This window comes from Cetobacterium sp. 2G large, from assembly GCF_014250655.1.
GTDB lineage: Bacteria > Fusobacteriota > Fusobacteriia > Fusobacteriales > Fusobacteriaceae > Cetobacterium_A > Cetobacterium_A somerae.
The window spans coordinates 1-57671 of sequence record NZ_JACHTH010000003.1 but is presented as its reverse complement, the minus strand read 5'-3'; the positions used below and the strand labels follow the sequence as shown (position 1 = coordinate 57671).

At 30.2% G+C, this 57671-nt stretch carries 46 protein-coding genes and 1 riboswitch (1 of these 47 running past the window's edge); of the genes, 33 read left to right on the top strand and 13 right to left on the bottom strand.

The window, feature by feature from the left end; all coding sequences use genetic code 11:
- The 10 genes from rfbD to lysA all read left to right on the top strand — a co-directional run.
- Positions 1–776, top strand: partial view of a dTDP-4-dehydrorhamnose reductase gene (gene rfbD, locus H5J23_RS01555; protein WP_185890639.1) — the 3' portion only. Its footprint begins 79 nt before the window's first position; the window shows 776 of its 855 coding nt (coding positions 80–855); its start codon lies beyond the left edge, outside the window; its stop codon occupies positions 774–776.
- Entirely contained in the window at positions 776–1972 is a 1197-nt protein-coding gene (locus H5J23_RS01550; RefSeq protein WP_185890637.1) for a dTDP-glucose 4,6-dehydratase, read from the top strand. The genes rfbD and H5J23_RS01550 overlap by 1 nt, the downstream gene beginning before the upstream one ends.
- Before the next feature lie 116 nt (positions 1973–2088).
- Positions 2089–4110: a BglG family transcription antiterminator gene (locus H5J23_RS01545; protein WP_185890635.1), complete on the top strand. Its 2022-nt coding sequence runs from the start codon at positions 2089–2091 to the stop codon at positions 4108–4110.
- A 122-nt stretch (positions 4111–4232) separates the two neighbouring features.
- Positions 4233–4655: a PTS sugar transporter subunit IIA gene (locus H5J23_RS01540; RefSeq protein WP_185890633.1), complete on the top strand. Its 423-nt coding sequence runs from the start codon at positions 4233–4235 to the stop codon at positions 4653–4655.
- 17 nt (positions 4656–4672) lie between these two features.
- Complete coding sequence (locus H5J23_RS01535; protein ID WP_185890631.1) at positions 4673–4948, top strand: PTS sugar transporter subunit IIB; 276 nt, start codon at positions 4673–4675, stop codon at positions 4946–4948.
- A 24-nt stretch (positions 4949–4972) separates the two neighbouring features.
- Positions 4973–6343, top strand: coding sequence for a PTS ascorbate transporter subunit IIC (locus tag H5J23_RS01530; RefSeq protein WP_185890629.1), 1371 nt, complete (start codon positions 4973–4975; stop codon positions 6341–6343).
- A 1-nt stretch (position 6344) separates the two neighbouring features.
- Positions 6345–7265, top strand: coding sequence for a carbohydrate kinase family protein (locus tag H5J23_RS01525; RefSeq protein ID WP_185890627.1), 921 nt, complete (start codon positions 6345–6347; stop codon positions 7263–7265).
- Entirely contained in the window at positions 7238–8191 is a 954-nt protein-coding gene (locus H5J23_RS01520) for a ketose-bisphosphate aldolase (RefSeq protein ID WP_185890625.1), read from the top strand. The genes H5J23_RS01525 and H5J23_RS01520 overlap by 28 nt, the downstream gene beginning before the upstream one ends.
- 72 nt (positions 8192–8263) lie before the next feature.
- A riboswitch (Lysine riboswitch) is annotated at positions 8264–8435 on the top strand.
- 106 nt (positions 8436–8541) lie between these two features.
- Positions 8542–10020 (top strand): sodium:alanine symporter family protein, encoded by a 1479-nt coding sequence (locus tag H5J23_RS01515; RefSeq protein ID WP_185890623.1) that lies wholly within the window; start codon positions 8542–8544, stop codon positions 10018–10020.
- Complete coding sequence (gene lysA / locus H5J23_RS01510; protein WP_185890621.1) at positions 10017–11324, top strand: diaminopimelate decarboxylase; 1308 nt, start codon at positions 10017–10019, stop codon at positions 11322–11324. The genes H5J23_RS01515 and lysA overlap by 4 nt, the downstream gene beginning before the upstream one ends.
- Before the next feature lie 77 nt (positions 11325–11401).
- Here the strand turns inward: lysA and H5J23_RS01505 are convergent, their stop codons facing one another.
- Complete coding sequence (locus H5J23_RS01505; RefSeq protein WP_185890619.1) at positions 11402–12478, bottom strand: Fic family protein; 1077 nt, start codon at positions 12476–12478, stop codon at positions 11402–11404.
- A gap of 174 nt (positions 12479–12652) precedes the next feature.
- On the opposite strand from H5J23_RS01505, the gene H5J23_RS01500 reads away from it, so the two are divergent.
- The 4 genes from H5J23_RS01500 (at position 12653) to H5J23_RS01485 (ending at position 19903) form a co-directional block, all read left to right on the top strand.
- Positions 12653–13321 carry a FadR/GntR family transcriptional regulator gene (locus H5J23_RS01500; RefSeq protein ID WP_185890617.1) on the top strand — a complete coding sequence of 223 codons (669 nt, stop codon included), beginning with the start codon at positions 12653–12655 and terminating at the stop codon, positions 13319–13321.
- 128 nt (positions 13322–13449) lie between these two features.
- Positions 13450–15171 (top strand): dihydroxy-acid dehydratase, encoded by a 1722-nt coding sequence (gene ilvD / locus H5J23_RS01495; RefSeq protein WP_185890615.1) that lies wholly within the window; start codon positions 13450–13452, stop codon positions 15169–15171.
- 21 nt (positions 15172–15192) lie between these two features.
- Complete coding sequence (locus H5J23_RS01490; RefSeq protein ID WP_221892775.1) at positions 15193–16698, top strand: GntP family permease; 1506 nt, start codon at positions 15193–15195, stop codon at positions 16696–16698.
- A gap of 109 nt (positions 16699–16807) precedes the next feature.
- Complete coding sequence (locus tag H5J23_RS01485) at positions 16808–19903, top strand: DEAD/DEAH box helicase (protein ID WP_185890613.1); 3096 nt, start codon at positions 16808–16810, stop codon at positions 19901–19903.
- Between the two features lie 29 nt (positions 19904–19932).
- Here the strand turns inward: H5J23_RS01485 and H5J23_RS01480 are convergent, their stop codons facing one another.
- Positions 19933–20685, bottom strand: a complete 753-nt coding sequence (locus H5J23_RS01480) for a phosphatase PAP2 family protein (protein WP_185890612.1) — start codon at positions 20683–20685, stop codon at positions 19933–19935.
- Positions 20686–20868: 183 nt separating this feature from the next.
- Between H5J23_RS01480 and H5J23_RS01475 the strand changes: the two genes are divergently transcribed.
- From H5J23_RS01475 to H5J23_RS01425, 11 genes are all read left to right on the top strand, one after another.
- Complete coding sequence (locus H5J23_RS01475; protein WP_023050471.1) at positions 20869–21564, top strand: GntR family transcriptional regulator; 696 nt, start codon at positions 20869–20871, stop codon at positions 21562–21564.
- A 180-nt stretch (positions 21565–21744) separates the two neighbouring features.
- Positions 21745–23148 carry a glucuronate isomerase gene (gene uxaC / locus H5J23_RS01470; RefSeq protein WP_185890611.1) on the top strand — a complete coding sequence of 468 codons (1404 nt, stop codon included), beginning with the start codon at positions 21745–21747 and terminating at the stop codon, positions 23146–23148.
- Between the two features lie 28 nt (positions 23149–23176).
- Positions 23177–24223: a mannonate dehydratase gene (gene uxuA / locus H5J23_RS01465; protein WP_185890610.1), complete on the top strand. Its 1047-nt coding sequence runs from the start codon at positions 23177–23179 to the stop codon at positions 24221–24223.
- A gap of 26 nt (positions 24224–24249) precedes the next feature.
- Complete coding sequence (locus H5J23_RS01460; protein WP_185890608.1) at positions 24250–25854, top strand: mannitol dehydrogenase family protein; 1605 nt, start codon at positions 24250–24252, stop codon at positions 25852–25854.
- A gap of 29 nt (positions 25855–25883) precedes the next feature.
- Positions 25884–26858 carry a TRAP transporter substrate-binding protein gene (locus H5J23_RS01455; RefSeq protein WP_185890606.1) on the top strand — a complete coding sequence of 325 codons (975 nt, stop codon included), beginning with the start codon at positions 25884–25886 and terminating at the stop codon, positions 26856–26858.
- Positions 26859–26870: 12 nt separating this feature from the next.
- On the top strand, positions 26871–27353 hold the full coding sequence (locus tag H5J23_RS01450) for a TRAP transporter small permease (RefSeq protein WP_185890605.1): 483 nt from the start codon (positions 26871–26873) through the stop codon (positions 27351–27353).
- Positions 27353–28651 carry a TRAP transporter large permease gene (locus H5J23_RS01445; protein ID WP_185890603.1) on the top strand — a complete coding sequence of 433 codons (1299 nt, stop codon included), beginning with the start codon at positions 27353–27355 and terminating at the stop codon, positions 28649–28651. The genes H5J23_RS01450 and H5J23_RS01445 overlap by 1 nt, the downstream gene beginning before the upstream one ends.
- Before the next feature lie 59 nt (positions 28652–28710).
- Entirely contained in the window at positions 28711–31065 is a 2355-nt protein-coding gene (locus H5J23_RS01440; protein WP_185890601.1) for a TIM-barrel domain-containing protein, read from the top strand.
- Between the two features lie 196 nt (positions 31066–31261).
- Positions 31262–31963 (top strand): DUF5058 family protein, encoded by a 702-nt coding sequence (locus tag H5J23_RS01435; protein ID WP_185890599.1) that lies wholly within the window; start codon positions 31262–31264, stop codon positions 31961–31963.
- 15 nt (positions 31964–31978) lie between these two features.
- Positions 31979–32641: a hypothetical protein gene (locus H5J23_RS01430; RefSeq protein ID WP_185890597.1), complete on the top strand. Its 663-nt coding sequence runs from the start codon at positions 31979–31981 to the stop codon at positions 32639–32641.
- Positions 32641–33759 carry a M20/M25/M40 family metallo-hydrolase gene (locus H5J23_RS01425; RefSeq protein WP_185890595.1) on the top strand — a complete coding sequence of 373 codons (1119 nt, stop codon included), beginning with the start codon at positions 32641–32643 and terminating at the stop codon, positions 33757–33759. Before H5J23_RS01430 ends, H5J23_RS01425 begins: the two co-directional genes overlap by 1 nt.
- Before the next feature lie 295 nt (positions 33760–34054).
- Here the strand turns inward: H5J23_RS01425 and fsa are convergent, their stop codons facing one another.
- The 9 genes from fsa to H5J23_RS01380 all read right to left on the bottom strand — a co-directional run bounded on the left by fsa (position 34055) and on the right by H5J23_RS01380 (position 44615).
- Positions 34055–34690 (bottom strand): fructose-6-phosphate aldolase, encoded by a 636-nt coding sequence (fsa, locus tag H5J23_RS01420; RefSeq protein WP_185890593.1) that lies wholly within the window; start codon positions 34688–34690, stop codon positions 34055–34057.
- Entirely contained in the window at positions 34687–35643 is a 957-nt protein-coding gene (locus tag H5J23_RS01415) for a transketolase family protein (protein ID WP_185890591.1), read from the bottom strand. The genes fsa and H5J23_RS01415 overlap by 4 nt, the downstream gene beginning before the upstream one ends.
- Positions 35636–36475, bottom strand: a complete 840-nt coding sequence (locus H5J23_RS01410) for a transketolase (RefSeq protein WP_185890589.1) — start codon at positions 36473–36475, stop codon at positions 35636–35638. Before H5J23_RS01410 ends, H5J23_RS01415 begins: the two co-directional genes overlap by 8 nt.
- Positions 36476–36573: 98 nt before the next feature.
- The gene (locus H5J23_RS01405; protein WP_185890588.1) at positions 36574–37941 is read right to left on the bottom strand and encodes an MATE family efflux transporter; all 1368 of its coding nucleotides are present in this window, start codon (positions 37939–37941) and stop codon (positions 36574–36576) included.
- Between the two features lie 75 nt (positions 37942–38016).
- Positions 38017–38763 (bottom strand): SDR family NAD(P)-dependent oxidoreductase, encoded by a 747-nt coding sequence (locus H5J23_RS01400; protein ID WP_185890586.1) that lies wholly within the window; start codon positions 38761–38763, stop codon positions 38017–38019.
- A gap of 1 nt (position 38764) precedes the next feature.
- Positions 38765–40627 carry a heparinase II/III family protein gene (locus tag H5J23_RS01395; RefSeq protein ID WP_185890584.1) on the bottom strand — a complete coding sequence of 621 codons (1863 nt, stop codon included), beginning with the start codon at positions 40625–40627 and terminating at the stop codon, positions 38765–38767.
- Positions 40617–42695, bottom strand: a complete 2079-nt coding sequence (locus tag H5J23_RS01390) for a DUF4962 domain-containing protein (protein ID WP_185890582.1) — start codon at positions 42693–42695, stop codon at positions 40617–40619. The genes H5J23_RS01395 and H5J23_RS01390 overlap by 11 nt, the downstream gene beginning before the upstream one ends.
- Positions 42695–43576, bottom strand: coding sequence for a carbohydrate ABC transporter permease (locus H5J23_RS01385; RefSeq protein WP_185890580.1), 882 nt, complete (start codon positions 43574–43576; stop codon positions 42695–42697). Before H5J23_RS01385 ends, H5J23_RS01390 begins: the two co-directional genes overlap by 1 nt.
- Positions 43577–43589: 13 nt before the next feature.
- Positions 43590–44615: a sugar ABC transporter permease gene (locus H5J23_RS01380; RefSeq protein ID WP_185890579.1), complete on the bottom strand. Its 1026-nt coding sequence runs from the start codon at positions 44613–44615 to the stop codon at positions 43590–43592.
- 214 nt (positions 44616–44829) lie between these two features.
- Here H5J23_RS01380 and H5J23_RS01375 point away from each other — a divergent pair, with 214 nt between their 5' ends.
- The 7 genes from H5J23_RS01375 to H5J23_RS01345 all read left to right on the top strand — a co-directional run bounded on the left by H5J23_RS01375 (position 44830) and on the right by H5J23_RS01345 (position 53717).
- Complete coding sequence (locus H5J23_RS01375) at positions 44830–45162, top strand: cupin domain-containing protein (protein WP_185890577.1); 333 nt, start codon at positions 44830–44832, stop codon at positions 45160–45162.
- A gap of 153 nt (positions 45163–45315) precedes the next feature.
- Entirely contained in the window at positions 45316–47367 is a 2052-nt protein-coding gene (locus H5J23_RS01370) for an AraC family transcriptional regulator (RefSeq protein ID WP_185890575.1), read from the top strand.
- A 174-nt stretch (positions 47368–47541) separates the two neighbouring features.
- Positions 47542–49059: a polysaccharide lyase 6 family protein gene (locus H5J23_RS01365; RefSeq protein WP_185890573.1), complete on the top strand. Its 1518-nt coding sequence runs from the start codon at positions 47542–47544 to the stop codon at positions 49057–49059.
- Positions 49060–49081: 22 nt separating this feature from the next.
- On the top strand, positions 49082–50632 hold the full coding sequence (locus tag H5J23_RS01360) for an extracellular solute-binding protein (protein WP_185890571.1): 1551 nt from the start codon (positions 49082–49084) through the stop codon (positions 50630–50632).
- An 18-nt stretch (positions 50633–50650) separates the two neighbouring features.
- Positions 50651–51640, top strand: coding sequence for a hypothetical protein (locus tag H5J23_RS01355; protein WP_185890569.1), 990 nt, complete (start codon positions 50651–50653; stop codon positions 51638–51640).
- A gap of 12 nt (positions 51641–51652) precedes the next feature.
- The gene (locus H5J23_RS01350; protein ID WP_221892774.1) at positions 51653–52417 is read left to right on the top strand and encodes a polysaccharide lyase; all 765 of its coding nucleotides are present in this window, start codon (positions 51653–51655) and stop codon (positions 52415–52417) included.
- Between the two features lie 346 nt (positions 52418–52763).
- The gene (locus H5J23_RS01345; RefSeq protein ID WP_185890567.1) at positions 52764–53717 is read left to right on the top strand and encodes a TDT family transporter; all 954 of its coding nucleotides are present in this window, start codon (positions 52764–52766) and stop codon (positions 53715–53717) included.
- 11 nt (positions 53718–53728) lie between these two features.
- On the opposite strand, the gene H5J23_RS01340 is transcribed toward H5J23_RS01345, so the two are convergent.
- Both H5J23_RS01340 and H5J23_RS01335 read right to left on the bottom strand, forming a co-directional pair.
- Entirely contained in the window at positions 53729–54442 is a 714-nt protein-coding gene (locus H5J23_RS01340; RefSeq protein WP_185890565.1) for an HI0074 family nucleotidyltransferase substrate-binding subunit, read from the bottom strand.
- A gap of 87 nt (positions 54443–54529) precedes the next feature.
- Positions 54530–55081 (bottom strand): hypothetical protein, encoded by a 552-nt coding sequence (locus tag H5J23_RS01335; RefSeq protein WP_185890563.1) that lies wholly within the window; start codon positions 55079–55081, stop codon positions 54530–54532.
- Positions 55082–55325: 244 nt separating this feature from the next.
- Here H5J23_RS01335 and H5J23_RS14280 point away from each other — a divergent pair.
- A partial coding sequence (locus tag H5J23_RS14280) for an autotransporter domain-containing protein (RefSeq protein ID WP_185890561.1) occupies positions 55326–57671 on the top strand: 2346 nt, incomplete at its 3' end.

Below are 57671 nucleotides of genomic sequence, written 5' to 3'. Positions count from 1 at the left end.
TAGGTACTGACTATAAAGAATTAGATATTACAGATATAGATGCAGTGAGAGAGTTTGTAAAAGATAAAAATATAAATCTTATTATAAATTGTGCTGCCTACAATAATGTAGATAAAGCTGAGGAAGAGGTAGAAATGTGTTGGCAGCTAAACGCTGCAGCACCAAGAGATTTAGCATTAGTGGCTAAAGAGATTGGAGCAGATTATATAACATACTCTACAGACTTTGTTTTTGATGGAAGTAAAAAAACTCCATACACAGAAGAGGATACTCCTGCGCCACTTTCTGTGTATTCAGAAGCTAAGGCTGAGGGAGAAAAATTAGTATTAGAGGCTTATGAGTGCAGTTTTGTAATAAGAACATCATGGGTATTTGGAATAGCTAACAATAATTTTAATAGACAAGTTATAAATTGGAGCAAATCTAGAGATACTCTAGGAATAGTTGATGATCAAATCTCTGTTCCTACGTATTCGTATGATTTGGCACTATACTCTTTAAAACTACTAGAAACTAAAAAATATGGGTTATATCACCTAAGTAATAGTGGCGTAGCTTCAAAATATGATCAAGCAAAATATGTTTTAGAGTCTATTGGATGGAAAGGAACTCTAAATAGAGCTAAAAGTAGTGATTTTGTATTGCCAGCTAAAAGAGCTGAATATTCAAAGCTTGATAGTAGTAAATTAGAGGTAGTTATAGGAGAAAAAATTCCAACTTGGAAAAGTGGAATAGATAGATTCCTAAACGAAATGAGAGAGAAGGGGGAACTGTAATGAAAACTTACTTAGTAACAGGTGGAGCAGGATTTATTGGTGCAAACTTTGTTAAATATATGTTAGAAAAGCATGAGGATATAAAGCTAGTTGTACTAGATAAACTAACTTATGCTGGAAACCTTGGAACTATTAGAGAGGAGTTAAAAGACTCTAGAGTTTCTTTTGTTAAAGGAGATATTTGTAATAGAGAACTAGTTGAAAACATATTTATGCAACATGATATAGATTATGTTGTAAACTTTGCAGCAGAAAGTCATGTAGATAGAAGTATTGAAAACCCTCAGATTTTTTTAGAGACAAATATACTTGGAACACAGAGTCTAATGGAAGTTGCTAAAACTTTCTGGACAGTGCGCAAAGATTCCAACGGATATCCAATCTATAAAGAGGGGAAAAAATTCCATCATGTTTCAACAGATGAAGTATATGGAAGTTTAAGTAAAGACTGGGATATTCCAAGAGAACTTATTTTAGATGAAGCAGTGGCAAAAATTGCAACTGGAAGAACTAATCTTCAAACTTATGGAGAGAAGATGTTTACAGAAAATACTCCTCTAGATCCAAGAAGTCCATATTCAGCATCTAAAACAGCATCTGATATGATAGTTATGGCATATGGAGAAACATATAAGTTTCCATTTAATATAACAAGATGTTCAAATAACTATGGACCATATCACTTCCCAGAGAAGTTAATTCCGCTAATTATTAAAAACATCTTAGCTGGAAAGAAACTTCCTGTATATGGAAAGGGAGATAATGTCCGTGACTGGTTATATGTAATGGATCACTGTAAAGGTATAGATATGGTAATATCTAATGCTAAGGCACATGAAATCTATAATATTGGTGGATTTAATGAGGAACAAAATATCAATATAGTAAAACTTACTATAGATACGATAGCTAGAATTATGAAAGAGGAACCAAAATATCAAGAGGTTTTAAGTACTGATTTAGCTAACATAAATTATGATCTGATAACTTATGTACAAGATAGATTAGGGCATGATGCCCGTTATGCCATTGATCCAACTAAGATAGTAACTGAACTTGGATGGTATCCTGAAACACCATTTACAGAGGGAATAGAGGCAACTATTAGATGGTATTTAGATAATCAAGGATGGGTAGAGGAAGTAGCCTCTGGAGATTATCAAAAGTATTATGAAGAGATGTATAATAATAGATAAATATGAAACCAGACTATAAAATTAGTCTGGTTTTTCTTTTTTCTATTCAAATTACACAAAATTTTGTTATACTATAATCATTAGTAAATGAATAAGTGGGAGAAAATGGGGGAAATATGAAAGCATCTCAATTAGTAGAAATATTTCAGTATATGTTAGATAAAAATGAGTTTCATTTGAGTAAAATCAGTCAACAGTTCAGCATATCAGAAAGAAGTTTGCGTTATGAGTTAGAAAAACTAAATGAGTTTTTAGAGGAAAATAACCAACCTAAAATAGTAATTGAAAAAGGGTGTTTAAAATATAGTAGTTGGGAAATAGTATTTGAAAACATCAAAAAAAATAGTACACACTCACTGTCTATTCAAGAAAGAGAGATGTATATACTATTAAATATATTCCTAAATAGAGAGATAAATCAAAAATCAGTTGGAATAGAGTTAGATATAAGTCCAACAACAGTTAAGACACACTTTAAAGAGGTAAAAAGTTTTTTAGATAGCTATGGACTAGTACTGAATATTAAACCTAAAAAAGGTCTAGAGCTAGATGGAAAAGAGGAAAATATAAGAATGGCTTTTTTAAAGCTATTAAATAATATCTCTAAAAGTAACTATATTTTCTTAAAGGATTATTTAAAAGAAAACTTTTTTGAAAAAATAGAAAAAGATGGAATAAAAAGATTTATAAACTATTGTCAAAAGTTAATGAATATAATAATTTCTGATGAAGCCTATAAAATAATAATAAACTATTTAAGAATAGGCTTATATATGAACATGAGAGGTTATAGATTAAATGAGATAAAAAATGAGAAGTTTTTATCAGAAACAAAAGAGTATAGATGCATAAAAAAAGCTTCATCTATACTTGAAGAGTGGTATGAGATTGAACTTCATGAAAAAGAGTATTTAAAAATAACAGATTACTTTTTAGGAAGTAATACATACAATCTAAACTACTCATACTATGATAACTGGGTAGAAATAGAGGTTATGTTAAAAGAGATGATATTAGACTTTAATAGCTATATAAAGGAGAATATCACTGAGGATAAACTTTTATTAGAGGGGTTATTAAATCATATAAAACCTACAATATATAGAATAAAAAATAAAATAGAGTTGGAAAACTCAATATATAAAGAAGTTTTAGAGAGTTATCCAAACTACTTTAATATAACAAAAGCAGTTTTAAAAAAGATAGAGGATAGGATGAATCTTACCTTTACAGAGGACGAAATATCCTTTTTAGTTATCCACTTTAAAGCTGCAATAGATAGAAATAAAGTGAAAAGTAAAAAGAAAAGAGTAGTTTTAGTTTGTGGGTCAGGTTACGGAACATCTAAACTTTTAGCTCAACAACTAAATCAATACTATCATCTAGAAATTGTAGATATAATTCCAGAGTATCTAATAGATAAAGTAATCTCTAAAAATGATATAGATCTTATTTTAACAACTGTGGATGTAAAAGGAGATTTAGAAGATAGAGTAGTTTTAAAACTAAATCCTATTTTAACAGAGGAAGATAAAAGAAAAATAGAAGCAATAGGTGTTCACAAAAGCTCAAAAAAAATATCTATGACTAAATTAATAGAGGTTGTTAAGGAAAGTTGTAAAGGTTTTGATGAGAAAGAGTTAAGAAATAACTTGAAAAATAGTTTTGATGAGTACTTAATAGACGATTTTTTTCAAGAAAAGAATACAATTTTTGACTACATAGGAGAGAGAATTTTAATAAACCAAGAGGCTAAAGATTGGAAAGAGGCCATAAGAAAAGTTGGCCAACCACTTTTAAAAGATAGGATTATAAAGGAGAGTTATATTGAAAACTCTATAAAATCTATAGAGGAGTTTGGTTCATATATGGTTTTAGGAACAGAAACTCTATTCCCTCATGCTAGAACTAAGGGAGACGTATTTGAAACTGGTTTCTCAGTAATGACTTTAAAAACTCCAGTTTTGCTTCCAACAAATGAGAAAATATCTACTCTTATTATGTTTTCATCTAAAAATAACAACGATCACCTAGAAACTTTTATAAAATTAGTGGATTTATCAAATGAGGAGAGTTTTTTACAGGATATAAAAAGAATTAAAAAACAGGAAGATTTTATAAAAATATTAAATAGATAAACTGACTAGTCTCTTTTTTAGAGACTAGTTTTTTTTTGAAAAAATGAAAAAAATAGCCTCTTTATTTTAATAAGTGTTCCTTATATAATTACAGTATACTAAAAAAAAACAAAAGGGCTGATATGATGAAAAGTATTTTAAAAGATAATATTCATGTTTTAGAAAGAGTAGAAGATTGGAAAGATGCAGTTAGAAAATCAGGAAAAATACTTTTGGAAAATCAAAGTATTGAAGAGCGATACATAGAAGCAGCGATAAAAAACATTGAGAAGTTAGGAAACTATGTTGTGATAACAGATAATGTAGCTATGCCTCATGCTAGACCAGAGGATGGAGTTAATCAAACGGCGCTATCGTTACTACTGATAAAAGATGGAGTGGATTTTTTAGGAGAGAATGTAAATCTAGTGTTTATGCTAGCTTCTAAAGATAACTCATCTCACATTGAGGTTATAAGAAAACTATCACAGTTAGTTGATGATGAAGAGGTTGTTGAAAAAATGAGTTTTGCTAAAAACAAAGAAGAGATTTTAAATTATCTATAAAAGAGGGAGTGAGTATTATGGTAAAGATTTTAACAGTATGTGGAAATGGTATTGGAAGTAGCTTAATGTGTGCTATGAAAATTGAAGAGATATGTCAAGAGGAGGGAATCGCTGCAGATGTAAGCTCATGTGATTTTAACTCTGTTTCTGGAAAAGAGGTAGACTTAGTTGTAACAATAAAAGAGTTAGCAGATCAAATAACAAACTTAAAAGTTGTGCCAATTAGAAGTTACACAAATAAGAAAAAGATAAAAGAGGATGTATTCGAAACTATATTAACTTTAGTTAAATAATGATTATTGAGGGGTGAATAAATTATGTTAGGATTGATAGCAGTAATAGGAAATGATATATTAACAAATCCAGCTTTTTTATTAGGATTGATGTCTTTTATAGGGTTAGTAGCTTTAAAAAAACCAATTAATAAATTGATTGTAGGAACTTTAAAACCAATATTAGGTTTCATTATGTTAGGTGCGGGAGCAGACTTTATCGTTAAAAACCTTGATTATTTAGGGAAGATGATTGAGAAGGGATTTAATATAACAGGGGTTGTTCCAAATAACGAGGCTATTGTTTCAATAGCTCAAAAGGTTTTAGGAAAAGAAACTATGTTTATTTTATTAGCAGGGTTAATTATAAACATATTAATAGCTAGATTTACAAAGTTTAAATATATATTCTTAACAGGACACCACAGTTTCTTCTTAGCTTGTATGTTCTCAGCAGTTCTTGCAAAGATTGGATTTACAGGTGGAGTTCTTGTTCTTGTTGGAGGATTACTTTTAGGAATGTGGTCTGCAATTTCACCAGCAATTGGACAGAGATATACTGATTTAGTTACTGATGATGATGGAATAGCTATGGGACACTTTGGTTCTTTAGGTTATTATGTTTCAGCTTTCATAGGAGAGAAAATTGGAAATCCAGAGGATAGTACTGAAAACATTAAAATTCCTGAAAAATTAAACTTCTTAAGAGATACAACTATATCTACAGGAATAACAATGTTAGTGTTCTACATCGTTGCAGCAGTTGCAGCAGGACCTGAGTATGTATCAGAGTTATCTGGTGGAAAAAACTATATAGTATTTGCTATAATATCAGCTTTAAGTTTTGCAGTTGGAGTAACAATTGTTTATAACGGAGTTAGAATGATACTAGCTGAATTAATACCAGCTTTCCAAGGAATTTCACAAAAAGTAATTCCAAACTCTATACCAGCTGTTGACTGTGCAGTGTTCTTCACTTATGCACCTAACGCTGTTATAATTGGATTCCTATCATCATTTGTAGGTGGAGTTCTTGGTATGTTAATCTTAGGAGCTATGGGAGCTGTTTTAATAATACCTGGATTAGTACCTCACTTCTTCTGTGGAGCTACAGCGGGAATTTATGGTAACGCAACAGGTGGAAAAAAGGGAGCTATTGTAGGAGCTTTTGTTAACGGTTTATTCCTATCTTTCCTACCAGCTTTACTACTTCCTGTATTAGGTGGAATTGGATTCCAAAATACAACTTTTGGAGATATAGACTTTGGAGTGTTAGGAATCATTGTTGGAAAAGTTGGAGAGGTTTACAAAGCACCAGGAATATTAGCAATAATCTTAGTGTTAGCTATATTTATAATCGTTCCATCAATAGTTAAAAAAGATGTGAAAGTTATAAATGCAAAGGATGAGTATTAAAATGAATAAGATATTATGTGTAGGACACTCTGCTTGTGATATAACTTACGTTTTACACGAGTATCCTATAGAAAATAGAAAATATAAAGCTGATGAAACAAAAATAATGGGAGGTGGGCCCACTGGTAATGCGGCCTACCTTTTAGGAAAATTTGGTGAGTTTCCATCTTATATAACAACTTTAGGAAAAGATCTATATGGAGATTTAATTGTTAAAGAGTTAAAGTCTGTTCAAGTGGAGCTTAAAAACTCACTAATTAAAGATGGCTATACAACACCTTGCAGTATGATTATAACTAATACTTCAAATGGAAGTAGAACAATATTAAATCATAGAAATAAAAACTTAATACCAAGTGATTATAAAATAGAGTACTCTTCACAACCTGAGATAGTACTATTTGATGGGCATGAGATTGAGTTAGCAAGAATGACATTAGATACTTTTCCAAAGGCTCTAACTGTTTTAGATGCAGGAAGTTATAAAGAGGAAACTGTTGAGTTAGCTCAGAAAGTTGACTATCTAATATGTTCTGAGGATTTTGCAAGGGATTACACAAAAGTAGAGAGATTAACTGAGGAAAACTATAAAGAGGTTTTTTCTAAATTAGAAGATTTAAATGGAAAAACTGTAGTTATAACTTTAGGAGAAAAAGGGTGTATATATAGAAAAAATGGAGAGTTATATAACTTCCCTGCCTTTAAAACAAAAGCTATTGATACAACAGGAGCTGGAGATATATTCCATGGTGCCTTTGTCTATAGTTTAGGAAAAGGGTATGACTTTACAGAGGCAATTAAGTTTTCATCAGTATGTGCATCACTATCTGTGGAGAAAATAGGTGGAAGAGAATCAATACCTGAATTAAAAGACGTATACGAGAGGATGGAAAAATGGCAAAGTACAGATTTCAAGATTTAGGATTAGTTAATACAAAAGAGATGTTTAGAAAGGCCAATGAAAAAGGGTATTCAATACCAGCTTTTAACTTCGCTAACTTAGAGCAATTAAAGGCGATACTGAATGCTTGTCATGAGGCTAATTCAGATGTTATTTTACAGATTTCAGAATCAGCAAGAAACTATATAGGTAAAGAAACTCTACCTCTTATGGTAAAGGGTGCTATTTTAGATTTAAGAGCTAAAGGTAGCAACATTGGAGTAGCTTTAAATTTAGATCATGGTAAGGACTATGATTTAATTAAGGATTGTTTAGATTATGGTTTTTCATCTGTTATGATAGATGCTTCTCACGAGGAGTTTTATAAGAATATTGAAAAGACTAGAGAGGTAGTTGATTTAGCGAAGGAGTACGACGCTTCAGTTGAGGGAGAGTTAGGAGTTCTATCTGGAATAGAGGATGAGATATCTTCTGATGAGAATAAGTTTACTAATCCTAAAGAGGTAGTTGAGTTTGTTCAAAAGACTGGTGTAGATTCACTAGCTATTGCCATTGGAACTGCTCATGGAGCACACAAATTTAAACCTGGGGAAGATCCAAAGTTAAGATTGGATATTCTTGAAAATATAAGAGAGGTTTTAGGAGAGTTCCCAATTGTTTTACATGGGTCATCTTCAGTTCCTGGAGAGTATATTGAAAAGTTTAGAGATAATGGTGGAATGATAAAAGATGCCATTGGAATCCCTGATTTAGAGTTAAAAAAGGCATCTAAATCTATAGTTACAAAGATAAATGTGGATACTGATGGAAGATTGGTATTTACAAGTACACTTTTAGAATACATGAAAAACAATCCTAAAGAGATGGACTTGAAAAAGTATTTAGGTGTACCTAAGAAGGCTATGGAAAGCTATTATTCTGAAAAGATAACGAGAGTATTTAAATAGAGAGATGTTGTAATTTTATAAAAAAAATTTGCTTTAAATTTTTTTGTGTGATATTATGTGTCTAATAAAAAATACAAAGGTAGAGGTTGCAGAGGACAAGAGTAAGTTGATGGAGCTAGACAAAGCTTTGAAGTCAGTTGAAAGGGGAATTTGCCGAAATAAAAATTCGTCAAAATTTTTATTGGGGATATAGAGAACATCTATATAACTGTCATTAGGTATCTAATGTTGTGCTATCCAAAGTTGTAAAACAATTTTCTTATATATCATATAGTGAAATTTTACAAAACTACCATAACTTTTTTGTGGTAGTTTTTTTTTATTAAAAAATGAAAAAAGGGGAAAATAATATGAGTTATTTAAGTAGGGTAAATGATGTTTTTAGTTTTTTAAATCCAATAACGGATGTTCTGTGGGAGTTTCCAAGAAACTTGGAGTTTTACAAAAATATCCCAATAATAGGTGAGTTTTCACTGGCTATTTTACTACTAATAGGGTGTGGACTATATTTCACACTGAAACTAAATTTTGTACAGATCAGATATTTTAAAAGAAGTGTGGATATTTTAAAGAGAAAAAATGAAACTAAAATTGGAATATCTCCAATGGCCTCTTTTCTACTAAGTAGTGCCACGAGAATTGGACCAGGAAACATAATGGGAGTAACAGGTGCTGTTTTAGCAGGAGGGCCTGGAGCACTATTTTGGATGTGGGTTAGTGCATTCTTTGGAATGGCAACATGTTTTGTAGAAGCTACTCTTTCTCAAATTTTTAAAGAAAAAAATGGAGATGATTATGTTGGAGGAATAGCTTACTATGGTAGAAGATTACTAAATAACAGTAAAGTTGTTGGTTTTATAATAGCTGTAGCATATATTTTTTATGCACTATTTACACTACCATCTCAAGTATTTCATATGTTTACAGCATTTGGATCAGTTGCTAGTCAAGTTACAGGAAGTGTTTATGCTAGAACAGATACTTTATATATTGTAATAGGTTTATTGATTATCTTAGTTACAACAATAATTATTTTTGGTGGAATTAGAAGAGTGGCACTAGCTACAGACTTTATAGTTCCAATAATGGCAGTGACATATTTTGTAATAGCACTGTTTTTAATAGGAATAAACTTAGACAAAGTTCCATACTTTTTTACAGCTGTATTTAGGGGAGCTTTTAGTCCTGAAGCTATCTTTGGAGGAGCTATGGGAATTGCACTGCAACAGGGTATAAAAAGAGGACTAATGTCTAATGAAGCTGGACAGGGAACTGTTACTATGGCAGCGGCGGCAGCAGATGCAAAGCACCCAGTTGAGCAAGGGTTTATTCAATCTTTTGGAGTTTTTGTAGATACCTTTGTAATTTGTACAATCTCTGGATTCTTAGTTATAATTGCTAATGTTTGGAATTTAGATGGGTTTGACTTTATGGCTTTAAGAAGTGATAAATTAGGTTACTTTATAACATCATTAAAGGTACTATCTCCAACAATGTTAGAGAAACCTATTCAGTTCTTAGTTGCTCTATGCTATGGAATGTTTGCTTTTTCAACTATCTTAGGAATGATAGCCTTTATAGAGGTTTCAGCAACAGAGATATCAAGAAACAAGGTTTTCCTAAATATTATGAAACTAATATCTTCACTAGTTTTCATACCTTTTGGAGTAGCATGTGTTTGGTCTGGAGCAGAGTTAGATAATATTTGGATAATAAGTGATTTAACAAATATCATGATGGTGTATATAAACGTACCTTTAATTATAATAGGGTTTAAATATAGTCAAATGGCCTTAAAGGACTATGAGGAAAAAGGGGGATTATTATGAAATTTTTAGGAACTATGAAAGATGTTAATGGAGTTTTAGAGATTGGTGGAGTTTTGGTAATGAAGCTACAGGAGGAGTATGGAACACCTCTTTACATATATGATTTAGAGCTTATGGAGAAAAAAATTACAGCTTTAAAAGAGGGATTTCATAGTGAGAAATTTAAAACAACGATTGTTTATGCTTCAAAAGCTTATCTGTCAAAAGGGATGGTTCAAGTAGTTGATAAAATGGGGTTAGATATAGACGCCGTTTCAGCAGGGGAACTACATACAATTTTATCTACAAAAATTAATCCTAAAAAGATTCATATGCATGGAAATAATAAATCATTAGAAGAGTTAGAGATGTGTGTAGGAAGTGAGATTGGAAGTATAATTTTAGATAATAGATTTGAGGCTAAAAGAGTTGCTGATGTTTGTAAAAGATTAGGTAAAAAAATAGATGTAATGTTAAGATTAAACATAGGAATAGATGCTCACACTCATGAGTATATAAAAACAGCAAAGCACACTTCTAAATTTGGAGAATCTATTTTTGATAAGGATATAGTGGAGATTGTAAGGGATATAGTAGCTCAAGATGAGCTAAATTTCTTAGGGTTTCACTGTCACATAGGGTCACAGATTTTTGATGAGTTAGCATTTTGTGAAGGTATAGAAACTATGGTTAAATTCACAAAGGAGATTTCAGAAAAATTAAATATAAAAATACCTGAGATAAACCTTGGTGGAGGGTTTGGAGTTAGATATACAGAAGAGGATACAGATGTAGATCTAAAAAAATTAATGAAAAAAATTGTGAAATCTTTAGAGGTGACTTTAGAGGTTGAAAACTTTAGTATTGAAAAGGTGTCAATAGAACCAGGGCGTTCGATAGTGGCTCAAGCTGGAAGTACTCTTTATACAGTGGGTGGGAAGAAGAAAACCTTTGGTGGAGAGAAGTATGTCTTTATAGATGGTGGAATGACAGATAATATAAGACCAGCTCTATATAATGCTAAGTACGAAAGTGTTGTAGCTAATAGATTAGATGAGGAGAAAAAGGAAGTTATCTCTTTAGCTGGAAAGTGCTGTGAGTCAGGAGATGTAATTATAAAAGATACAAAGTTAGGAAAGTGTGACGAGGGGGATTTAGTTCTTGTTAGTTGTACAGGTGCCTATGGGCACTCAATGAGTAGTAACTACAATAAAGCTTTAAAACCAGCTGTAGTTTTTGTAAAAAATGGACGTAGTTATTTGGTTTCTAAAAGAGAAACTTATGAGGATTTAGTGAGAAACGATTTAATGTTAGAGGAGATTTAAAGATTTAGTAAAGAAAAAGTCAAGTTTTTAACGTTAAAAACTTGACTTTAAATCAATAACATATAATTAATTCATCATTATCTTAATATATCTAGTAAATCATAAGCTCTATAAATTTTATTTCTTTTCTTATCATCAGCATATAAAAATTTACCTTGTACTAACTTATTAATATTTTTATTAATGGTATTATAGCTTGCATCTATTTTTCCGTCAAATTCTTTTGAAGTAAAAACTATTTTCTCAAACATAATATTAACATAGTTAATGTGAATGTTATTGTCAGATGCAAAGTTGATTGCTTTTGAATAATATTCATCAACAGCTTTCAATTTACCTAAATATTTATCAGCTTGTTTTATTGCAGAATCTAAAAAGAAATCAATCCAATCCAACCAATTTGGATTATCTGCTCTTAAATTATTCAATAAAGTATAGTATTTAAATTTGTTTTTTTCCAACTCCTCACTTATAAAAAATGATGGTTTTGAGATAACTTTAGTTTCTAATAGATAAAGCATAATAAGTACTCTTCCTAACCTTCCGTTTCCATCTAAGTAAGGGTGTATTGTTTCAAACTGAGCATGTATAATTGCAGCTTTCAGCAAAGCATCTAGTGTATTGCAATCCTCAGAGTTTATATAGTGCTCTAAATTTCCAATTAGTTTATCTATATTTTGTGGTTCTGGTGGTATATAAGTTGCATCTTCTATTTTACCATTTGGACCTATAAAATTTTGAATTTTTCTATATTCACCAGGACTTCTATTTGAACCCTTAGATTTTTTTAAAAGAACTTCATGAAGTTTATGAAACATTCTTGTACTTATAGGAATACTTTTTAAAAGGTCCTGCCCAATCTCAAGAGCTTCTATATAATTTTGCACCTCTTGCAAATCTTCCGATTTTGCTCCTGTTACTTTTGACTCAATAACGTCAGTAAAAGTAGCTTGAGTTCCCTCAATTTTAGTTGACTGAACAGATTCATTAAGAGAAAATAGATTCAAAGCAATCTCTCCAACAGGGCTTTTTTCTAATAAAATATCGAACTCTTTAATTTTCAACCTTGCATCAATTAATTTTTGCATTGTTTTTAATTTTATATCGTTTTCTAGAGATAATGGTAACATTTGAGGATTAAATGGTTTTTTCATCAAGTTCATCTCCTTTTTATTTAAATAATATCATTTTATTTAAATAAAGTAAATAAAAAAAGATTGATAACTCAGAAAAATCTACATAATTGAAATAATTTAAATTATTTTTAATTTGCCTAGTTTTTTTCATATGGTATAATTAAGAAAAACAATGTATTAAGTGGGGAAAATATGAAAAAAAATAGTGAGAAAGTTTTTATCTATTTAAAAGATAAAATAACAAATGGTGAATGGAAAGAGGATGAAAGAATAACTCCTGAAATAGCCTTAGCAAATGAGTTAGAAGTTAGTAGAAACTCAGTGAGAGAAGCTATTGAAAAGATGGTTGGTCTTGGGATTTTAGAGAAGATGAAAGGGAAAGGGACTTTTGTAAAAAAAAGAGATTGTGGACTTAGTTTTAACGAATTTTTAAGGGATAGCATAATATTAAAAAGTGACTATTTGGAGATATTAGAGTTTAGAAAAGGATTTGAAATTAGAAACGTAGAGCTTTTTATAGAAAATGCTGCTGTTGAAGATTTTAGTGAGCTACAAGAATGCTATGAAAACATGTTGAAAACTAAAGAGGATGGAGAGAGATTTTCATACTATGATGCAATGTTTCATAATACAATAGCCAAGGGAACTAAGAACTCTATAATAATAAAAATAAGTGAGATACTTTCAAATCTTATGATTCAACATCAAAAAAGTTTAAATGATATTTTAGGATATCAAAAAGGTGTGGATGAACATAAACTGATATTAGATGCTATAAAAGCTAAAGATAAAGAGTTAGCAGTACTGTATTGTAAAAGACATGTTGAGAGAACTGTAAAAGATGTACAACAAGTTGTATAGACAAAAATTAATTTAAAGCCTGTAAAAGGGCTTTTTTTTTATTTTTAAAACATTTTATTTGACAAAATTAAAAAAACAGAGTATATTTATCCTAAACATGTAGAACAAGTTAAGGAAGGGTATAATTTATGTTGAAAAGTCAAGAAATAAGAACGAAAGCACCAGAAATGGATCCATTAAGAATTGGAATGGGTTGGAAAAAAGAGGATTTATCAAAACCACAAATTATAATACAAAGTACTTATGGGGATAGTCATCCAGGAAGTGCTCATTTAAGTACACTGGTATTTAAAGGGCAAGAAGCTATAAACAGTAATGGTGGAAAAGCTGCAAAGTTTTTTGCTACAGATATATGTGATGGACAAGCTCAAGGACATGATGGAATGAACTATTCTCTTGCTTCAAGAGAGTTTATTGCCAATATGATTGAGATACAGATGGGAGCAACACCATATGATGCAGCTGTATTTTTCTCAAGTTGTGACAAGGGAGTTCCTGCGCACTTACAAGCTTTAGCAAGAATGGATATTCCATCAATTGTTATGCCAGGCGGAATCATGGCAGCAGGACCAGGGATGTTAACTCTTGAGCAGTTAGGAACTTATAGTGCAAAGTTTGAAAGAAAAGAGATATCACAAGATGAGTTTGATTTCGCTAAGCACAACGCTTGTCCATCATGTGGGGCATGTTCTTTCATGGGAACAGCATCAACTATGCAAGTAATGGCAGAGGCACTAGGATTAACACTTCCAGGAATGGCACTACTGCCAGCTACATCACCTGATCTTATAAAAGGTGCTGAGTTAACAGGAAAAAGAGCGGTAGAGTTAGCATATGAAGGAATACTACCATCACAAATTTTAACACCAGCAGCTTTTAAAAATGCAATAATGGTTCATGCTGCAATAGCAGGATCAACAAACTCAATGTTACATATTCCTACTATAGCAAATGAGTTAGGAATTGAACTAGATGCTGAGTTATTTGATGACATACATAGAAAAATACCATATCTTTTAAATATAAGACCAAGTGGATTTTATCCAGGAGAGTACTTTTATTATGCAGGAGGGGTACCTGCAATAATGGAGGAGATTAAAGAGCATTTAGATTTAACTGTTTTAACTGTAACAGGAAAAACTTTAGGTGAAAACTTAGAGGAGTTAAAAAGAAATGGTTACTATGAAAAATGCAATGAGGAGCTTGTAAAAAGAGAGCTTAAAAAAGAAGATATTATAAAACCATACTCATCACCTATTCAAAAGGAGGGTGCAGTAGCTGTATTAAAAGGAAATTTAGCACCTGAGGGAGCTGTAATTAAGCACTCGGCATTACCAAAAGAGATGAAAAAGGTAACTTTAAAAGCTCGTCCATTTGATAGTGAAGAGGCAGCAATAAGTGCAGTTTTAAAGGGTGAAATAAATCCAGGAGACGCAGTTATTATAAGATACGAGGGACCAAAGGGAACAGGAATGCCAGAGATGTTCTACACAACAGAGGCAATAGCATCTGATCCAAGAATATCTTCAACAACAGCTCTTATAACTGATGGAAGATTCTCAGGAGCAACTCGTGGACCAGCAATTGGACACGTTTCACCAGAGGCATCAGAAGGTGGACCAATAGCACTATTAGAAGAAAACGATCTGATTTTAATAGATATAGAGAAAAGAAAGTTAGAGATTGTTGGAGTAGATGGTCAAAACTTATCTGAAAACGAGATAGAAAAAATACTTTGTGAGAGAAAGGCTAAGTGGGAAAAGCCAGCACCAAAGTACACAAAGGGAGTTTTAGGAGTATATACAAAGTTAGCTGTTTCACCAATGAAAGGTGGATATATAAAAGTATAATAAAAAACATGGAGGGTAAATATGGAGGCTGTAAAAAAACAGGATTCTATGAAGATGTCAAAAGGAAGAGATTTAAGTGATTATGTAGGACTAGGGGTAGTTTTACTAGGAATAGCTTATCTAATTAAAAATTATATGACTTATTCAAGTTATTTTAATGTAGATAATGTGGCTATGCCAATTGAATCACTGACATTAGTTGCAGTAACAGGGGTTATAATTTTACTTACATTGGTTTTAGTTTTTAAAATTCAAGCTTTTATAGCACTTATGATAGGTAGTGCTTTAATGGGAATTGGAACAGGAATGCCTTTTGAAAAGATTATATCGAGTATTCAAAATGGTATGGGAGGAACACTTGGATTTGTTGCTACAGTAGTTGGACTTGGAGCAGTTTATGGTGAGATGTTAGAAGCTTCTGGTGGAGCTCAAGCACTATCAAAAACTCTTCTTAAAAAGTTTGGAAAAGAGAATGCTTCATGGGCACTTATGGCCACAGGATTTTTAGTAGCTATTCCAGTATTCTTTGATGTAGGGTTTATCATACTGATACCTTTAGTTTATACACTGGCAAAAGAGTGTAAAAAATCAGTTTTACATTTTGGAATACCACTACTTGCAGGACTTGCTGTAACTCATACGTTTATTCCACCAACACCTGGGCCAGTTGCAGTTGCAAGTATTTTAGGAGCAGATTTAGGATGGGTAATACTTTTAGGAGCAGTAGTAGGATTACCAACAGCTATTTTAGCAGGACCAGTATTTGGAACATTTATTGGTAAAAGAATCTATATAGATGCAAACCAGTTTATTCAAGACTCAGTGGATGAAGAGGAGAGAGAGTTACCATCATTTGGAAAGGTTTTATCAGTTCTAGCAGTTCCAATGGTACTTATACTAATTAATACAGTTTCTACAACTCTTGTAAAAAGTGGAATTATAAATAACGGACCAGTATCTGATTCATTAGCATTTATTGGAAATCCATTTATAGCTTTAACAATTTCAGTACTAATAGCTTTCTACTTCTTAGGATCTAAAGAGGGATTCTCAAAGGATATGATACTTAATCTAAGTAATAAGGCTTTTGGACCAATAGGATTAATTATACTAGTGACTGGAGCTGGAGGAGTTTTCAAACAGATACTTGTAGATTCAGGAATTGGAAGACTTTTAGCTGAGCAGATGGCAAACTCAAGTATGCCAGTGTTAGTATTAGCATTTTTAATAGCTTGTGTTGTTAGAGTGACTCAAGGATCAGCAACAGTAGCTATGATAACAGCAGCTGGAATTGCAGCGCCAGTAATGGAACTTGTGGATATATCAGCACCAGGAAGAGCATTAGTTGTAATATCTATAGCTTCTGGAGCAACGATACTATCACATGTTAATGATAGTGGATTCTGGTTAGTAGGAAAGTATTTTGGACTTGATGTAAAACAAACTTTTGCATCTTGGACTGTAATGGAAACTATAATAGCTCTTTGTGGATTTGGATTCTCATTAATTTTAAGTTTCTTTTTATAAAATTTATACGAGGTTAGATATTAATTTATCTACCCTCTTTTTTTATAAATTTTTGAAAGAAAGATTTTATGGTATAATATGAAATAAAAGAAAAAATTGGAGGGTACAATTGGATTTTTTAAAGAGATTAGAAAATGAAGTTGGATACACAATTTACAGTCGTGGGAAAGACTATTACAATAGAGGGAAAGCTGGGAACTTCAAACTTTATGGTGTAGAGGAGGAGTATTACGGAGAGGGTGTTCGTAATCTTGAAGGTTCAGTAAAGGGAAGTAACTACCTAAACTATAAAACTGAGGTTATTTTTAGTAAAGATGAGGTTTTAGATTTTAACTGTAGTTGTATGTATTTTAGAGAGAATATAAAACCTTGTAAACATATAGTAGCTGTTGCTATGGCGGCGTATAATTTAGTGCTAAAAAAAGAAAGTATAGAAAGAGTTAAAGCAGATATTCATCTAGATTTTTTAAAAAATCCAATAGGTGAGAAAAAGAATCTAATATTTTTAAAAATCATTCCTAAAATTGAAAATATAAGAGGATATATAGATTTTAAACTAGATATAGAGATTGTAACAAAAGATAAAAACTATAAGTTAACTAATAAGTTATCGAAGTTTTTAAAAGCTTATGGTCTTACATCTTTTGATTTTGGAAAATCTTATCAATATAACCCTGCAACAGACTACTTTCAAGGGTGGGAGAAAAAGTTTTTAGATTTTCTAAAGGAGTATGAGGGGATACTTGAAAAAAGTTATTATGGTGAACTTAATATTTCAACTATTTTAAGCAATAAATTTAGTTTTGATAGACTTTTAGATATTTTAGTTGAGGGAGATCAAGTAGTTCTAAAAAATGGAAGTTTGAAAGAGATTTTAGAGATAGATGTTAAAAACTCAGGTAGTGATATTGAACTAGCCTTTAAAAATATATCTAATTTTATTCAAAGAGGAGAGAGAACTCTTCTTCATTTAGATAATGGAACTCCAATATTTTACAGAGTTTCAAGTGAGGATATAGAGATTTATAAAAAGATTCGTCAAAAAACTAGTAGAAGTGAAACTATGGTAATTAGTGAAAGTAATCTTCCTGTAGTTATAAACTCTATTCAGAAAATGGCAAAGTTAGAGCTATCAGAAGATATAAAGAAAAAGGTTTATACTCCTAATAAGATCGAGGATAAAATATATATAGATTCATATAATACCTATGGATTAAAGGTTTACACTAAGAGATTCTATGATGGAATATATGAGGGTGACTTAGATGGAACAATAATTTTAAGCAACCAGTTAGAGGGATACTCGTTATATAAAGATGTTTTAAAAGATTATCAAAATAACTTTGAAAATGGAGCTTATCACATTACAAATGTTGAAAGTATATATAGATTTGTAGTAGAGGGAATACCAGAGTTAGAGAGATACTATGAGATGTATTACTCTGAGGAGTTTAAAAATAAAAGTTATACTACAGCTAGTTACCATGTAGAAACAAAGGTAACTGATATTTTAGATATAAGTTTTAATATAGATGGAATAGATAAAGACGAGGTAGTTAGATTTTTAACTGCAGTTCGTGAAAAGAAAAAATACTATCTTTTAAAAAATGGTGGAATTATAGATATAGGAGATACCTCTGAATTAGATGGACTAAATGACCTTTTAGATATTTCAGAGGCTAGTAAAAAAGAGATAGAGGCAGGAGTTATATCAAGAGCTAAGAACTACAGTTATTTCTTAAGTTCCACTTTAAAGAGAATAAAAAATCTGGTTTTAGATGAAAACTTTAAAGAGATGGAAAATAACCTGAAATCTATTACCAGTAAAGATGAAGAAGCCTCTATTAAAAAGAGGTTTCCTATGTTAAGAGATTATCAACTATATGGAGTTCAGTGGTTAAATACTCTTAAAAAACTGGGGCTTGGTGGAATTTTAGCTGATGATATGGGACTTGGAAAAACACTGCAAACTATAGCGTATTTAAGTATGGAAAAAAGAGAGCTACCAAGTATAGTTATAGCTCCAAAATCACTAGTTTATAACTGGAAAAGTGAGTTTGAAAGATTCGCTCCTAGTGTAATAGTTAAAATGTGTGTAGGTGTAAAATGGGAGAGAGAAGAGGCTATTAAAAGTCTAAAAAGTGGTGAAGTTTTAATAACTACTTACGGAGTATTAAAAAATGATTTAGATCTATATGGAATGATGCCATTTGAAAAGGGATTTGCCAATATAATTATAGATGAAGCACAGAATATAAAAAACATTTTAGGAAAAACTTCTAATGCTATAAAAGAGGTAAAGGGTGAAACTAAAATAGCTCTTACAGGAACTCCTATTGAAAACAACATACTTGAACTTTGGAGTATATTTGACTTTGCTTTTCCAGGGTATCTTGGAAAACACACAACATTTAAAAAGAGATACTTAGATAATCTAAAAAGTTTAAAAAGTGTTGTGGGACCATTTATATTAAGACGTACAAAGAGTGAAGTACTACAAGAACTTCCAGATAAAATTGAGCAGGATGTTGTTGTTGAATTAGGTGAGAAACAAAGAAAGTTATACTTAGGATATTTGGAAAAGTATAAAAGAGAGGTTGAAGCTGTTGGTAGTGACGCTATAAAGATACTCTCTTGTTTAACAAGGCTTCGTCAACTGTGTAATCATCCAAAGCTATTTATTGAGGACTATAAAGGGGAGAGTGCAAAGTTAGATGCTCTTTTAGAACTTCTTCAAGAGGCTAAAAGTGGAGGGCATAGAGTGCTACTTTTCTCTCAATTTACAGAGATGCTAGGGATAATAAAAAATCACTTAAAAGATGAATTTAATATTTTATATTTAGATGGAAAAACTAAGGTAGAGGAAAGGTTAAATTTAGTTGAAAGATTCAATAGTGGAGAGGGGGATATATTTGTAATATCTCTTAAAGCTGGAGGAAGTGGACTGAATTTAACAGGTGCAGACACAGTTATACACTTTGATCCTTGGTGGAATCCATCTGTAGAGAATCAAGCTACAGATAGAGCTCATAGAATGGGACAAAAAAATGTGGTAAATGTATTTAGGCTTATAACTAAGGGAACTATTGAGGAAAAGATAAACCTTATAAAAGATGAGAAGTCTAAAGTTATTAGTGAAGTTTTAGATGGAGAGAAGCGTGAGCTTTTAAAAATGAATAGAGATGAGTTATTAAAGCTATTTTAATGGCACAAAAAAAGCTAGGTATTTTATACCTAGCTTAAATCATTTAAAGAGGATGGATCAAGGCTATCCTTGTATTTTTTAGCAAGGAAAAGTCCAAATAGTAAACTAGCTAAAACATCACTTAGCCAATGATATGATAGGTAAACTCTAGAAATAGCAACTAGTATTGGAATAACTGACCAGAATATTTTCATATGAATATTTTTATTCATCATTGCTAAGTAGAAGAATCCGCAAGAAGCTACCATAGTATGTCCTGATGGGAAAGACATATAATCTCCGTTATAAGGAACTCTTTTTTGTAGAACATCTGTTATAAAGTAAAATCCAAAGTTATTCCACTCTTCATAGGGACGGCTTCTTACAAAAACAGCCTTTAAAATAGTGGAGATTAAAGACCCAAACATCATTATTACAACAGCACTTAAAATTAAAGTTTGAAGTTTTGTGTTCTTCTTATATCTAAAGTATAAAAATGCAGGAAGAGCTACTAAAGCTAAGTAGTTTGGTTCACCTAAATGAGTTATTCCTTTAAAAATATCTGTTAGAGTTTCATTTAATATAGGGTAGTTAGCTAGTAATCCTTGTGGATAATGATTTGATACAATAAAAGCGATTTTTTTATCTAAGAAGTTTATTACAAAAAGTAGAAATATAACAAAAACTATAAAAAGTATGTACTGCATCCTTTCAATCCTTAAGTTTAACTTGATAAGATCTCTTCTTTTTAATAAAATGTAGATGATTAAACAGATTAAAAATATTGTACCTATATCTATCATTATAACCTCCTAAAAAATTTGATTTTACATGCCTTTGATACTAACTAGAATACAAGAAAAATGGGGTATTTCCTTTGTTATTTTATAGAGAATATAACTAAAAAAACTTTAAATAGTATGACTAGTATACATTTGTACAAAATGCTGATATAATATATAAAAACAGTGATAGGAGAGAAAAGGATGAGATTACAAGGGGTAAGTAAAAATTCTAAAGAAAATACAAGACAGTATATATATAGAGTTTTGAGAGAGAATATTATGAGTCTAAATTTAAAACCAGGGGAATCAATAGGGGAGATAGAGTTAAGTAAGATACTAAATGTAAGTAGAACACCTCTGAGAGAGGCTATTGTACAATTAGTAGAGGAGAAGTTACTTCAAGTTTTTCCTCAAAAAGGGTCTTTTGTTTCTAAGATAGATTATGATTTAGTAGAGGAAGCTATCTTTGTTAGAGAAACTTGTGAAGAGAGAATATTAAAAATGGCAATGTGTGATAAAAATGTAAATGATTTAGTGATGAAGTTAGAAAAAAATATAGAGTATCAAAAGATAATTTTAAATTTTGATGGGGATCTACATGAGTTTTTCACTTTAGATAATGAGTTTCACTATATACTGTTTGAGCACTACAATAAAAAGAATAGTTGGAAAGCTATTAAAAGATTATCGACTCACTATGATAGACTTAGACTTTTAGATGCTTTAGAGAAGACTAATATTGAAGCTACACTAAATCAACATATAAAAATTGTAGAGTTAATAAAGAATAAAGATGATAAAAATGTAGATACATTAATTGAAAAACATCTTTTAAATTATAAAGATGTAATTAAAAAATATGAGGCAAAATATCCAGAGTATTTTTGCAGTAAGTAAAAAAAATATTAAGATGTAGCACTTGAAGTATAGTTCAAAACACTATATTTCAAGTGCTTTTTGTTTAAAATAGAACACTAAACTCTTGAAATAGAACAAAAAAATATATTGACAAATTCCAAAAGATTGGTTATCATACTTGCATACAACTAATACAAAAAGATTTGAAGGAGTTTCTAAATGAGAAAATTTATGGATTCAGATTTTTTATTAAAAAATGATGTAAGTAAAAAACTATATGAATATGCAGAAAAAATGCCTATATTCGATTACCACTGTCACCTTAATCCAAAGGAGATAGCCCAGAATAAAAGCTATGAAAATATAACACAGATTTGGCTTTATGGAGACCACTATAAGTGGAGAGCTATGAGATCAAATGGTGTAGATGAAAAGTATATTACAGGAGATGCAACTGACTATGAGAAGTTCTTAGCTTTTGCAGAAACTATGGAATACGCTTATGGAAACCCACTTTTCCACTGGTCTCACTTAGAGCTTAAGAGATTCTTTGGAATAGAAGAGGTATTAAATAGAAAGACTGCTGAGAGCATCTGGAATAAAGCTAATGAGCTACTAAAAACAAGTGAGTTTACAGCTAAAAGACTTATTGAGAGATCAAATGTAAAAGCACTTTGTACAACAGATGATCCTGCTGATACATTAGAGTTTCATCAAGAGATTTTAAAGGATGAGAACTTCAAAGTAAAAGTTCTTCCAACTTTTAGACCTGATAAGGCTATCTACTTAGAAAAAGATGATTACTTAATCTGGTTAGAAAAGTTAGAAACTGTTTCAAATGAAAAGATAAACTCTTTCAAAAAACTAGTAGAGGTTTTAGAGAAAAGAGTGGAGTTCTTCGTAAAAAATGGTTGTGTTGTAACTGACCACAGTTTAGAGGCACCTTTTTATAGAAGAGACACTGAGAATAGAATAGAGACAATCTTCGCTAAGAGATTAGCAGGAGAGACTTTAACAAAAGAGGAAGCAGATATTTATAAAACTGAGATCTTCTTAGCTCTTGGAAAGATTTATTACAAAAATGATTTAGGAATGCAACTACACATGGGTGCTCTTAGAAATAACAACGAAAGAATGTTTAAAAAACTAGGTGCAGATGTTGGTTTTGATTCAATAGCAGATAATAACTATGGAGAGGTTTTATCAAAATTATTAAACAGTTTAGATGTAGATGGAAAACTTCCAAAAACAATACTTTACTGTTTAAATCCAAAGGACAATGAAGTTCTTGGAACTATGATTGGTAACTTCCAAAATAGTGATACTCCAGGAAAGATTCAGTTTGGATCTGGATGGTGGTTTAACGATCAAAAGGATGGAATGATTCGTCAAATGACAGCTCTATCTCAACTGGGACTTTTAAGAAGATTTGTAGGAATGCTTACAGACTCTAGAAGTTTCCTATCTTACACAAGACACGAGTACTTCAGAAGAATACTTTGTAACTTAGTGGGAACTTGGGTAGAGGATGGAGAGGTTCCATATGATGAGGAGATTTTAAAAGCAATGATTGAAGAGATCTGTTTCATCAATGCAAAGAACTACTTTAAGTTAGAAATTTAATTAATATAGATATTTTAAGGAGGAGAAAGTGAAATTATCATTTAGATGGTATGGAGAATCTGATCCAGTAAAACTGGAATATATAAAGCAGATTCCAACAATGGATAGTATTGTAACAGCTATATATGATGTTCCTGTTGGAGAAGTTTGGCCAATGGATAAAATATTAGCTTTAAAGGAGACAGTTGAAAAAGCTGGATTAAAATTTGATGTTATAGAGAGTGTACCAGTACATGAAGATATAAAGTTAGGTATTGGAAAAAGAGATGAGTATATAGCAAACTACAAGCAGAACATAAAAAACTTAGGAGCTGCTGGAGTTAAAGTTATATGTTATAATTTCATGCCTGTATTTGACTGGACTAGATCACAGTTAGATAAAGAGTTAGAGGATGGTTCAACAGCACTTGTTTATTATAAAGACCAAGTTGATGCATTAGATCCATTAAATAGTAATCTATCACTACCAGGATGGGATTCAAGTTACACAAAAGAGCAGTTAGCAGAGCTATTTGCAGGATATAAAAGTATAGGACAAGAGGGACTTTGGGCTAATTTAGAGTATTTCTTAAAAGAGATTATTCCAGTAGCTGAAGAGGCTGATGTAAAAATGGCTATTCACCCGGACGATCCACCTTGGCCAATCTTTGGACTTCCAAGAATCATAACATGTGAGGAAAATGTTGATAGATTCTTAAGTCTAGTTGATAGCAAGTACAATGGATTAACTCTTTGTACAGGATCATTAGGATGTGCTAACTTCAACAATATGGAGAGATTAGTAGATAAGTACAGTGCAATGGGAAGAATCCACTTTATGCACGTAAGAAACGTAAAACTTCTTGAGGATGGAGTAAGCTTTGAAGAGTCAGCTCACTACTCAGGGTGTGGATCATTAGATATAGTTAAGATTATGGCAGCACTTCATAAGAATAACTTTGATGGATATTTAAGACCAGATCACGGAAGAATGATTTGGGGAGAAACAGGAAAACCAGGATACGGATTATATGATAGAGCTTTAGGAGCAAGTTATATAACAGGAATTTGGGAGACTCTTTCTAAGTTAAAGTAACAGTTATTAACAAAAGGAGATTTGAGATGAAATTAAACTTAAAGGATATAAAAAACATAGATGGTTCATTAGGGATAATAGTACCAAAATATGATATTGAGGCAGTAAAAGAAGAAACTTTAAAAACGCCAAAGTGGTTACACTTTGGTGCTGGAAATATCTTTAGAGCATACATGGGGAAAGTACAACAAGTTTTAATTGAAAAAAATCTAGAGAATACAGGGATTATTGTAGCTGAGAGCTTTGATACTGAGATTATAGACAAAGCTTATACACCATTTGATAACTTAACTATCTTAACGACGTTAAATAAAAATGGAGATTTCCAAAATGAGATTATTGGTAGTATCGTTGAGTCGATAAAAGCTACTGATGAGAACTTCAATACTTTAGAGGAGATTGTAAAAAAAGATTCACTTCAGATGATCAGTTTTACAATAACTGAAAAAGGATATAACTTAAAGGATCCTTCAGGAAACTATTTTGGAGTTATATTAGAGGATTTCAAAAACGGATTTACTTCTCCAAAGCATGTAATGGCTTTAATTACAAAACTACTTTACTCAAGATTTAAAACTAATGGAACACCAATAAGTTTAGTAAGTATGGATAACTGTTCTGGAAACGGGGATAAAATAAAGGCAGCTGTTTTAGAGATAGCTACAGCTTGGAACACTAATGGATATGTTGAAGATGAGTTCTTAGCATATTTAAAAGATGAGTCTAAAGTATCTTACCCTGTTACTATGATAGATAAAATCACTCCAAGACCAGCTGAAGAGGTACAAATCTCTTTAGAGAAGTTAGGATTTGAGGATATGGCACCAGTTATCACAAATAGAAATAGCTTCGTAGCTCCTTTTGTTAATGCTGAAATACCAGAGTACTTTATAGTTGAGGATAAATTCCCTAACGGAAGACCAAACTTAGAGGCAGCTGGAGTATTTTTAACAGATAGAGAAACTGTTGAGAAAACAGAGAAAATGAAAGTAACTACATGTTTAAATCCATTACATACAACACTTGCAATATTTGGATGTATCTTAAATAAGAAATCAATTTATGATGCAGCAAGTGATGAAGATTTAAATAGATTAATAAAAGAGGTTGGTTATAATGAGGCTTTAAAAGTTGTTGAAAGTCCAAAGATAATCAATCCAAAGGCCTTTATAGATGAGGTTATAGATGAGAGATTTTTAAATCCATATATTCCAGATCAACCAGAAAGAATAGCTACAGATACATCTCAAAAGATAGCTATCAGATTTGGAGAGACTATTAAGTCATACATGGCTGATGAGAATTTAGATGTTAAATCATTAAAATATATTCCACTAGTGTTAGCTGGGTGGTTTAGATACCTTTTAGGAGTGGATGATAAGGGATTAGAGAGATCAATTAGTAATGACCCAATGTTAGAGATGCTTAAAGAACAGCTAGTAGGGATTGAGTTTGGAAAACCTGAGAGCTATAAAGGGCAACTAAAAACTGTGCTTACAAATGATAGAATCTTTGGAGTTAACTTAGAGGAAGTTGGTCTTTCAGAATTAATAGAAAATTATTTTGTAGAAATGTTATCTGGGGAGGATGCAGTTAGAAATACTTTACACAAGTATTTAGAAACAAAATAAAAAATTGAAATTTATGGGGAGCAAAAGATATGAAAAAAATAATTTTTTTAATTGTCACGCTTTTTACAATCGTAGGTTGTAATAAAAAGGAGAATAGTGGGGATTTAAATTTAAAACTAGCTCATGGTTTAAGTGAATCGCATCCAGTTCATAAAGGGATGTTAAAATTTATTGAATTAGTAGAAACAAAAACAAATGGAGAAGTAAAAATTCAGATATTTCCTAATGGTCAATTAGGTCAAGAAAGAGAATTGATTGAATTAATGCAAGCTGGAGCTATTGATATGACTAAAGCTAGTGCATCACCAATAGAGGGATTTGTTAAAGAGTATGCAATATTTTCAATGCCATACTTATTTAATAGTTATGATCATTTCTTAAAAGTATTAAAAAGTCCTGTAGGAGATGAATTTCTAGAGATGACTGGAAAAAGTGGATTCGTAGGACTAGGTTATTTTACAGCAGGAACAAGAAATTTCTATGGATCAAAACCTATTGAAACACCTGATGATTTAAAAGGATTAAAAATAAGAGTTCAACCGAGTAACACAGCTATAAAAATGGTTGAGTACTTAGGTGGAACGGCAACTCCTTTATCTTATGGAGAATTATATACAGCATTGCAGCAAAGAGTTGTAGATGGAGCTGAAAATAATATTTCAGCTATAACAACAGATAGACATGGAGAGGTTTCAAAATTTTACTCGTATGATGAGCATACAATTGTACCAGATGTTTTCTTTATTAGTAATTCTACTTGGAGAAAGTTAAATGGTGAGCAAAAGAAAATCTTTAAAGATTCAGCAGAAGAAGCTTTTGAATATCAAGTAGCTTTATGGGCTGAAATGGAAAAAATACAAATAGAGCAAGCTAAAGATATGAATGTAAAATTTGTATATCCAGATAAAAAGCCATTTCAAGAGAAAGTTCAACCTATGTATGATGAATTGATGAAAAATGAAACAATGGCAAGATTAATCAATTCAATCAGAGATACAAAATAAAGGGGGCTAATAATGGAAAGCATAAGAAATAAAATAAATAAAATAATCATTTTATTTTCCTCGCTAGTTTTAACACTGCTAGTTTTAGCAGTTACTTGGCAGGTTATATCAAGATATGTATTAAATAATCCAAGTACATTTACAGATGAGTTTTCAAGATTTAGTTTAATATGGATAGGTTTATTGGGAGCAACATACTCTTTTGGAGTGAAAGCTCATCTATCAATAGATCTTCTTGTAAGTAGATTACCAAAAGAAAAAATAACAAAACTACAAATATTGATTTCAGTAATTGTTTTAATCTTTATATTGTTAGTTCAAGTTATAGGTGGAGGACAACTTTCACTAAACACAATGGGACAGTTATCACCTTCATTACAGATTCCTATGGGAATTGTATATTCAATACTTCCTATTTCAGGAATAATAAATCTGCTATATATGTTAATAGATATAGTTGAATTAAAAGGTATTTTAAAGGAGGGAGAGAAATAATGGCTTTAACAATAAGCGTTTTATTTATAAGTTTTTTCGTTCTATTAGCTATAGGAACACCAATATCTATCGGAATTGGACTAGCTTCTTTTCTAACAATACTTATTAATTTACCATTTGACGTAGCAGTTATAGCATCAGCTCAAAAGATGATAACTGGAATGGATAGTTTTACACTGTTGGCAATACCATTCTTTATACTTTCAGGAAGTATAATGAATACCGGTGGAATTGCAATAAAATTAGTTAATTTTGCTAAGCTTCTTGGAGGAAGATTACCAGGATCACTAGCTCAAGTTAACGTTTTAGGAAATATGCTATTTGGATCAATTTCTGGATCAGCAGTAGCAGCGGCAGCAGCCATTGGAGGAACATTAGATCCTTTACAGAAGAAAGAGGGATATGATCCTAAGTTCTCAGCAGCAGTAAATATTGCATCATCTCCAACAGGATTACTTATTCCACCAAGTGGATCTCTAATCGTTTTCTCACTAGTAAGTGGAGGAACTTCAATAGGAGCTCTATTCGTAGCAGGATATATACCTGGAATACTTATGGGTCTTAGTGTTATGATAATAGCATATTTTATAGCTAAAAAGAATAACTATCCAGTTGAAGGAAAAGTTTCCTTTGGTGAAGCTACAAAGATTATTTTAGATGCAATTCCAAGTTTATTATTAATAGTTATAGTGATAGGTGGAATAATTGCTGGAATATTTACAGCTACAGAAGCATCTGCAATTTCAGTAGTATATACACTGTTCTTATCAGTTGTAGTTTACAAAAGTTTAACCTTTGAGCATATGCAAACGATATTTAAAGATACAGTAAAAATGACAGGAATAATAATGTTTCTAATAGGTGCATCAAGTATAATGTCTTGGGCGATGGCATTTTCGACGATACCTCAGTTTATAACGAATGCAATTTTAGGATTATCAGATAATAAAATAATAATCTTACTATTGATGAATGTTATTTTATTAATAACAGGAACATTTATGGACTTAACACCAGCGATATTAATATTTACACCAATATTTTTACCAATTGCAACAAAATTAGGATTACACCCAGTACATTTTGGTATAATGTTAGTATCAAACTTATGTATTGGAATATGTACTCCACCAGTGGGAAGTGTATTATTTATAGGGTGTGGAATAGCCAAGGTTAAAATTGAAGAGGTTATAAAAGAATTAATACCATTCTTTATAGGTTTAATAATAACTCTTTTAATGATAACATATATTCCATGGATAAGTTTAGGATTACCAAAACTATTTAAATTATTATAAAAAGATTGTATAAATAAGGAGGGTGAGGGTAAATTTAGATTTACCCTCATAAGTATATTATGGGAATAAAATTGAACTATCTATTTGAAAAAATAGACAATAGAGAAAATATAGTAACATTTGCTTCAAAAGAGCTAAACTTAGAAGTGAAGCTTTCGATTTTAGAAAAAGATATCTTTAAAGTAACATTTTTAAAAGAGGGTAAATTAAAACTTGGAAAAACTTGGACTGTAACACCTGGAATGGAAGATTTTCCAATAGAGGGAAGAGATAGATTTGATCACTCAGTATTCCAATTGCCAAAGTTTGAAGTTGAAGAAACTCAAGGATTCGTAACAATTTCAACTGAACTTTTAAAAGTTATTGTAGATCTTAATGGTATGAAGATGACTTGGTTTGGAAAATTAGGAAATGAGTGGATAAAGATAGCTCAAGATAGAAAAACTCAAGCTTATAACTTTGGATACTGGGATGAAAATATATACCATTATTTAGAAAGAGATTTAAAAGAGCAATACTTTGGATTTGGAGAAAAAAGTGGAAAAGTAAATAAACATTTTAGAAGAATGAGAATGAAAAACCTAGATCCAATGGGGTATGATGCAGAATATAGTGATCCACTATATAAACATATACCATTTTATATAACTAGAAATCCAGAAACTAAATATTCTTTTGGATTATTCTATGATAATTTCTCAACAGTAACTTTTGAAATGGGAACAGAGTTAGATAACTATCACGGATTATATAGATATTTTGAAGCTAAAGATGGAGATTTAGATTATTATGTTATAGCTGGACCACAAGTAAAAGATGTAACAGAAAGATTTTCATGGTTAACTGGAAAAACTATATTTTCACCAAAATGGAGTATAGGATATTCAGGATCAACGATGACTTATACAGATTTACCAGAATCACAAAAGCTTTTAAATAATTTTCTAGATGATTGTAAAGAAAATGTAATTCCATGTGATTCATTTCAATTATCTTCAGGATATACTTCCATTGGAGATAAGAGATATGTATTTAACTGGAATAATGAGAAGTTTCCAGATGTAAAAGAGTTTACAAATAATTACCATGCAAATGGAGTTAGACTTTGTGCTAATATAAAGCCAGCATTTTTACATGATCATCCAAAATTTAATGAGATGAAAGAAAAAGGGTTATTCGTAAAAGAAAGAAATAGTGATAATCCTGAACTAGTTCAATTCTGGGATGATAATGGTGCTTATATAGATTTTACAAATAAGGAAGCCGTTAAATGGTGGAAAGATAATGTAAAAGAGAAACTTTTAGAATTAGGAATTGATTCAACTTGGAATGATAACAACGAATATGAAATTTGGGATTCAAAGGCAAGATGTAATGGATTTGGAGAAGAGTTGGATATTGAGTTAATGAGACCTATTCAAACTTTACTTATGATGAAATCATCTTTTGAGGCTCAAAAAGAGTTCGATGGAAATACAAGGCCATATTTAATCTCAAGAGCGGGATGTCCAGGTATGCAAAAGTATGTTCAAACATGGTCTGGAGATAATAGAACAGAATGGAAAACACTGAGATATAACAACTATATGGCAATAAGTTTAGCTCTTTCTGGGGTTTATAACTTAGGTCATGATGTTGGAGGATTTTCAGGTCCAGCACCAACACCAGAATTATTTGTAAGATGGGTACAAAATGGAATTTTCTATCCAAGATTTACAATTCACTCATGGAATGATGATAAATCAGTAAATGTACCATGGATGTATCCAGAAGTTTTACCTGAAATAAAAAAGGCTATGGATTTTAGAAGAAAGATAACACCTTATATCTATAACTTACTATATAGAGCTCATACAGATGGAACTCCAATAATGAAACCAACTTTCTATAACTACGAAAATGATAGAAACACATTTAATGAAAATGATGAGTTCTTATTAGGTGACGATATGTTAGTAGCAACAGTGGTTACAGAAGGAGAAAAAGTAAGAAAAGTATATCTACCTGAGGGTAACTCGTGGTATGACTATAATACTAACAAATTATATAAAGGTGGGCAAACTATCGAAGTAGAAGCAAATTTAGGTACATTCCCACTATTTATAAAAGAGGGAGCAATTATTCCAATAAACTCTACTGATAATTATACTTTTGAAACAAAAGATGAAGATAAGAGGGCTTTTGTTATATATGCAAGTGAAGTAACAGGCAAATCAGAGTTTACATCTTTTGAAGATGATGGATTAACTCAAAGCTATAAAAAAGGAAGTTGTGCAAAAATAACAGTAAAAGTAGAAGCAAAAGAGGATTCTATTGAAGTGATTATTGAAAAAGATGGAGATAAAATATTTATTCAAGATGATTATGAAATTATTGTAGTAGATTCTAAAAGTAGAAAAGTAATAAAAAAATAAAAAAAGAGCAATATCACAATTGAGTGGTATTGCTCTTTTAGTATTTAAAAAAACATATAAAAATCATGTTTAAATTGAAAAAAACAACCATAAAGAGATTTTTGTGTTTAAAATATTGACATTTTTTAACTAAAGTGATAATATAGTCAAGTGTTTCAAGAATTAGAGACTTATTTAAGACATTTTAGGAGGGATTATGAACGGGCATATGATCTATGCATCACACCCAATTATATGGGGAACAGCTATTTTTGGTATTATTATTGTATTACTTCAATCGGGGTTAATCATTAAAAAATCAATATCAACAGCTAAGGAGTTAGGGATATCTAACGATAAAATAAGTAAGGGAATAAAAGTTAGTGCAATGGCAAGTATTGGACCAGCACTAGGAGTAGTGGGAAGTTTACTAGCACTTTTAGTAACAATGGGATCACCAGTATCAACACTTAGACTGAGTTTAATAGGAAGTTCAAACTTTGAGGCAATGGCAGCAAACTTTGGAGCTCAAGCAATGGGATCAGAGCTTTCAACAAATATGTTACCAGTTGTATTTACAAATGCACTTTGGACTATGGCATTAGGATCAATGGGATGGATTGTTTTCGTATTCCTATTTGCACATAAAATGGATAAAGTTAATGGACTGTTAACAAATGGAAGAAAGGCTCTTTTACCAGCAGTTGGATTAGGAGCTATGTTAGGATCTTTTGCATTCTTTAACGTTGGTAACTTAATGAAGTTTAATACAAATCCTGATGTAACAATTGCGGCTATATCTGGAATGATTATTATGGTAGTTTGCTTAAAAATAGGAGAGAAAATGGCTTGGCTAAAAGAGTGGGCACTTACTTTTGCTATGTTTGGTGGAGCAGCTATTGGGCTTTTAGCAGCATAAATTGGGAGGATAAAAATGGGAATTTATAATAGATATATAGATGATGTTACAAAAATTGGAAGAAGTACGATGGTTTTAGGATTCTTCGCTTCTCTTTTACCAGCACTTATTATGACTTTTTACTTTGGATTTAATCCAGGATTAGCAGCAATTATTGCTGGAGCTATATCACAAGCTTCTGTTTCTGGAGCATTTTACTTTAGTGAGCCAATTAGTTACTATCCAATTGTAGGTAGAGCTGGATTATACATGGGATTCTTATCAGGAAACCTTGTAAACATGAGAATACCTGCTGCAATCTCTGCTCAGGAAGCTTCTGAGTGTCCTGCAGGAACTGAAGAGGGTTCTATAATGGGAACTATTGGAATAGGAGTTTCTATCTGGATTGGTATTGTATTCTTAGTATTATCAGTTTTAGCTGGACAAGCACTATTAAGTCAATTACCACCAAGCTTTATGGCACTATTAAGTCTAGTTATACCAGGTCTTTTTGGAGGAGTTTTTGCACAGTTTGCAATAAAGTCACCAAAAGTTGCAGTTTTTGCTTTAGTAGTATCATTTACTATGACAAAGTTAGTTAACTTTATTCCTGGAAAGCCAGCGTTTTTAATAACATTAGTATCAGTTTTCTCAAGTATACTATTTGCTAAAAAACTTATGGAAAAGAAGGTTGGGTAATGAAAAAAGAGAGAGTTATAAATAGTTTTATAGATATGGTAAAAATATACTCTCCATCGTTAAATGAGAAGGAGTATAGTGAGTACCTAGTAAAACAATTAGAGAAACTAGGACTTGAAGTATATTTAGATTTAGGGTTTAAAAAGTACGGAGGAAATGCTCCTACAATTTTCGCTAAATTAAAGGGAAATGTTTCAGGAGAGGGAGTTACATTAGCAGCTCATATGGATGTAGTAGAGCCATGTGCAAATATAAATCCAATAATAGATGGGGATTTTATAAAAACTGATGAAACTACAACTTTAGGTGGAGATGATAAAGCTGGTATTGCAGTGATATTAGAGGTTCTAGAAAACCTAATAGAGAGTGAAGCAAAACATGAAGATGTATTTGTTCTTTTAACTCCATGTGAAGAGAATGGAATGCTAGGAGCTAAAAATATAGATTGGGATTTAGTTCCAACTCATATGGTTCCAGCAAAGAATATGATTGTTATAGATAACTCAGGTAGAGCTGGATTAATAGCTCATACCGCTCCAAGTAAGTATGATTTTAAAATCACTTTTAAAGGTAGAAAAGCTCATGCTGGAATTGAACCTGAAAAGGGAATAAATGCTATAACTTTAGCAGGAGTAGCTATTTCTAATATGAATATAGGAAGGATAGATACTTTAACAACTTCAAATTTAGGAACAATTCACTCTGAGTTTCCAAGTAATGTTGTAGCTGATCTTTGTGTTGTTACAGGAGAGGTTAGAGGACACTCTTTAGAGTCTATATTTGAGACTTTAAACTCTTATGAGAAGGCTTGTGAAAGCAGTGTTGAAAAGTTAGGTGGAGAGTTTGTATTTGAAAAGATATGTGTGTTCCCAACTTTAAAACCAACAGATGATCTTGCATTTGCAAAGGAGTTTGCAAAGGTATATGAGAGTATGGGAATAGCTACTGAACTTCAAATTATAGGTGGAGGATCAGATAGTAACATATTTGCAGAAAAAGGTTATAACTCAATAATCATTGGAGTGGGAATGGAAGGGGTTCACACTGTAAATGAAAAGTTAGATACAAGAGAGCTATTTAAAACTATAGAGGCTTTAAATAGTTACATTATAAAGTAAGTTGAATATAAATAAAAGGCTAACTGGGGTAACAGTTAGCCGAGTGGTTACTTAGTATCCTTTTTTAGTAAGTAATAAAAAAAGGCTTATAACAAAGATCAATCTTAACATATGAAAACTCCACCCCCTTTCAAGAGGTAAGCAACCACTGATAAAGATTATAACATGAAAAATAAAAAAGAGCTAGTTTACCCTCTAGCTCTTTTTTATACAATGGAGTTTTCACCATTGATTAATCTTTGTTTGTTAATTTAATTATACTCTTATTTTTTACAAAAATCAAATGATATTTTAATTATCTATTCCAATCAGCTAAAAACTTAGCGATTCCAGCATCTGTAAGTGGATGCTCTAACATTTTACAAAGTACAGGGTATGGAATTGTACCAATGTGAGCTCCAGCTTTAGCAGCCTCTTTAGAGTGGTAAGTGTTTCTAATACTAGCAGCTATAATTTCACTACTGATATTGTGAATCTTGAAAATTTCAGCAATCTCTTTTATTAACTCAATACCATTTACTCCAGTGTCATCAAGTCTTCCAAGAAAAGGGCTAACATAAGTAGCGCCAGCTCTTGCAGCTAAAAGAGCTTGGTTAGCTGAAAAAATAAGAGTTACATTTGTTTTAATACCTCTATTTGCAAGGTGTCTACAAGCCTCTAATCCATCCTTTGTAATAGGAAGTTTTATAACTATATTGCTGTGAATTTTAGCAAGCTCCAAAGCCTCAGCAATCATCTCATCAGCTTTTAAAGAGATAACTTCAGCACTGATAGGTCCATCAACAATCTCACAGATCTCAGTTACAACCTCTTTAAAGTCTCTTCCCTCTTTAGCTATTAGAGATGGATTTGTAGTAACTCCAGAGATACACCCCATCTTTGCAGCTTCTCTAATTTCGTTTACATTAGCAGTGTCGATAAAAATTTTCATAACTTTCCTCCCAAAGCAAGTTCACTTGCTTTTTCTATAATTTTTTCAGCTGTTAAACCATACTCTTTTTGTAGGAAGTCTTGTGTTCCCACCTGTCCAAATCTATCTTCAACACCAACTTTTCTCATAGGTACTGGATAGTTTTCCACAAGGACATCAGCAACAGCACTTCCAAGGCCACCAGTGACATTGTGATTTTCAGCTGTTATAATCTTTCCTGTTTTTTTAGCATATTCAATAATCAGATCTTTATCTATAGGTTTTACAGTAAACATATCAATAACAGCAGCACTAATCCCTTGCTTTTCAAGTTCTTCAGCAGCTTTTAAAGCTTCTGCAACCATTATTCCATTAGATATTATCGTAAAGTCTTTACCATCTTTTAAGACTTTTCCTTTTCCAATTTCAAACTTTTCATTTTCATCATATATTTTATAAGCATTTTTTCTAATTGTTGTTATATAGTGGATTCCGTAGATATCTTTTATCTCACGGATTAGGTATTTTAACATAGTAGAATCAGTTGCTGTAATAACTGTAGCTCCAGGAATCTCCCTCATAAGAGCTATATCTTCAAAAGATGTATGAGTTCCACCATTGTGTTGTGATGTAATTCCTGTATCTGAACCTAGTATTTTTATATTTGTTCTAGCATAAGCTCCAGATAAAAATATCTGGTCATAACATCTTCTAGTAGCAAAAGGGCTAAATGTATGAATAAAAGGGATTTTTCCAAGAAGAGATAATCCACTTGCAGCTCCAACCATATTAGCTTCCATAATTCCACAGTTAACAAAGTTATTTGGATAATCTACACCAATAGATGTTGTAGTGATAGCTTCAGAAAGGTCAGCTTCTAAAACATAGACATTTTTATCCTCTTTAATAAGTTCTTTTAGTGTTTCACTATATGCTTTTCTCATCTCTGTAGTTTCTAATATAAGATTACTCATTTTCAGCCTCCTCATCACCATTTTCAAAGTTTTGAATCTCCCAAAGAAGAACTCCCTTCATCTCATCATTAAATCTAACGTGGTGATTTGCTTTTAAATCTTCAAAGTATTTAACCCCTTGACCTTTAATAGTATCTAAAACAATAGCTTTAGGTTTTCCAAAGTTGTCGCCTTTTAAAGCTGTTTCAATCTCTCCAACAGAGTCGCCTTTAACTTGCATAGAGTGGAATCCAAAACTTCTAAGCTTTTCTAAGATGCTAAAAGTTTCACAAATTTCAGTAGTTGTTCCATCTAATTGCTTTTTATTATTATCTACAAAGAGAGTGAAGTTAGTTAATTTAAAGTGAGCAGCAAACTGAATAGCTTCCCAGCACTGTCCCTCATTTAACTCACCATCTCCAACAATACAGTAAACTTGTCTTTCACTACCATCTCTTAAAAGACCTAAAGCTATTCCAACGGCAGCAGAAATCCCTTGTCCTAAAGAACCAGTTGTCATATCAATTCCAGGAGTTAAATTTCTATCTGGATGACTAGGTAAAGTTGTTCCATTGTCATTTAGTGTCATTAGAGTTTCTAATGGGAAAAAACCTTTTAATGCAAGAGTAGAGTAAAGACTAGGACCAGCATGACCTTTAGATAAAACTAGGAAATCTCTATCTAAATTTTTAGGGTCTTGGGGATTAATCTTCATATTTGAATATAGTACTGCAAGAGTTTCTACAATGGACATAGCTCCACCAATATGTCCAAAACCTCTATTTAAAAGCATTTTTAATGTCTCTTTACGTATATCTTTAGCAAATTTTTCCATTTGAATAATATCGCTCATAAAAACCTCCTATTTAATCTTTTTCAAAAAATTACAGGTATATATAGTATAGTTCTATGAACTTTATAAATAACCTACAATTAAATTAAAAAATATTATTATATAGTTATTGGGACAGAGTCAGCATTTTTTTTGAAAATAGAAGAATTTTTTTTGAAAATAAAATAGCTAAAAATACCAACTGAGAGATTACTTAAACACATAGCATACCAAACAGCATATTCATTTATATTAAACTTAGAAAGGATTATAAATAAAGGAAGACGAACACCCCAAAGTCTAAAAATACTTATAAAAAGAGTTAATTGAGTTTTTTTTATTCCTATGAAAAATCCATTATATATTTGAGAAACACCCCAACCTAAAAGAGAAATAGAAATTATTTTCATAAAAACAATACTATGCTTTAATATTGAAGGATCTTTTGTAAATATTAAAGCAATATTCTTGCTTAGAAAAAATATACCAAGAGCCCCAATAGTTGAAATAATAATTCCTAATTTGATAGCCTTATTTAGAACATCCTTCATTCGGTTTACATCATTAGCTCCATAGCTTTGACCAATAAGTGTTGTTAAAGAAGTGGCAACTACACTTACAGGTATAAAGAAAATACTATTCACTTTATTCCCGATTCCATAGGCAGCTAAAACAATAGTTCCATAGTCTCGAACATAGGAGTTAAGAATAACAAAACCTAAGGAAGTAGTTGCTTCAGAAAGAGAAGCAGGAAATCCAACTTTAAGAAACTCTAGTGTTTTTTTCAAGCTAAAAAAAGATTTTGAAAATTTATAATTTAGGCTATTTTTTGAATAGAGACAATCATAAATACAGTATATAGCTCCAATAAATTTAGCTAAAAAAGTTCCCCAAGCTGCTCCTGAAATACCAGCATTAAAATTAAAAATAAAAATAGGAGTAAAAATCATATTTGAAATTACCGAAAGAGAAAGAATTGTGGAGGCTTTTAAATTTTTTCCTTCGGCTTTTCTTAAAGCGGAATAACATGTAATTATAAAAGTAAACGGTGTTGCTAAAAAAATAATTTCCATATATTTTTTACACTCTTCAAGTAATTCTCCTTGAGTTCCTAAGACTATAAGTATTTCTTTTGTAAAAAAATAACAAAATGTTCCAATGAAAATCGAAAGAATTATTCCCATATTTAGGAATTGCTGTACATTAGCGTCAATCTCTTCTTGAATTCCTTTACCAATAGAGATAGAAATTAAAGAAGTTCCAGCTACACCAAGTCCATGACTTAAAGAGAAAATAAGATTTATTAAAGGCCACGAATATGTAATAGCTGCAACTTGAATACCTCCAATTTTTCCTAGAAAAAAAGCATCAGTTAAATCGTAAATTCTATTTAAAATATTACTAAATAATAGAGGCGTGGCTAAAATAAAAATCAATTTATAGATATTTCCTGTTAAAATAGTATGTTTATTTATAGTCATTTTCATTAAATATTATCACCTTTTATTCCTTTGAGTTTAGTAGAAAAGAGGTGGAAATATTCCACCTCTTTTAAATAAATATTATAGATATGCTTGTCCGCCATTAATTTGGATAACCTCGCCAACTAAATATGATGCTTTTTCTGAAACAAGGAAACTTATTATATCAGCAACCTCTTTAGATTCTCCAAATCTTCCAATTGCAATACCAGACTTCCAAGATTCCATAATATCTTTATTAGTAGCACTATGGAAAGCAGTATCAATAGTTCCAGGAGAAATTGCGTTAACCCTTATACCATATGCAATAAGTTCTTTTGCCATAGATCTAGTCATAGTTAAAACAGCACCTTTGGCAGCTGAATATACGCCTGCTCCAGGCCCCCCACCATTATATGCAGCTATAGAAGTGTAGTTAATTATAGAAGGAAGGTTTTTACTATTTTTTAAGTACGGTATTGCAGCTCTAGTAACAAAAAGAGTCGAATCTAAGTTTAAAGCCATAACTCTTCTATAGAACTCTGTAGTCATTCCTTCAAATTTTTCTCTTCCACCAAGACCACCAGCATTATTAATAACTGTATCAATATGACCATACTTAGTTCCAATTTCATTTACCATTTTATCAACTGCCTTTTCATCTGTAACATCACAAATATATAATTCAGCATCAATACCATTATTTTTTAAGTCTGTCACTACTTTTTGTCCTTCATCTTCTAAAAGACCATTTAATATAACTTTATATCCCTCTCTTCCAAGAGTTTCAGCCACAGCTAATCCAATTCCTCTAGTTGCTCCAGTAATTAATGCAATTTTGTTTTCCATTTTATTCCTCCATTATCCATATATTTTTAAAAATCTCTTGATTTTTGTTACTTCTAACGATTATAGTTGTTCTAAATTTATTAGCTGGGTTATCATATGATTTTGCAATGTAAACCTCTTTATTAGAGGTATCTAATATATTTTTAAGATTCTTTCCATAAAAATCCCAATTAAAAATTATAGAATCTTTAGGTTCAAATTTATTAATCTCTTTTAAATGCTGATATCCATTTTTATCAAAAATAATATTATCATTAGAGAATTTAGCAGATATATCTTTTAATAAAACTTCTGACTCAATATGAAAAATCCAATCTTTAGTTTTATTATCATCTGTGTTAACTCTAAATTCATCAGTGAAACCATTATCATTTAAAATAATATTTCTTTCAAATTGAGATAAAGTATTTAAATATATAGAATTAGATTTTATACTAAAAGAGTTTTGGGTAAAATTTTCAATTTCTCCAGGTTCAATCATTTCATGGGATTTTCCATTTATGATAACTGTATTATGTGAAAGAGACTCTCTATTCCATTCATTACAAATTGTAGAACCATATCCAGGATTAGATAAATCTCTAGTCAAAAATTTTCCATTTATACTAACTTCTATATTCATTTTATCAGGATGAGCATGACTTTTAGTTTGATGTCCTGATTTTGCAAAAATATTAACTTTGTTATTTTTTAAAATAACGTAGCTAGAATTATTAAATTTTTTAGATTTTCCAGGAGATAGACCTTTGTTTGATAAGTTTAAATCTTTAGCAAAAAGTAATCTCTCTAAAGGAATATAGTTTTTATAGTAATAGGGTTTAGATAAAGCTACATCAGTTCTTGGATCTTCATTTTTTTCGATAGTAGCTATCAAATCTAAAATTTTATCACCATAAATTTTATAAGCAATATAATATATGAAGCTATAAGTTTTCAAGCCCAAATTAGGCCATCCATCATTTGGATTTGGCAACATTAAATTATCAAAAGCGTATTCATAAGGTGCTTTTAATATATCTAAAACCTTATCTTTAACTCTATCTTCTATATTGTAGTTATATAATTCTGCAAATAAAAGGAAGTTTACAACTCCTTCAAGAGCAAAATAGTTATAGTGTATGGACCCCTCATACCAAAATCCATCATCAGTAAAACCTTTATCTATTTGATTTTTAATACCAAACTCTCCTGAATATACTTCATTTACTTTTTCGTTATCTCCAGTTAAAAGAGCTACACTGGCAATTGCTGTTCCTATCCAAAGAGCAATATTATGAATTCTAACTCTTTGAGGGTTTAAGAGATTAATAGCTGGTTGAAAAAGATTTTCGTTGATTTTGTCAATCCATTCAGGATCCAATTCGCTTTTTATTAAAGAAAGTGCGTTAGTTATACGGATTAGCATAATAGCTTCATTGAGACCTTGAGGCATTATTTTAGAAGCCCCACCTACATCAATAGTCAAATTATCTACTATCTGCCCTTTTGCTTGGACTTTAAAATTTTTATAATTATCACTATAAAAATTTAAAATAGAGATTATATAGTTGAAAAATTTTTTGTTTTTAGTTTCTTTAAATAAGTAAGCTGCTTTTGTAAGTGAATACATAACATTATATCTGTAAGTATATGTCCAGCACTGATCATATTTTATTCCAGTATAAATTTTGCCACAAACAGAACAAACATGTTCATGAGGTTTTTCATAGTCAAAAATTAATGCTCCTCCATCAATATGACAAAAATAATCATGTCCCCAACCACTAAGTTTTTCAGGTGAGTCAGAAAAATTTTCTAAGAAAAAGTCAATTTCTTTTTCCATATCTTTTTGCATATTTAAAAAATCTTGATTTTTAATATTCATTGGTAATCACCTTTCTTGTAAAAGTTGTTTTTTCTCCCTTATAAAGAGTATTATTTTTATACTCTAAATAAGTGCATTCTGAAGCTAATAAAGTTAAGTTTTCTTTTGTTTTCTTTAAAACCAAAATTTTAGCATCGGTAGAAATATTTTCTATATCTATATTAGTGTTTCTATTAAAATAAAAATATTCATTGTAGTCCTCATTTTCTATAACTACTGTATCTAAATTTTGAGTATGACTGTGAGCAATCTTCAATGAACTATCTTTTAATGCATTTTTTATATCCAAAAGATTTATAAAGGTTATACTTTTCTCAGGAGCTACATTTGATAGTTTAATTGTTTTCATATTAGTTTCTCTAAATTTATCAGGTTCTTGTGTTGTCATAACAGCTTTGACATAAGTATCATAAAATAATTTTGAATTTTCAGTAGGAGTAAATGTATAAATATCCATAGATCCAGGGCCGTTTAAAATTTCAATTTTATTATTATTAAATTCTCCTTTGACATCACTATGAAGTAGCCAAGAGTACGTATGAGGAATATTTGAATCTAACTCATCGATTATATAAAAATATCGTTCTCCTGTGTTTAAAATATGTCTTTTAAACTCTTTCAATTGTAAGAGTTTATCATATGATTTTGCACTTTCTCCTACAGCATATGTAAAATTATTTTCGTTGATAAATGTTTTCATCTCTCCAACATCATTAAACTCAGTTTCTTTCCAAATGTTATTTTGATTTTCAGAGATATAACCACTATTATCTACTAAAATAGTGTTATGTTCGCAAGCTTTAACATCTCTATTGTATCCATCATCAACTGCCAAAAACGATCCATGTCCGTGGATAATAAAACTATTATTATCAGGGTGTTGGTGACTTAATCCTCTAGTTTTCCATCCTAAAGCTTTGTCTAGTTCCCAAGATTTATTCCATTGTTTTTTCCCACCGGGAGCTCCACATTTGAAGGAAAAACTTATTCCATCCTCTTTCCAGTTATTTTTTATAACAACTAGACCTAAATCTTTCCAATATTTAACAAGAGGTAAATCATTAAAATTGGACGTAGCAATTTTAGGATTAAACCAAAGTAGTTCTAACCAAGCTTCGGGTAAAATTCCAGGTTTTATTCCAGATTCATATTGTTCTCTAAATAAGAACTTATCAACTACTAATTTACCTAAATTCTGAGCATAACCGTTATTGTATTCAGATGCTATCTTAAAATATATAGCAGGACTATGTCCACTTCTTCTATCATGACAATCACCAAAATTTATTATTTCTTCTAAGTTTGGAGTGGATTGGTATAATCTATAAAAGAAAGTATTTTTTAAAAAATCTGATTTTTCAAAAAAATCTATATTTTCTCTTTCCTTTAGAAGATGAGCGTATATATAAAGCCATATAACTCCATATCGCCAGTAGACAACTCCTTCATAATCACTACCGTCTTCTGGCATGTATGAAAAAACTTTTGAGAAATTATTTTTTGAGTATTCAATCCATTCATTAGCTAATGGATATTCATCTTTTAAGGCATATCCAGCAGCAGCTAAGCCAGTAAAATTAATCCAGTTATGATTTTGCCAGTAATTTGTACTCCAACCTTCTCCAACTGTTTTTAGAGCAAAATCATACATTCGAGTTCCTTGTAAAATTAATTTATTTTTTAATTGTTTTTTTTCATTGTCATTTAAATCATCTTTCAACCAATCGTAACATAATGCATATCCAAAAAGAAGCCACGAAGCACTCAAATCTACATCAACAAGATGAGCATGCCCCCAGTGAGAGTAGTTAACTCCTGTAAAAATCCATTTTTTAGCGTCTTCTAAATAGTGATTCTGCTTTGTTAACATAAAAGCTAAAGATAAATTTAAGGCTCCCATACTCATAAAGGTAGAGCTTCCTTTAGGATGCTCTTCGGTTAGATTAATTTTTTTGTACAATGAACATTGTTCGTAAAGTCTTTTGAATAAGAATTCTTTTTCTTCTAATATAGATTCTTTTAAATTGGGTAACTTATTTCCTAGAAAAATATATTTTTTAGTGTCCATTACTCTTTAACTCCTCCCATCATAATTCCTTTGTTAAAATATTTTTGTATAAATGGATAGATTATAACAACAGGGATAATAGCAATTACGATAATAGCATAAACTAATGTTTCAGGAGAGTGAGATCCAGATTGTAAGGCTAATTCAGTAGCCTCATCTCCTAAATTCATCTCAACAACCATCTTTTTTAAATAAACTTGAAGAGGGATTTTACTTTCATCTTTTAAAAGCACCATACTCCAAAAGTATCCATTCCATCTGGCTATTGCATAGAATAGAGCGACTGTAGTAAGAGCAGATTTAGAAAGAGGTACATATATTTTAGTCATAATATCAAATTCGGTAGCACCATCAACTCTTGCTGCCTCTTCTAAAGTTTCAGGAATACCTCTTTCAAAATAATTTCTTAATAAAATTATATTGAAAGAGTTACAAGCAAAGGCTATTAAAATACCTAGTCGAGAATTTAAAAGTCCTAAATCTCTTAAATTCAAGTAAAATGGAATCATTCCAGCGCTAAACCACATAGTAAAAGCAATGAACAGATTAAGGAATTTACGCCCGATTAATCTAGGTTTAGATAATGCATAAGCACCTGTAATTGTAAAAACCATACTAATTGCAGTTCCTACTATTGTATAAAAGAAGGTATTTGCATATGAAGTCCATAATAAAGAGTCTGAAAAAATTTGTTTATATGCACTTAAAGTTAATTCTGTTGGGAAAAAGACAACTCTTCCAGAAGCAACTGCTGTCCCAGAACTCAATGATGATGATAAAACATAGATAAATGGATATGTTGTAGAAAAAGCAAATAATCCAAGAAGAATTATATTTATTTTTCCTAATATTTTTTCTGTTTTAGAATAAAAATCTTGCATAATTAATCTCCTCCTACCATAATGAAGTTTCAGTTAATTTTTTACTTAATCTATTTGCTAGAAATACTAAGGTAAAACCTATAATAGCATTGAATAGCCCTGCAGCAGTAGCTATATCATATCGAGCTGATTGTAAACCTGTTCTGTAAATATATGTACTCAAAACATCAGCAGTTTCGTATGTTGCTGGTTGATATAGTAAAAGAATTAACTCATAACCAACATCTAATAGTTTACCAATTCTCATAATAAACATAATAACTATAGTTGGAAGAATTCCAGGTATACTTACATGCCAAATTTGTTGTAGTCTAGAAGCGCCATCTATTCTAGAAGCTTCATATAAAGAAGGGTTTACTCCTGCTAATGCAGCTATATATACAATAGAACCAAAACCAGCTTCTTTCCATATGTTAGTTCCAATATAAATACTTCGAAACCATTCTGGTTTTGTTAAAAAATATGTTTTTTCAAGCCCAATCATTGAAATTAAAATATTTATAATACCGTTTGATGGAGCTAAAAAATTTTTAACTATACCAGCAATTACAACAACTGAAATAAAATGTGGTAAATATGTTAAAGTTTGAACTCCTCTTTTATAAATTTCATTCTTAACTTCGTTAAACATAAGAGCCAGTATTATAGGGATAGGAAATCCAACTATTAAACTAGTGAAGCTAATTAAAAATGTATTTTTTAAACTTCTTAGAAAGTAAGGGCTTCCCATAAATTCTCTAAAGTTATCAAAACCAACCCAAGGACTACCAGAAATACCTCTGAATATAGAGAATTTTTTAAATGCGATTTGTAATCCATACATAGGTTTATATAGGAAAGCGATATACCAGATAATTAGAGGAATAACTAAGGCATAAAGCATCCAATCTTTTTTCAATGTTTTTACAAGTTGTTGAATTTTAGTTAATTTTTTTTTTGTTTCAAGAGATTCATATCTCGGATTGAAATCAGAATCTAGTATTCCGACTCCTTCATTTCTGTTGATATTTTTATATAACTCTTTCGAATTTGTTTCCATAACTACCTCCTTGTTTTGTCGTTCTTAAAGCAATATTACTAAAAATGTGATGTTTTTGTCTATAATTAAGAATTAATCATCTTTTTTTAAACATTTAAAATACAAAAAATGCTAAAAAAATTTAAGAAAATTCTATATTAAAATTTAATTATATACAAAAGATTAAAGTATGGACTAATATATAGTCATAAATTTATTTAGGAGGAAATAGTATATGGAAAAATTTTTTTTTAAAAAAGAAAATATAGAGTATGAGGAATTAGGCTTAGGTGTAAAAAGAAAAATACTTGCTCATGATAAAAATTTAATGATTGTTGAAGTTCACTTTGACAAAGGTTCGGAGGGAGCTATTCATACACACAAGCATGAACAGATAACATATGTTTTAGAAGGAAAGTTTTTATTTACAGTGGGTGAGAAAATAGAAGAAGTTAAAAAAGGCGATTCGATATATATGCCTAAAAATATTTCTCACGGCGCTAAATGTGTGGAAAAAGGTGTTCTGTTAGATATCTTTACTCCTCAAAGAGAGGATTTTTTAAATTAAAAATATTTAAGTAATCTAAGTTTTATGTTTTAAAACTTAGATTTTTTATTATTAATTAATTTTTAATAACCATTTTATTAATTTTATGGACAAAAATAAAATAAAAAGTTAAAATATATTACATAAAATTATTAAAAATGGGGGAAAATGGTTTTGAAAAATAATACTTTAAGAAAAAAAATTTTGAAATGTACTGTGTTTTTAGCTATTTTTACATATTTATTAATATCTTTAAATGGATATCGTGCTTATGTTTATTCAGAAAAAGAAAAAAGAGAGATGCTTATAACCGAGCAAAAATTGTCTATAAATAATAAATTTAAAGGTATAGAGAAATATATATACATATTAAATTCAAGAATAAAGGAAGTTGAAAAATATAATGAAAGTTATCCTATTTTTTTACTTAAACTTCAAAAATTAATAAAAGATATAAGTGTTCTAAATATAGAACAAGGAATTTCTTTAAATGTTTTAAATATAGAAAAAAATCAAGTGATAACATCCTCACAAACATTACCTAAAGATTATTTTTTTGAAGAAATTTTTAATGTTGATCCAAATAATTTTAAATTAAATGAAGTAAATATTCTAGCGGATAATTCTGAAATAGCAATAATAAAATCTTTAGGGAATTCACAGAAATATAAAGTTATTTTAAGAATAGCTAAAAATTTATTTTTTAAAACAAGCAGGGAAGAAAGTAGTTTTTTTATAAAATCAAAGGGGAAATGGATAGGATTAGAAGATAAAGAATTTAAAGAAAAAAATGAGGGGATCATTTTGGATTATAGAGAGTTTGATAATACTAAATTTCTTTTAGTTTTAAAGAGGAATTTCTCTAAAGAAATGATGGGGATATTTAGCTGGTTTATTTTACCAATAATTCCAATATTAGTTATTTATTTAGGTATTTATAAACTGATATTAAAGGTTTTTTATAATCCATTAAAAAAAATAGTTCAAATAAGTAATAAAAATGCCTCTGAAGATATAAATATAATAGACTACTTAGAAAATACTTATTTCGAGATAGAAAAAAGAAATACATTTTTATCAGAGCAGTTAAAAAAGAGCGAAGAAAATTTAAAAGAAGCTATTATAAGAAAAGTTATTTTAGGATTGGGAAGGGTTGAAGATTTATATGAATATTATCCTGATAAAAATAAAAAATTACAATTTGGAATTATAAGTATAACTTCATATGAAGAGAATATAGAAGATTTCTTATACAAAATATCTAAAATAGCAATAACGTTAAAATCAACTTTTGAAATGGAAGTTATTCCAGTGAATAATGGAGAACTTTTTTTTATAAATAAAAATAGTATTATAAAGGAAGAATTAGAAGGAAAAATTTTAGATTTAGAAAATGAGATACAGGGAATTAATATATTTTGCTTTAGAAGTTTAAAAGATTATAGAATAATAGATTTAGAAAATAAATACAAAGAATTTTCAAAAAATATTAATTATAAAGAAAAGTTTATAGCTAAAGTAATAATTGATGAAGATGATTTAAAGAAATTAAATAGCAAATATTCGTATTATTATCCTGTAGATATTGAACAAAAAAGTTTTTTGAGAATAAATAATTTAAACTTACAAGGTGTTTTAATTTTATTTGATGATCTTTTTCAAGAAAATTATGTTAAACGTAGATTAGAAGGGGAAAGTTTAGCTAGATTTAAAAAATCTGTAGTAAATAGTTTGGATAGGATTATAATGCAATTTGAATTATCATATCTTATAGAGAAAGACTTTAAACTTTTTTTTGAGAAAAGAGATACACTTAGCAGTGGAGAATTTAAAAAGCAAACTTTTCAAATTTTAGAAAAAATAGTTCAAAAAGTTAAAATTATAAAAGGTAATAATGATGATTCTATTGAAATGAAAATGAAAAAATTTATAGAGGATAATTATAGTCGAGAGATTTCATTAAATGAATTTGCAGAATATCTTGGATTTACACCTCAATATGCAAGTAATCTTTTTAAAAAAATAAATGGAGAAAATTTTAATATTTTTGTAAATAGATACAGAATAAAAAAATCAATTGAAATATTTAATGAAAATAAATCACAACTAAAGATAAAAGAATTAGCTGAGAAAGTTGGATATACAAGTTCTATAACATATATAAATAATTTTAAAAAAATACATAAAACTTCACCAGGGAAATATTTTGGAGTTTTAGATATCTAGTATTAGATTAAATTTTAATAATAAAAAATTAAAAAACAAAAATAGTATTTAAATTTAAAATTGATACTATTTTTGTTTTTTTAGTTTAAAAATTAAACATTAATTATTAAATATAGACGAGAAATATGTTTAAGTAGTATTATTTATTATCAATTTAACAATGGGGTGGTTTAAATGTTTAGAAAGAAAAATTTAAAAATGTATTTAACTTTATTAATGTTTAGTCTTTTTCAAAATGTTTCAGCTAAAAATTTTGATGCGTATGATCCTGTAGAAAATTCATCAAAAAAAGAGATTAATATTAAAAATATTTTAAAGAAAGATTCAAAGGTATTGCTTGAAAATTTAAATAATATAACAGAAAATGAAGTTTTGGAAATTGAAGATGGAGAATATTCTGATTTAGGCATAATAAATATTTTGAAAGATGGAATAACTATAAGGGCTAAAAATCCAGGAAAAGTAATATTTTCAGGGATAATACAACTTAATTTTTTAGGTAACAATAATACTTTTGAAGGAGTTATTTTTACAAATGGAGGCCCTGCTCAAAATGAAGGAGCAATAGTTTTAAAAGGCAATAATAATATTGTTAAAAATAATACTTTCTATAAATTTAATAAACATAAATATGAAGCAAATGAAAAAGGAGAGTTTAATTCAACTAGATGGATGACAGTTGGTGGAAAAAACAATATAGTTTCAGACAATAGATTTGAAGGAAAATATAAAAGAGGAACACTACTAGTTGTCAATAACTCTCCAGAATATGACAAGCATATTTTGGCAAGAAATATATTTAAAGATCATACTCCAAATTTAGAAGGAGAGTTTAAAGATGAGAAAATGATTAGAATAAACTCCAATGGATGGGAAGCACTTCGAATTGGAGACAGTAAAACATCTTTGTTACCTTCTGGAACTGCTTTAATTTACAATATTTTTGATAATATGGATGGAGAAACTGAGCTTGTATCTGTTAAGGCCTGTGATACAACGCTATTTGGAAATACCGTTATTGAAAGTGCCTCGATGATCTCCTTAAGACATGGTAATAATAGTGTTGTTGAAAATAATGTTATTTTAGGAAATGGAAAAAATATGACAGGTGGAATAAGATTTTATGGTGAAGATCATATTATTAGAAATAATTATATTGAAAATGTCACGGGTGTTGGAAATACAAGAGCAGGAATAGCTTTTAATACAGGGGTAAATAATGTAGCAGAAAATGAAAAGCTAGATAATAAAATAAAAGGGAAAGAATTAAATAAACAGTGGACTCCCAAAAATATTTTATTAGAAAATAATACAGTTATAAATTCAAATCAGAATATAATGTATAGTGATAAAGTTCATAAAGTAAGTCTTTTTGATGATTCTAAAGTAGAAGTTATATATCCAGCTTTAAATATGACATTAAAAAATAATTTATCTTATGCAAACAAAGATGGTAAAAAAGCTTTGGTAGGAGCTGGAGAAGAAAGAAATCCAATTAATACAAAATATATAAATAATATATTTTATGGACCAATAGAAAAGGTAAATAATGCTCTTGAGCTGTCAACTGAAGTAGAAGTGTCATTAGAAAATAAGAATGGAATTTTAGAATTTTCTAAAGAGAATATAGGTGCGAAAAATCTTAAAGTTTTAAAGGAATCTATCATCGGACCAAGTTATATCATAAAATAAATTAAAATAAAGGAGACCAACTATGAAAAATAAAATAAAATTTTTATCAATTTTAAGTTCGTTATTATTAAGTGGTTTGGGAGGAGAAACTATTCTTGCTGAAACAAAAATAAGCGAAAAACCATTGGAGTTAAAAATTCATATGCATTATTGGAATAGAGATGCTTATGATGAAAATAGACTTGTACCTAAGAAAGCAGCTGAACTAACAAATATAAAGCTAAAAGGAGTTGCTCCTAAAACAGGAACTAATACAATGGAATTGTTTTACTTGATGTTAGCATCTGGAGATTTACCAGATATTGTAGGTGGAAATAGTTTAAGAGATGAATTTATGAAATATGGTATGGAGGGAGCTTTTATTCCTTTAAATGATCTTATTAATGAGAATGCTCCAAATATAAAGAAATATTTAGATGAAAATCCAAATGCAAGAAAAGTAATCACTGCAGCAGATGGAAATATTTATTATATACCCTATGCAGCAGATGGAATAGCAGCAAGAGGATATTGGATAAGACAAGATTGGTTAGATAAATTAGATTTAAAGGCACCTGATAATATAGAGGAATTATATGAAGTTTTAAAAGCCTTTAGAGACAAAGATCCAAATGGCAATGGAGTTAAAGATGAGATACCAATGGTATTTAGAAATTGGCAAGAAATGGTAAGGTTAACAACACTTTGGGGAGCAAGAACTGCTGGAACAGATTCTTACTTAACATTTTATGAAAAGGATGGTAAGGTTAGGCATGGATGGACTGAACCAGAGTTTAGAGAAGGAATGAAAAATATAGCTAAGTGGTATCAAGAGAAACTTATTGATCCTGAAGTTTTCACGAGGGGTAATAAAACAAGAGAAATAATGTTTGGTAACAATACTGGAGGTATGACAAGAGATTGGTTTGCTAGTACAGCAACATTAAATAAAACATTAGCTAGTCAAAATCCAGGAATTAATCTTCAACCAATAGCTCCACCTACAGGAGTAACAGGAAAAAAAATAGAAGAAAACTCTAGAACACTTGTAAAACCAGATGGTTGGGCTATAACAGCAGCAAATAAAAATCCAGTTGAAACAATTAAATATTTTGATTTCTTTTTCGATGGTATAGGAAGAAATTTAGCTAATTTTGGAATAGAGGGTATTCATTATGAAATAGTCGATGGAAAACCTATTTTTAAAGAGGAGATACTAAAGGGAAGTAAAGCTGTAAATAGTCAGCTTTTTGAAGTAGGTGCTCAAGTTCCAATAGGATATCGTCAAAATTATGAATATGAAAAGCAATGGACAGATGAGTTAGCCATGAAGGGAGTAAATATGTATATTGAAAATGGATATATTATTCCTGAATATTTACCACCAGCCATGAATGAAGAAGAAAAAAAAGTTTACGATACATATTGGCCAACAATTTCTACTTACATAACAGAATCTGTTCAAAACTGGGTTTTAAAAGGTATGGATATTGATAAAGAGTGGGATGGATATACAAAAAATCTTGAAAAACTTGGATTGAATAAAGTGTTAGATGCTTTTCAATCAGCACATGATAGAGTTAATAAAAAATAAAAAAATGGGGGAAGTTAAATGTCAAAAAAAATCATTTTATTATTAGCAAGTATTTTATCTATAAGCACCTTTGCAGCTACAATTGAAATTGGTTTCGAAAATGAGCAATATGATGACAAGGGAACAAATAACTATAACAGAAGTGATGTATTTATGCCTTATGTTGGTGGAAGCTTTAATCCGATAGAAGGATCAAAATTAAAATTAGATTTTAAGTACATGTATCAAGATCAATATGGAAAAGAAAGAGCTGAAGGAACAAATGCAAGATTTAAAACTCAAAGAGATAGATTTGAGCTATTTGCCAGTGGATATAGTTATAAAAATGGAAATTTTTCTTTGAATCCTAAAGCTGGTTTTAGGTATGAGCAATGGGCTATAAATGACAATAGCACTAGTAATCAAACTAAGAGAAGTTTAGGTTTAAGATTTTATCCAGATATGACATATAAGTTAAGTGATACAACAAATTTATATTTAAGTGGATTCACAGGGCCACTATTTAATGAAACAAAGCAACAATCTAGAAAAGATTCAGGATATAATAGTAAAAATTTAGGAAGCAATAACTATTATGGCGACTGGTATCAAGAGATTCAGTTGCTGGGAATTAGACACACACTTCCTAATAAGGACATGCTATGGGCTTCAATTTATAATGAATACAAGTATCTAGAGCATACCTCAGAATATATACGTTGGCAAATGAGAATAGGATATAACTGGAAGACGACAGATAAATTGGCGATTAATCCATTTGTAAGACAAGACTTATACTATGAAGAAGAGGGAAAAGAGTCAAATTCAGTAAAAGGAAGCAATTATGGATTAAAAAGAGATAAAGATGAGACTAGAGTTGGAACAACTTTTAGTTATAAATTTGATCCAACTTTAACTTTAGTAGGGGAAGTTTATTGGCAATCTGCTAAAAATGTAGCTTATTCAGGAAAGAAATCAGATGATAAAGATAGAATGTTTTATAAACTTGGTTTAAGAAAATCATTCTAAGGGAGATTGGTTATGAAAAAAGTGATACTTTTAATGTATTTAGTTACATTTGGAAGTGTTTTTTCTAAAACTATTTGGGAGCCCCAAATAACAAAAGCTTGGAAAGAAACTTGGAAAGTAATGCCCGATAAAACTTTTGGGATCAAAGAAAACTTATCTATTGAAAATGAAAATGGCGAGTTATTTTTTAGAGTAAAATATCCAAAGGGTAGTGTGAGTTCAAATTATTCTAAAAAATTTGAAAAACCTCTAGGAGGAGCTCAATTTTATACGAATATGGGAATTGAAGGTAAAGATAAATTAGAACTAACTTATGATATAAGATTTTCTGATAATTTTGACTTTGTAAAAGGAGGAAAGCTTCCTGGATTATATGGTGGAGATAGAAATGCTAGTGGGAAAAGAATTCCAACTGAAGATAGTGGGTTTAGTACTAGATATATGTGGAGGCGAGAAGGAAAAGGAGTTATTTATGCTTACCTTCCAACAAGTGAAATGCATGGGACTGATTTAGGTAATTGGAAATTTGAGAAAGGGAAATGGCATAAATTGACTCAAATTATTAAATTAAATACTCCAGATAAAAATGATGGAATAATTGAAGTTTTTTTAGATAAAAGAAAAGTAGCTACCATTGAAAATCTAAGTTTCAGAGTGAGTGAAAAATTAAAGATAGAGGGGTTATTTTTCTCTACATTTTTCGGTGGTTCCGATGAGACGTGGGCTTCAACAGATGATGTATTTGTAGATTTTAAGAATTTTATAGTTTCAGAATAGAATGAGGCTGACTAATAAGGTCAGCTTCTTTTTTTTGAAAATATGTTAAGATATTATAAAAAATATTGATTAGGAGGTGTTCCAATGATAGAAAGCGGAGATTTAAAACCAGCAAATATGATTCCATCAGAGAATGAGCTTTCAAAAAAGTATAGATTTAAATTTATAGCAGAGGGAAATTAAAAGTAAAAATTAAAAGAAAGTGTAGCTAAAAGGGGTATAATAGTACAATATATGTATGTTTAACTTTTGTAAATTGTATATGTACAAAAAAAGTTGAATCACGATTCAAAAATGTGTTATAATATACGTATAAAAATATATATTAAAACCAGAGGCGAGAAAAATGAAGAATTTAAAAAATTATTTTAAGTATTTACCGGTGGCTCTTACAGGTTTAGCTCTAGGTGTTTCTGGAGTCAGCGGCGCAGTTGCAGTAGTACTTAATCCTAAAGCTTTATACATAGGGAACTTTATATCATTAATGTTACTTCTGCCTATAATTATAAAGAACATACTACATTTTGATGTATTTAAAGAGGAACTGAAGCACCCAACACTAGGAAGTTTTATACCTACCTTAGATATGGCTTTAATGAATTTCTCAGTTGTACTTTATGAGTTTTCACCATCTCTAGGAAAAGGGTTATGGCTGTTATGCATACTTTTACATCTAATATTTGGAGCATCATTTATATATCATAGATTTCGTTCTTGGAATATAGAGCATATGGTTCCAAGTTGGTTTGTACCACCAATTGGAATAGTTGTAGCATCAGTTGATTCAGCAGTTATGGGAATGCCACAGTTAGCACAAGCAATATTTTACATAGGTTTTGCTTTTTATGTAGTAATGCTTCCTATGATGTTATATAGAATTATATTTGTTGAAAAGATTGACGATGCAAGACTACCAACTTTTGCAATTATAGCGGCACCACCTAATCTTTGTTTAGCAGGATATTTAGTGGCTTTCAAAACTCCAAATCCAGCAGTAGTAGGATTTTTATTCCCATTAGGAATATTTATGACAGCACTACTTTATATATCAATGGTTAAAATTATAAGACTTAAATTTACACCAGTATATGCGTCATTTACATTCCCATTAGCAATAGGATCTACAGCAATTTTAAAGTATTCAAACTACATTAGAAGTATAGATGAAAGTAGAGGAATTTTCTGGTATAACTTTGGAGTAGCAGCAACAACATTAGCTGTATTCTTTATATCAATTATCTTTGTAAGAATAGTTAGAATAGTTATAAATCAAATAAAAGAGATAAGAGGGAGTTTATAAAACTTCCTCTTTTAATCTATTTTTTTTATCATTTCTTTTTCAAAATCTTTAAATAAATTTATATATTCATTTTTTATTTTATCATATATATCCCATGCTGTTTCTTCATTATAAGTATGAGAAGTTCTATTTCTATTTATCATGAGATTAATCCACTCTGTTGCATCATGTATTATTCCATCTTTAAATCCTTCTCTAAAAGTTTCTCTTGGACTTACAACTTCTATACCTTGATATTCCAAATAACTTTTCATAAGTTTCCAACTTAATTCGTATACAAATTCAAATCTTTGAATAGTTCCATCTAAATATAATTCATCTAAATGTGCATCTTTTTCTAAAGCAATTTCTAATTTTTTTAAAGCTTTTTGAAAATCTTCAAGTTTATATTTCAATTTATTTTCATTCATTAAAATCCCACCTTTCTCATTAGTTTTATATATTAAGATTCCATCAGTTTCTATATTTCTCTTTATATTTTCTCCAATATTCTTAGTATATTCAATTACATCTACAGTATATTTTAAATCTGATTCATAAAAATCATTTCGTATATCATCAATAATATTGTTTACTCTTAGGAATATAGCTAAGTCTATATCTGAGGTTTCTTTATAATCTCCTCTAGATCTAGAACCAAAAATTTTTACCCATTCTATTTTTTCTTTGTACTTTTTCAAAATATCAATAATTTTAAAAAAATCTGTTTCTGATAGACCGTACATTTTTTCCTCCTAAACTTTTTTATTTATTATAACATGTTGGATTAAACAATAAAAAGAGGAAGTTTATAAAACTTCCTCTTTTTGTTATTATATAGCTTTGTCTAAAGTTTCAATAATATTGATACTTCCTTCGATTAAATACTCAGTTGTAGGTAAAAAGTGTATATCTCTATCATGACACTTTGCCCATTTAATATCTCCAGTCCAATAATCATTTAATGTATTTGAGATAGATTTGAAATCAGAGTTTCTAATTTCAGAGATTATATCAGCATTATGCTTAGATAGAGTATAATCTTTGCTAGTATCAATAGATACCTTGTAAATAGTACCTTTCCACCCATACATCTTAGCTGCAGTTAAAAGGTCTGTTAACTTTTCAAAGGCGAACTGTGCTCCACATCTAGATGGTAGCTCAGGAAAGAATTTTAAACGATATTTTTCTAATTCCTGTTCAGCTTCAATGTTAACTAAATCTTCCCTTAAAAAAGTGGGAAATTTATTCAAATCAAAATTTAATATATAGTTAATTTTATCCTCTTTATTTAGAAGATTGTAGTGAAAGTCATCGATAAAGTTAATTAAATAAAGTTGATTACTTATAACCTCGCCAGTATTAGCAATAGTTACTAAAGACATAATTGTACCTCCGCTTGTTTCTTACAAAAAAAAGCTCTTGAATAAGAGCCTTTTCTTGATTTGATTTTTGGAAAATGTTTAAAAATTTCTTATACTTGAATTATAATTCAAATTTCCCAAAAAGTCAAAGCTTTTTTTGAATCGTTAGTCAAAAAAAGTTAAAAATAAAAAAATAATAAGAATAAAAGGGAGTTTTCTACTTATTTTGTATAAAGCATGTAAATTTGTAAGAGGAGTGATGAATATGAAAAAGTATAGATTTCTACTACTTCTTTTAGCTCTACATGGAACAAAAGTTTTTTCTCAAGATAAAGGGCTAATTTTTTGGTCAGACTTTATGTATTTTAAAAACCAAGAGGAAGACTATTATTTAAAAAATGGATCTTTATATTCGAGAAAAGAGATTGAATTACCACCACCAATAAGTCCCCCGATAGAGCCTCCAGTAGAACCCCCAGTAAAACCACCCATAGATCCACCTATAACACCCCCAGTGGAGCAACCAATAAAACCACCAATAGTAGTGCCTCCTATTGTAAAGCCAGTAGAACCCCCAGTGAAGCCTCCTACACCGATTCAACCAATACCAGATCCAATAGTACCAGACCCACCAAAACCAACAGTTGAGAAATATATTTTTTATAATAATGTGTTTTATGAGGGGACTGATTTAAAAACTGGAAGTTCACCATTAGGTGGTGATTTAACAGTAGATATGTCTAATAAAATAGGAATGGGTAGTATAAAAGAAGGATATGTAATAGAAAATGAGAATACAATCTCTCTTAATAAATTACCTGAAATTCAAACTTTAGTGGGAATGCAAGGTTCAAATGGAGGAACTATAATAAATCAAAATAGTGGAGTTATAAATATTGAATCTTATGGTGGAATAGGAATGAGTATATTAAATTCAGGATATGCAGAGAATAATGGAACAATAAATGCAATATTACCAATATCAAATAATACAGTAGCAATTCAACTTCGTAAAAATGGAAATGGTATAAATAATGGAACAATAAATCTGTATAATTCATATACAGTTGGAGCAACAGTTGAAAATGGAAGTTTTATAAATAAAGGTAATATTTTAGGAGCTGCAAGGTATGCTATGGCTACCCTAGGAAGTGGAAGTGTGGAAAATTCATCTACTGGAAATATATCTCTATTAGGAGTTTTTGCAGGAATTTATGTAAGTGGTGGAGGAAGTGGAGTAAATAATGGAGCAATAACAGTTTTAGATGGAAATTCGGCAATGATGACAACAAATGGAAGTATTATAAACAATGGAACAATAACAATGAATACTCCAAGTTATAACAATGGTAACAATACGATGGAAATACCTAGTGGTGCAATGTTTATAAATGGATTTGGAACAGCTATTAACTCGGAGTCAGGAGTTATAAATATAGGAACACCAACTAGTTTAATGAGGGCAACTAATGCAATGACAGGAGAGGGGGCTGTAGTTTTAGAAAATAGTGGAACAATAAATATGTATACTAATACTGTAACTCCTGGTTCAATATTAACGACAGATTTTGCTTATTTTTTAACTGAAGGAGCTATTGGTAAAAATATGCCAACTGGAGTTATAAATTTAGGTGAATATGGAATGGTTAATTATGGAGGAACTGTATATAACTGGGGAGTTATAAATAAAGAGGAGACTAATACTCAAAGCCTATCTTATAATGGAAAGTTGGTTATGGAAAGTGGTGGAAGTATAAATACTTCTAAATCTCAAATGTTAGAAACAATTGCAATAGGAAGAAGTTATGTGGGAAATCACTATGTAGATTCAGGAGTTTTAAATTTACACTCTTCAATTACAAGTAATTTTAAAGAGATAAAAAGTAATAGTAAACTATATGAAGTGATTGAAAATAATGGAGTTTATGAGTTTAAAAGAAATAGGTTTGAGATATTAACAGATGATGTTTTGGCAAAGTATTTAGAAGATATTTATTACGACTCGAATAACTCTACAAAAAATGAACTTTTTGATATACTTACATCTTCAGAAAGTGGATCACAATTTGAGTGGTATTTAGATGAAATCTTTGGTAGAGGTTATTTTCCATCTTTAATGTATCAAACAAATGATGCTATTGTATTTACAAATGAAACTATTTTAAATCAAATATCCGAAAAGACTCAAGCAACAAATAAAGAGAGCTATATTTTTGGTTACTCTTTTGAAAAAATGAAAAAAGATGTATACGAAAATATATTAGGATATACAGATGAGTTAAATAGTTTCTTTATAGGAAAAAACTATCCAATAAAAGAGAGCTTAAGCTCTGGATGGATTTTAAGTTATACTCGATTGGATTCTAAATTTAAAGATAATAAAGGAAAAAGAGAGGACAATATGTTCCAAGGAACAGGGTATTTAAACTACAATAAAGATACTGTAAATGCTTTTGGAAGCTTCTTTGCAGGATATTCTAAAGGAAACTTAGATAGAAATGTTCAATTAGGTTATTTAGATTATAACGAAGATTTCACAGATATAAGTTTTGAAAGTCTAAATGAAAGTTTAAGTTCAGATATTAAAAACTATTATGTAGGAGCTTTAGGA

Bases quoted from the DNA above. Each gene is read 5' to 3' on its own strand.
- H5J23_RS01385 (WP_185890580.1), bottom strand. From the start codon at position 43,576: ATGCAAGATTTTTATTCTAAAACAGAAAAAATATTAGGAAAAATAAAT.
- H5J23_RS01505 (WP_185890619.1), bottom strand. From the start codon at position 12,478: ATGAAAAAACCATTTAATCCTCAAATGTTACCATTATCTCTAGAAAAC.
- H5J23_RS01425 (WP_185890595.1), top strand. From the start codon at position 32,641: ATGAAAAAAGAGAGAGTTATAAATAGTTTTATAGATATGGTAAAAATA.
- fsa (WP_185890593.1), bottom strand. From the start codon at position 34,690: ATGAAAATTTTTATCGACACTGCTAATGTAAACGAAATTAGAGAAGCT.
- H5J23_RS01545 (WP_185890635.1), top strand. From the start codon at position 2,089: ATGAAAGCATCTCAATTAGTAGAAATATTTCAGTATATGTTAGATAAA.
- H5J23_RS01530 (WP_185890629.1), top strand. From the start codon at position 4,973: ATGTTAGGATTGATAGCAGTAATAGGAAATGATATATTAACAAATCCA.
- H5J23_RS01380 (WP_185890579.1), bottom strand. From the start codon at position 44,615: ATGGAAACAAATTCGAAAGAGTTATATAAAAATATCAACAGAAATGAA.
- H5J23_RS01345 (WP_185890567.1), top strand. From the start codon at position 52,764: ATGAAGAATTTAAAAAATTATTTTAAGTATTTACCGGTGGCTCTTACA.
- H5J23_RS01490 (WP_221892775.1), top strand. From the start codon at position 15,193: ATGGAGGCTGTAAAAAAACAGGATTCTATGAAGATGTCAAAAGGAAGA.
- H5J23_RS01535 (WP_185890631.1), top strand. From the start codon at position 4,673: ATGGTAAAGATTTTAACAGTATGTGGAAATGGTATTGGAAGTAGCTTA.
- H5J23_RS01445 (WP_185890603.1), top strand. From the start codon at position 27,353: ATGGCTTTAACAATAAGCGTTTTATTTATAAGTTTTTTCGTTCTATTA.
- H5J23_RS01520 (WP_185890625.1), top strand. From the start codon at position 7,238: ATGGCAAAGTACAGATTTCAAGATTTAGGATTAGTTAATACAAAAGAG.
- H5J23_RS01450 (WP_185890605.1), top strand. From the start codon at position 26,871: ATGGAAAGCATAAGAAATAAAATAAATAAAATAATCATTTTATTTTCC.
- H5J23_RS01480 (WP_185890612.1), bottom strand. From the start codon at position 20,685: ATGATAGATATAGGTACAATATTTTTAATCTGTTTAATCATCTACATT.
- H5J23_RS01365 (WP_185890573.1), top strand. From the start codon at position 47,542: ATGTTTAGAAAGAAAAATTTAAAAATGTATTTAACTTTATTAATGTTT.
- H5J23_RS01515 (WP_185890623.1), top strand. From the start codon at position 8,542: ATGAGTTATTTAAGTAGGGTAAATGATGTTTTTAGTTTTTTAAATCCA.
- ilvD (WP_185890615.1), top strand. From the start codon at position 13,450: ATGTTGAAAAGTCAAGAAATAAGAACGAAAGCACCAGAAATGGATCCA.
- H5J23_RS01550 (WP_185890637.1), top strand. From the start codon at position 776: ATGAAAACTTACTTAGTAACAGGTGGAGCAGGATTTATTGGTGCAAAC.
- H5J23_RS01405 (WP_185890588.1), bottom strand. From the start codon at position 37,941: ATGAAAATGACTATAAATAAACATACTATTTTAACAGGAAATATCTAT.
- H5J23_RS01500 (WP_185890617.1), top strand. From the start codon at position 12,653: ATGAAAAAAAATAGTGAGAAAGTTTTTATCTATTTAAAAGATAAAATA.
- uxaC (WP_185890611.1), top strand. From the start codon at position 21,745: ATGAGAAAATTTATGGATTCAGATTTTTTATTAAAAAATGATGTAAGT.
- H5J23_RS01375 (WP_185890577.1), top strand. From the start codon at position 44,830: ATGGAAAAATTTTTTTTTAAAAAAGAAAATATAGAGTATGAGGAATTA.
- H5J23_RS01475 (WP_023050471.1), top strand. From the start codon at position 20,869: ATGAGATTACAAGGGGTAAGTAAAAATTCTAAAGAAAATACAAGACAG.
- H5J23_RS01540 (WP_185890633.1), top strand. From the start codon at position 4,233: ATGATGAAAAGTATTTTAAAAGATAATATTCATGTTTTAGAAAGAGTA.
- H5J23_RS01395 (WP_185890584.1), bottom strand. From the start codon at position 40,627: ATGAATATTAAAAATCAAGATTTTTTAAATATGCAAAAAGATATGGAA.
- lysA (WP_185890621.1), top strand. From the start codon at position 10,017: ATGAAATTTTTAGGAACTATGAAAGATGTTAATGGAGTTTTAGAGATT.
- H5J23_RS01390 (WP_185890582.1), bottom strand. From the start codon at position 42,695: ATGGACACTAAAAAATATATTTTTCTAGGAAATAAGTTACCCAATTTA.
- H5J23_RS01415 (WP_185890591.1), bottom strand. From the start codon at position 35,643: ATGAGTAATCTTATATTAGAAACTACAGAGATGAGAAAAGCATATAGT.
- H5J23_RS01360 (WP_185890571.1), top strand. From the start codon at position 49,082: ATGAAAAATAAAATAAAATTTTTATCAATTTTAAGTTCGTTATTATTA.
- H5J23_RS01410 (WP_185890589.1), bottom strand. From the start codon at position 36,475: ATGAGCGATATTATTCAAATGGAAAAATTTGCTAAAGATATACGTAAA.
- H5J23_RS01400 (WP_185890586.1), bottom strand. From the start codon at position 38,763: ATGGAAAACAAAATTGCATTAATTACTGGAGCAACTAGAGGAATTGGA.
- H5J23_RS01460 (WP_185890608.1), top strand. From the start codon at position 24,250: ATGAAATTAAACTTAAAGGATATAAAAAACATAGATGGTTCATTAGGG.
- H5J23_RS01525 (WP_185890627.1), top strand. From the start codon at position 6,345: ATGAATAAGATATTATGTGTAGGACACTCTGCTTGTGATATAACTTAC.
- H5J23_RS01355 (WP_185890569.1), top strand. From the start codon at position 50,651: ATGTCAAAAAAAATCATTTTATTATTAGCAAGTATTTTATCTATAAGC.
- H5J23_RS01455 (WP_185890606.1), top strand. From the start codon at position 25,884: ATGAAAAAAATAATTTTTTTAATTGTCACGCTTTTTACAATCGTAGGT.
- H5J23_RS01435 (WP_185890599.1), top strand. From the start codon at position 31,262: ATGAACGGGCATATGATCTATGCATCACACCCAATTATATGGGGAACA.
- H5J23_RS01430 (WP_185890597.1), top strand. From the start codon at position 31,979: ATGGGAATTTATAATAGATATATAGATGATGTTACAAAAATTGGAAGA.
- H5J23_RS01350 (WP_221892774.1), top strand. From the start codon at position 51,653: ATGAAAAAAGTGATACTTTTAATGTATTTAGTTACATTTGGAAGTGTT.
- H5J23_RS01340 (WP_185890565.1), bottom strand. From the start codon at position 54,442: ATGTACGGTCTATCAGAAACAGATTTTTTTAAAATTATTGATATTTTG.
- H5J23_RS01335 (WP_185890563.1), bottom strand. From the start codon at position 55,081: ATGTCTTTAGTAACTATTGCTAATACTGGCGAGGTTATAAGTAATCAA.
- H5J23_RS01440 (WP_185890601.1), top strand. From the start codon at position 28,711: ATGGGAATAAAATTGAACTATCTATTTGAAAAAATAGACAATAGAGAA.